This is a genomic window from Chelatococcus albus, from assembly GCF_030067675.1.
GTDB lineage: Bacteria > Pseudomonadota > Alphaproteobacteria > Rhizobiales > Beijerinckiaceae > Chelatococcus_A > Chelatococcus_A albus.
Genome location: NZ_JASJEV010000003.1, coordinates 57,378 through 112,626 on the forward strand (window position 1 = coordinate 57,378; position 55,249 = coordinate 112,626).

56 protein-coding genes (2 of these 56 only partly in view) are annotated in these 55,249 nt (G+C 69.5%); 29 read left to right on the forward strand and 27 right to left on the reverse strand.

Annotation, left to right across the window (positions count from 1 at the left end; all coding sequences use genetic code 11):
• From QNA08_RS05900 to QNA08_RS05910, 3 genes are all read left to right on the forward strand, one after another.
• Window positions 1–379 carry the 3' portion of an HD family hydrolase gene (locus QNA08_RS05900; protein WP_283739763.1) on the forward strand. Its footprint begins 188 nt before the window's first position, so 379 of the gene's 567 nt are visible here — the last part of the coding sequence; the start codon falls outside the window, past its left edge; the stop codon is at window positions 377–379.
• Window positions 380–454: 75 nt separating this feature from the next.
• Complete coding sequence (locus tag QNA08_RS05905; protein ID WP_283739764.1) at window positions 455–967, forward strand: tyrosine phosphatase family protein; 513 nt, start codon at window positions 455–457, stop codon at window positions 965–967.
• A 31-nt stretch (window positions 968–998) separates the two neighbouring features.
• Window positions 999–2,024, forward strand: a complete 1,026-nt coding sequence (locus QNA08_RS05910) for an NUDIX hydrolase (RefSeq protein WP_422679864.1) — start codon at window positions 999–1,001, stop codon at window positions 2,022–2,024.
• Between the two features lie 112 nt (window positions 2,025–2,136).
• Here the strand turns inward: QNA08_RS05910 and QNA08_RS05915 are convergent, their stop codons facing one another.
• Window positions 2,137–2,445: a hypothetical protein gene (locus tag QNA08_RS05915; RefSeq protein ID WP_283739766.1), complete on the reverse strand. Its 309-nt coding sequence runs from the start codon at window positions 2,443–2,445 to the stop codon at window positions 2,137–2,139.
• Window positions 2,446–2,857: 412 nt separating this feature from the next.
• Between QNA08_RS05915 and QNA08_RS05920 the strand changes: the two genes are divergently transcribed.
• Entirely contained in the window at window positions 2,858–5,560 is a 2,703-nt protein-coding gene (locus QNA08_RS05920) for a DUF2339 domain-containing protein (RefSeq protein WP_283739767.1), read from the forward strand.
• A gap of 40 nt (window positions 5,561–5,600) precedes the next feature.
• Here the strand turns inward: QNA08_RS05920 and ald are convergent, their stop codons facing one another.
• Window positions 5,601–6,719 carry an alanine dehydrogenase gene (ald, locus tag QNA08_RS05925; protein WP_283739768.1) on the reverse strand — a complete coding sequence of 373 codons (1,119 nt, stop codon included), beginning with the start codon at window positions 6,717–6,719 and terminating at the stop codon, window positions 5,601–5,603.
• Between the two features lie 142 nt (window positions 6,720–6,861).
• Here ald and QNA08_RS05930 point away from each other — a divergent pair, with 142 nt between their 5' ends.
• Window positions 6,862–7,320, forward strand: coding sequence for an Lrp/AsnC family transcriptional regulator (locus QNA08_RS05930; protein WP_283739769.1), 459 nt, complete (start codon window positions 6,862–6,864; stop codon window positions 7,318–7,320).
• 8 nt (window positions 7,321–7,328) lie between these two features.
• Here the strand turns inward: QNA08_RS05930 and QNA08_RS05935 are convergent, their stop codons facing one another.
• Window positions 7,329–8,276: a nucleoside hydrolase gene (locus tag QNA08_RS05935; protein ID WP_283739770.1), complete on the reverse strand. Its 948-nt coding sequence runs from the start codon at window positions 8,274–8,276 to the stop codon at window positions 7,329–7,331.
• 182 nt (window positions 8,277–8,458) lie between these two features.
• Between QNA08_RS05935 and QNA08_RS05940 the strand changes: the two genes are divergently transcribed.
• From QNA08_RS05940 to QNA08_RS05965, 7 genes are all read left to right on the forward strand, one after another.
• Window positions 8,459–8,725, forward strand: a complete 267-nt coding sequence (locus QNA08_RS05940; RefSeq protein ID WP_283739771.1) for an exodeoxyribonuclease VII small subunit — start codon at window positions 8,459–8,461, stop codon at window positions 8,723–8,725.
• A gap of 146 nt (window positions 8,726–8,871) precedes the next feature.
• Window positions 8,872–9,066 carry a pirin-like C-terminal cupin domain-containing protein gene (locus tag QNA08_RS19025; protein WP_422679872.1) on the forward strand — a complete coding sequence of 65 codons (195 nt, stop codon included), beginning with the start codon at window positions 8,872–8,874 and terminating at the stop codon, window positions 9,064–9,066.
• Between the two features lie 137 nt (window positions 9,067–9,203).
• The gene (gene dxs, locus QNA08_RS05945) at window positions 9,204–11,111 is read left to right on the forward strand and encodes a 1-deoxy-D-xylulose-5-phosphate synthase (protein ID WP_422679865.1); all 1,908 of its coding nucleotides are present in this window, start codon (window positions 9,204–9,206) and stop codon (window positions 11,109–11,111) included.
• Between the two features lie 65 nt (window positions 11,112–11,176).
• Complete coding sequence (locus QNA08_RS05950) at window positions 11,177–11,566, forward strand: type II toxin-antitoxin system VapC family toxin (RefSeq protein WP_283740079.1); 390 nt, start codon at window positions 11,177–11,179, stop codon at window positions 11,564–11,566.
• Between the two features lie 12 nt (window positions 11,567–11,578).
• Entirely contained in the window at window positions 11,579–12,307 is a 729-nt protein-coding gene (locus tag QNA08_RS05955; protein WP_283739772.1) for a TlyA family RNA methyltransferase, read from the forward strand.
• Between the two features lie 5 nt (window positions 12,308–12,312).
• Complete coding sequence (locus tag QNA08_RS05960; protein ID WP_283739773.1) at window positions 12,313–13,575, forward strand: class I SAM-dependent RNA methyltransferase; 1,263 nt, start codon at window positions 12,313–12,315, stop codon at window positions 13,573–13,575.
• A gap of 268 nt (window positions 13,576–13,843) precedes the next feature.
• Window positions 13,844–14,215 (forward strand): hypothetical protein, encoded by a 372-nt coding sequence (locus QNA08_RS05965; RefSeq protein WP_283739774.1) that lies wholly within the window; start codon window positions 13,844–13,846, stop codon window positions 14,213–14,215.
• 38 nt (window positions 14,216–14,253) lie between these two features.
• Here QNA08_RS05965 and QNA08_RS05970 read toward each other — a convergent pair whose 3' ends face one another.
• From QNA08_RS05970 to QNA08_RS06000, 7 genes are all read right to left on the reverse strand, one after another.
• Window positions 14,254–14,556: a copper-binding protein gene (locus QNA08_RS05970; protein WP_283739775.1), complete on the reverse strand. Its 303-nt coding sequence runs from the start codon at window positions 14,554–14,556 to the stop codon at window positions 14,254–14,256.
• 59 nt (window positions 14,557–14,615) lie between these two features.
• Complete coding sequence (locus QNA08_RS05975) at window positions 14,616–15,098, reverse strand: cupredoxin domain-containing protein (protein WP_283739776.1); 483 nt, start codon at window positions 15,096–15,098, stop codon at window positions 14,616–14,618.
• A gap of 18 nt (window positions 15,099–15,116) precedes the next feature.
• Entirely contained in the window at window positions 15,117–16,514 is a 1,398-nt protein-coding gene (locus QNA08_RS05980; RefSeq protein WP_283739777.1) for a multicopper oxidase family protein, read from the reverse strand.
• Window positions 16,515–16,530: 16 nt separating this feature from the next.
• Entirely contained in the window at window positions 16,531–18,060 is a 1,530-nt protein-coding gene (locus tag QNA08_RS05985; RefSeq protein WP_283739778.1) for a TolC family protein, read from the reverse strand.
• Between the two features lie 77 nt (window positions 18,061–18,137).
• A complete protein-coding gene (locus tag QNA08_RS05990) occupies window positions 18,138–18,368 on the reverse strand; it encodes a hypothetical protein (protein ID WP_283739779.1) in 231 nt (76 codons plus the stop codon).
• A 188-nt stretch (window positions 18,369–18,556) separates the two neighbouring features.
• Complete coding sequence (locus QNA08_RS05995) at window positions 18,557–18,931, reverse strand: hypothetical protein (RefSeq protein ID WP_283739780.1); 375 nt, start codon at window positions 18,929–18,931, stop codon at window positions 18,557–18,559.
• 304 nt (window positions 18,932–19,235) lie between these two features.
• Complete coding sequence (locus QNA08_RS06000) at window positions 19,236–19,616, reverse strand: 6-pyruvoyl trahydropterin synthase family protein (RefSeq protein WP_283739781.1); 381 nt, start codon at window positions 19,614–19,616, stop codon at window positions 19,236–19,238.
• A gap of 255 nt (window positions 19,617–19,871) precedes the next feature.
• On the opposite strand from QNA08_RS06000, the gene QNA08_RS06005 reads away from it, so the two are divergent.
• From QNA08_RS06005 to QNA08_RS06020, 4 genes are all read left to right on the forward strand, one after another.
• Entirely contained in the window at window positions 19,872–20,396 is a 525-nt protein-coding gene (locus QNA08_RS06005; RefSeq protein WP_283739782.1) for a putative pterin-binding protein, read from the forward strand.
• Window positions 20,397–20,464: 68 nt separating this feature from the next.
• Window positions 20,465–22,789 carry a putative bifunctional diguanylate cyclase/phosphodiesterase gene (locus QNA08_RS06010; RefSeq protein WP_283739783.1) on the forward strand — a complete coding sequence of 775 codons (2,325 nt, stop codon included), beginning with the start codon at window positions 20,465–20,467 and terminating at the stop codon, window positions 22,787–22,789.
• Between the two features lie 164 nt (window positions 22,790–22,953).
• Window positions 22,954–24,363 (forward strand): FAD-binding oxidoreductase, encoded by a 1,410-nt coding sequence (locus QNA08_RS06015; RefSeq protein ID WP_283739784.1) that lies wholly within the window; start codon window positions 22,954–22,956, stop codon window positions 24,361–24,363.
• 203 nt (window positions 24,364–24,566) lie between these two features.
• Window positions 24,567–24,776 (forward strand): hypothetical protein, encoded by a 210-nt coding sequence (locus QNA08_RS06020; protein ID WP_283739785.1) that lies wholly within the window; start codon window positions 24,567–24,569, stop codon window positions 24,774–24,776.
• A 4-nt stretch (window positions 24,777–24,780) separates the two neighbouring features.
• Here the strand turns inward: QNA08_RS06020 and QNA08_RS06025 are convergent, their stop codons facing one another.
• Complete coding sequence (locus QNA08_RS06025) at window positions 24,781–25,560, reverse strand: SOS response-associated peptidase (RefSeq protein ID WP_283739786.1); 780 nt, start codon at window positions 25,558–25,560, stop codon at window positions 24,781–24,783.
• A gap of 93 nt (window positions 25,561–25,653) precedes the next feature.
• On the opposite strand from QNA08_RS06025, the gene QNA08_RS06030 reads away from it, so the two are divergent.
• The gene (locus QNA08_RS06030; RefSeq protein WP_283739787.1) at window positions 25,654–26,178 is read left to right on the forward strand and encodes a hypothetical protein; all 525 of its coding nucleotides are present in this window, start codon (window positions 25,654–25,656) and stop codon (window positions 26,176–26,178) included.
• Between the two features lie 15 nt (window positions 26,179–26,193).
• Here the strand turns inward: QNA08_RS06030 and QNA08_RS06035 are convergent, their stop codons facing one another.
• Genes QNA08_RS06035 through QNA08_RS06050 form a run of 4 tightly spaced genes read right to left on the reverse strand, consistent with a single transcriptional unit; the run spans window position 26,194 to window position 30,775 of the window.
• Complete coding sequence (locus QNA08_RS06035; RefSeq protein ID WP_283739788.1) at window positions 26,194–27,192, reverse strand: magnesium transporter CorA family protein; 999 nt, start codon at window positions 27,190–27,192, stop codon at window positions 26,194–26,196.
• A 48-nt stretch (window positions 27,193–27,240) separates the two neighbouring features.
• Window positions 27,241–28,092, reverse strand: coding sequence for an SDR family oxidoreductase (locus tag QNA08_RS06040; RefSeq protein WP_283739789.1), 852 nt, complete (start codon window positions 28,090–28,092; stop codon window positions 27,241–27,243).
• Between the two features lie 30 nt (window positions 28,093–28,122).
• The gene (locus QNA08_RS06045; protein WP_283739790.1) at window positions 28,123–28,968 is read right to left on the reverse strand and encodes an SDR family NAD(P)-dependent oxidoreductase; all 846 of its coding nucleotides are present in this window, start codon (window positions 28,966–28,968) and stop codon (window positions 28,123–28,125) included.
• Window positions 28,969–28,981: 13 nt separating this feature from the next.
• Window positions 28,982–30,775: an acyl-CoA dehydrogenase gene (locus tag QNA08_RS06050; protein ID WP_283739791.1), complete on the reverse strand. Its 1,794-nt coding sequence runs from the start codon at window positions 30,773–30,775 to the stop codon at window positions 28,982–28,984.
• A gap of 212 nt (window positions 30,776–30,987) precedes the next feature.
• Here QNA08_RS06050 and QNA08_RS06055 point away from each other — a divergent pair, with 212 nt between their 5' ends.
• Window positions 30,988–31,965 (forward strand): L-threonylcarbamoyladenylate synthase, encoded by a 978-nt coding sequence (locus QNA08_RS06055; protein ID WP_283739792.1) that lies wholly within the window; start codon window positions 30,988–30,990, stop codon window positions 31,963–31,965.
• A 102-nt stretch (window positions 31,966–32,067) separates the two neighbouring features.
• Here the strand turns inward: QNA08_RS06055 and QNA08_RS06060 are convergent, their stop codons facing one another.
• Window positions 32,068–32,502 carry a DoxX family protein gene (locus tag QNA08_RS06060; protein WP_283739793.1) on the reverse strand — a complete coding sequence of 145 codons (435 nt, stop codon included), beginning with the start codon at window positions 32,500–32,502 and terminating at the stop codon, window positions 32,068–32,070.
• A gap of 110 nt (window positions 32,503–32,612) precedes the next feature.
• Here QNA08_RS06060 and QNA08_RS06065 point away from each other — a divergent pair, with 110 nt between their 5' ends.
• Window positions 32,613–33,593: a LysR family transcriptional regulator gene (locus QNA08_RS06065; RefSeq protein WP_340321683.1), complete on the forward strand. Its 981-nt coding sequence runs from the start codon at window positions 32,613–32,615 to the stop codon at window positions 33,591–33,593.
• Window positions 33,594–33,656: 63 nt separating this feature from the next.
• Here QNA08_RS06065 and QNA08_RS06070 read toward each other — a convergent pair whose 3' ends face one another.
• From QNA08_RS06070 to QNA08_RS06080, 3 genes are all read right to left on the reverse strand, one after another.
• Window positions 33,657–33,956: a hypothetical protein gene (locus tag QNA08_RS06070; RefSeq protein ID WP_283739794.1), complete on the reverse strand. Its 300-nt coding sequence runs from the start codon at window positions 33,954–33,956 to the stop codon at window positions 33,657–33,659.
• A gap of 113 nt (window positions 33,957–34,069) precedes the next feature.
• Complete coding sequence (acuI, locus tag QNA08_RS06075; protein ID WP_283739795.1) at window positions 34,070–35,056, reverse strand: acrylyl-CoA reductase (NADPH); 987 nt, start codon at window positions 35,054–35,056, stop codon at window positions 34,070–34,072.
• A 142-nt stretch (window positions 35,057–35,198) separates the two neighbouring features.
• Entirely contained in the window at window positions 35,199–36,443 is a 1,245-nt protein-coding gene (locus tag QNA08_RS06080; RefSeq protein WP_283739796.1) for an MFS transporter, read from the reverse strand.
• Window positions 36,444–36,561: 118 nt separating this feature from the next.
• On the opposite strand from QNA08_RS06080, the gene QNA08_RS06085 reads away from it, so the two are divergent.
• The 5 genes from QNA08_RS06085 to QNA08_RS06110 all read left to right on the forward strand — a co-directional run bounded on the left by QNA08_RS06085 (window position 36,562) and on the right by QNA08_RS06110 (window position 42,333).
• A complete protein-coding gene (locus tag QNA08_RS06085; RefSeq protein ID WP_283739797.1) occupies window positions 36,562–37,467 on the forward strand; it encodes a LysR family transcriptional regulator in 906 nt (301 codons plus the stop codon).
• A 678-nt stretch (window positions 37,468–38,145) separates the two neighbouring features.
• Window positions 38,146–39,219, forward strand: a complete 1,074-nt coding sequence (gene nadA, locus QNA08_RS06095; RefSeq protein ID WP_283739798.1) for a quinolinate synthase NadA — start codon at window positions 38,146–38,148, stop codon at window positions 39,217–39,219.
• A gap of 47 nt (window positions 39,220–39,266) precedes the next feature.
• Window positions 39,267–40,871, forward strand: a complete 1,605-nt coding sequence (locus tag QNA08_RS06100; RefSeq protein ID WP_283739799.1) for an L-aspartate oxidase — start codon at window positions 39,267–39,269, stop codon at window positions 40,869–40,871.
• Window positions 40,872–40,960: 89 nt separating this feature from the next.
• Window positions 40,961–41,830, forward strand: coding sequence for a carboxylating nicotinate-nucleotide diphosphorylase (gene nadC, locus QNA08_RS06105; RefSeq protein ID WP_283739800.1), 870 nt, complete (start codon window positions 40,961–40,963; stop codon window positions 41,828–41,830).
• Between the two features lie 197 nt (window positions 41,831–42,027).
• Complete coding sequence (locus tag QNA08_RS06110) at window positions 42,028–42,333, forward strand: hypothetical protein (RefSeq protein ID WP_283739801.1); 306 nt, start codon at window positions 42,028–42,030, stop codon at window positions 42,331–42,333.
• Between the two features lie 11 nt (window positions 42,334–42,344).
• Here the strand turns inward: QNA08_RS06110 and QNA08_RS06115 are convergent, their stop codons facing one another.
• From QNA08_RS06115 to QNA08_RS06130, 4 genes are all read right to left on the reverse strand, one after another.
• A complete protein-coding gene (locus tag QNA08_RS06115) occupies window positions 42,345–43,553 on the reverse strand; it encodes a cell wall hydrolase (protein ID WP_283739802.1) in 1,209 nt (402 codons plus the stop codon).
• 264 nt (window positions 43,554–43,817) lie between these two features.
• Window positions 43,818–46,496, reverse strand: coding sequence for a pyruvate, phosphate dikinase (gene ppdK, locus QNA08_RS06120; protein WP_283739803.1), 2,679 nt, complete (start codon window positions 46,494–46,496; stop codon window positions 43,818–43,820).
• 182 nt (window positions 46,497–46,678) lie between these two features.
• Complete coding sequence (gene glyS, locus QNA08_RS06125; RefSeq protein ID WP_283739804.1) at window positions 46,679–48,838, reverse strand: glycine--tRNA ligase subunit beta; 2,160 nt, start codon at window positions 48,836–48,838, stop codon at window positions 46,679–46,681.
• 71 nt (window positions 48,839–48,909) lie between these two features.
• Window positions 48,910–49,851, reverse strand: coding sequence for a glycine--tRNA ligase subunit alpha (locus tag QNA08_RS06130; RefSeq protein WP_283740081.1), 942 nt, complete (start codon window positions 49,849–49,851; stop codon window positions 48,910–48,912).
• Window positions 49,852–50,101: 250 nt separating this feature from the next.
• On the opposite strand from QNA08_RS06130, the gene QNA08_RS06135 reads away from it, so the two are divergent.
• A complete protein-coding gene (locus QNA08_RS06135; RefSeq protein ID WP_283739805.1) occupies window positions 50,102–50,494 on the forward strand; it encodes a hypothetical protein in 393 nt (130 codons plus the stop codon).
• Window positions 50,495–50,590: 96 nt separating this feature from the next.
• Here QNA08_RS06135 and QNA08_RS06140 read toward each other — a convergent pair whose 3' ends face one another.
• On the reverse strand, window positions 50,591–51,448 hold the full coding sequence (locus QNA08_RS06140) for a S49 family peptidase (RefSeq protein ID WP_283739806.1): 858 nt from the start codon (window positions 51,446–51,448) through the stop codon (window positions 50,591–50,593).
• A 380-nt stretch (window positions 51,449–51,828) separates the two neighbouring features.
• On the opposite strand from QNA08_RS06140, the gene QNA08_RS06145 reads away from it, so the two are divergent.
• The 3 genes from QNA08_RS06145 to QNA08_RS06155 all read left to right on the forward strand — a co-directional run bounded on the left by QNA08_RS06145 (window position 51,829) and on the right by QNA08_RS06155 (window position 52,902).
• Entirely contained in the window at window positions 51,829–52,146 is a 318-nt protein-coding gene (locus QNA08_RS06145; RefSeq protein ID WP_283739807.1) for a hypothetical protein, read from the forward strand.
• 110 nt (window positions 52,147–52,256) lie between these two features.
• Entirely contained in the window at window positions 52,257–52,568 is a 312-nt protein-coding gene (locus QNA08_RS06150) for a hypothetical protein (protein ID WP_283739808.1), read from the forward strand.
• Between the two features lie 64 nt (window positions 52,569–52,632).
• On the forward strand, window positions 52,633–52,902 hold the full coding sequence (locus QNA08_RS06155; protein WP_283739809.1) for a hypothetical protein: 270 nt from the start codon (window positions 52,633–52,635) through the stop codon (window positions 52,900–52,902).
• A gap of 36 nt (window positions 52,903–52,938) precedes the next feature.
• On the opposite strand, the gene QNA08_RS06160 is transcribed toward QNA08_RS06155, so the two are convergent.
• Window positions 52,939–53,721: a tRNA1(Val) (adenine(37)-N6)-methyltransferase gene (locus tag QNA08_RS06160; RefSeq protein ID WP_283739810.1), complete on the reverse strand. Its 783-nt coding sequence runs from the start codon at window positions 53,719–53,721 to the stop codon at window positions 52,939–52,941.
• Window positions 53,714–53,938, reverse strand: coding sequence for a putative signal transducing protein (locus tag QNA08_RS06165; RefSeq protein WP_283739811.1), 225 nt, complete (start codon window positions 53,936–53,938; stop codon window positions 53,714–53,716). The genes QNA08_RS06160 and QNA08_RS06165 overlap by 8 nt, the downstream gene beginning before the upstream one ends.
• A 141-nt stretch (window positions 53,939–54,079) precedes the next feature.
• Here QNA08_RS06165 and QNA08_RS06170 point away from each other — a divergent pair, with 141 nt between their 5' ends.
• Window positions 54,080–55,096: a polyprenyl synthetase family protein gene (locus tag QNA08_RS06170; RefSeq protein ID WP_283739812.1), complete on the forward strand. Its 1,017-nt coding sequence runs from the start codon at window positions 54,080–54,082 to the stop codon at window positions 55,094–55,096.
• A gap of 25 nt (window positions 55,097–55,121) precedes the next feature.
• Here the strand turns inward: QNA08_RS06170 and QNA08_RS06175 are convergent, their stop codons facing one another.
• Window positions 55,122–55,249, reverse strand: partial view of a 4-(cytidine 5'-diphospho)-2-C-methyl-D-erythritol kinase gene (locus QNA08_RS06175; RefSeq protein ID WP_283740082.1) — the end only. Its footprint extends 739 nt past the window's final position; 128 of the gene's 867 nt are visible here — the last part of the coding sequence; the start codon falls outside the window, past its right edge; the stop codon is at window positions 55,122–55,124.

Sequence of the window (55,249 nt, forward strand, 5' to 3'; positions counted from 1 at the left end):
GGACAAGGCAAAGCTCGCCATTCTCCTGCACGATGCGCCGGAATACGTCATCGGCGACATGATCTCGCCCTTCAAGGTCGTGCTCGGCGACGCCTACAAGGTTTTCGAGCAGCGCCTGCTCGAGGCCATCCACATTCGCTTCGGCCTGCCGGCCGTGCTGCCGGCGGCGCTCCTGCGCACGACGAAGAGAGCCGACCACATCGCCGCCTTCCTCGAGGCGACCCGGCTCGCCGGCTTCGCCCGGGAGGAAGCCCTCAGGTTCTTCGGCCGGCCGCAGCCCTTGCCCCGGGCGATCGACGCCTATCTCGCGCCCTGGGGCGCCGACGAGGCCAAGGCACGCTTCCTGGCGCGCTTCGAGGAGCTCTGCCCGCCGGCCTGAGCGCGGCAATGTCACCGAATCGCCCTACATAAGGAGCAAGAGTCCGCTTCACGCGGCACCGCACGGAGCCCGCGCATGTCGACCTTGCACGTTTGCCCCCTATCCCGCCTCGCATCGACGGTCGCGCTGACCGGTGCGAGCCACATCGTGACCCTCATCAACATGGGCACACCGGTGGAGCGGCCGGCCAGCATCCCGGTCAGCCGACATCTCTTCATCGGCGTGAGCGACATCACCGAGCCGCTCGAGGGGCACGTGTTGCCCGGCGAGGAGCACGTCACCCGCCTGCTCGACTTCGTGCACGGCTGGGAGCGCGAGAAGCCGCTCGTCGTGCATTGCTACGCCGGCATCAGCCGCTCGACGGCGGCCGCCTTCATCACCGCCTGCGCGCTCAGCCCCACGCGCGATGAACAGGCCATCGCCGAAACCCTGCGCCGCGCCTCGCCGACGGCGACGCCCAATCCACGCCTCGTCGCAACAGCCGATGCGCTCCTCGGCCGGGACGGGCGCATGGTGGCGGCCATCGCCTCCATCGGCCGCGGCGCCGAGGCGTTCGAGGGTGAGCCGTTCATGCTGCCGCTCGCGTGAGCGGGCGATCGCGAGGTCGCACGGCCTCGAAATGCCCCTTCGCCTCCCTCCCATGGGCCGATCCCGCATGCCTGCCGAAGCGCCGAGGACTCCCATCGAGATCGAGCTCGCCGCGGCCATTGTCGCTGTGCGCGGTGACCAGCCGCAGATCCTCGTGGCACGGCCGGGCGGCGAGGACCGGACGCCGGGCCTGCCGTCGGGCGCCTTCAACCCGCTCGCCCACCGCACCTTCGAGATCGGCCTGCGGGCCTGGGTGGCGGAACAGACGAGCCTCTCCCTCGGCTATGTCGAACAGCTCTACACATTCGGCGACCGCGGCCGCCACGCGCGGCGGGAGGACACGGGGCCCCATGTCGTCTCCGTCGGCTATCTCGCCCTGACGCGCATGGGTGCACAGCAGGGCCAGCTCTCCGCAAGCGCAGGCTTCCAGCCCTGGTATCACTTCTTTCCCTGGGAAGACTGGCGCAACGGGCGCCCGCCACTGCTCGACAAGGCCCTGCTGCCGGAGCTCGAGGCCTGGGCGGCCGACCTCGCGGCCGAGCGGGACGAGCGCCCGCGCCGGGCCCTCTCGCGCCGCGAGCGCCTGCGGCTGTGCTTCGGCACCGAGGGCAGCCCCTGGGACGAGGAGAAGGTGCTCGAGCGCTATGAGCTTCTTTACGAGGCGGGCCTCGTGGCCGAGGCGGCGCGCGACGGCCGCCGCGCGGCCCTCGCCAGACACGCCGCAACGCCGCTCGGCGAGGCCATGCGCTTCGACCATCGCCGCATCCTGGCGACGGCGATCAGCCGCCTGCGCGCCAAGCTCAAGTACCGGCCAGTGGTCTTCGAGCTGATGCCCGCCGCCTTCACCCTGACCGAACTGCAACATGCCGTCGAGGCGATCTCGGGCCGCCACCTGCACAAGCAGAACTTCCGCCGGCTCGTGGAAGGCACCGCCCTCGTCGAGCCGACGGGCGAGACGATCGGCACCGCGGGCCGCCCGGCGGCGCTCTTCCGCTTCCGCCGCGAGGTCCTGCAGGAACGCCCGGCACCTGGCCTGCGCCTCGGCGCACGTGGCTGAGCCCGGCGTCGCGCGCCGGCGCGCTTCCCTCATCGGCCCGAGGCGCCGGCGACCCCGGGCGGATGGCCCCGGCGACGCTCAGGTCGAAGGGGCCACCAGCCCCGTTGAGACGCTACTCGCAGATCTCGACGCGCCGCATGACGCCGCGGATCCGTTCGCGCACGAAATAGCAGCTCGGCTCAACCGTGACCGGGCGCACGTAGGTCGGCGCGGGATAGACCGCAACCGGCTCGCCCGGGACGACATAGGTCCGCGGATAGGTGGCTGCCTGCGCAGCCGCCCCGAGGCCGACGCCGCCGATGCCCGCCCCGACGATCGCCGGGATGACCCACGCTGGATAGGCCGAAGCCCCGGTCGAAACCGATGCTGCCGCCGCCGCGATGGCCGCGACCGACGTCAAGGTAACAAGTGCTTTCCTCATGACTTCGCCTCCACTGAAATCGCGCGGCGAGGCCATATCCTGACCAGTCAGCCAGATTGGCCAATATTCACGCTGCCAACATGGCAATCATCTCGATCGATACTGCCGCGCCTTCCAGCCCCCTGGAAAGGGATCATCGTTCTGAGATGGGAAGCGACCAGGCGCCTGCAACCGCCAAGTGTGGCAACATGGTGATAATATTGAGGAAATACCATGGAACACGCGCCTTCACGCGGCAGGCGATACTGAAGCCGCCCCGACCCGGCCGGTTGAGTGGCGCCGCGGCGGGTGGGCCGATGGCATTCGGCGATTTTGAGAGTCTACTTGTCGCCCCGGATGGGTAACATCGGGTGGATGTGACCCTCCGGTATGTTCCTGCCTCTCCCAGGTCCTTCGGTCTCAGGGGCTCGCGTTGGCTACGGAAATCGCACTCATCCTCCTGGTCGCTCTGGCGTTTCCGGTCGCCGCCATCGCCGGCCTTCTCCTCGCCCTCGGGCTGCGGCGCCGCACGGCGGCCCTCGAACTGCGCCTGACGCGTCTCGAGGCACAGATCGCAGCTGCAGTTGTTCCGCCCGCCCGGATTGAGGAAGCCCCCTCCCCACCCGAAGAGGCGGCCGCGCCGCCGGAAGAGGAAACGACGCCGGAGCGCCTGGAGCCGGCCGCCGATGAACCGCCGGCCGAAGCATTGCGCCCCGCTCCGCCACACGCCGCGCCGGCGCCCCCGGATTTCGAGGAGCAGCTCGGGTCGCGCTGGGCCGTCTGGGTTGGCGGAGTGGCGCTCGCCCTCGGCGGCATCCTGCTCGTGCGCTATTCCATCGAGCAGGGATGGTTCGGTCCGGGGGCCCGCATCGCAGCCGCGGCGCTCTTCTCCCTCGCCCTCGTCACGGCCGGCGAGTGGTTTCGCCGACAGGAAGGAACCGGCGGGCTCGCCGGCCTGCCCTCCGCCCACGTGCCGGGCGTGCTCACTGCGGCCGGTACGATCAGCGCCTTCGCCACCGCCTACGCGGCCCATGCGCTCTACGGCTTCCTCGGCCCGGCGGCAGCTTTCGCCCTTCTCGGTGCGATTGCTGTCGCCACCATGATCGCGGCGGCCCTGCACGGGCCGGCGCTCGCCCCGCTGGGGCTCGTCGCCGCCCTCGCGACGCCGCTGCTTGTCGCCAGCGACGAGCCGAAGCCCTGGCCGGTGGTGATCTACCTCGCCTTCGTCGTCGCGGCGGCTTACGGCCTGGCGCGCCTGCGGCTGTGGCGCCGGCTGGCGCAGGCGAGCGCCGCGGGCGCCGCCCTGTGGGGCGTGGTCCTCATCCTCGGCGCGGCAACAGGCGAGCATCTGCCGGCAATGACGCACGTCATCGCCCAGACGGCGCTGGCGGCCGCCTTCCTCGTCGCCGACCCGCATCGCGGCACGTCGGACGATGCCGCCTTGCCGGACTTTCTCGCCCTCGCCGTCATGGCGGCCTTCGCCGCGCTTGCCGTCTTCGCCGGCGACCTCGCCGGGGACGGCGGCACGCGCGCGGCCTTCACCGGGGTCGTCGCCGCCTTGCAACTCGTCGCCGGGCTCGCCTTCGCCCCCGCGGCGGGGACGACACTCCTCGCAGCGGCCGTCACCGCCGCCGCGCTCGCCCTCTGGCCGGTCGCGCGGCTCGCCGCCGCCGAACAGCCGACGGTGCTGCCGGGCCCGGGCGGCGTGCCCCAGCCCGAGGCGCTGACGTTCTACCTCGGCTTCGCCACGGTCGCCGGCCTGGCCATCGGGGCGGCGGCGCTCCGCCGGCTCGCCAGGGGCCCGAGGCTGCCGCTCGTCACCGCCGCCTTCTACGCCGCCGCTGCCACGACCGGCGTCCTCGCCCTGCTGCTTGTCGTCTATTGGCGCGTGACGGCCTTCTCGCGCAGCGTGCCCTTCGGCCTCGCCGCGGGCCTCCTCGCCCTCGCCTTCGTCGGCGCGACGCACCTCCTGCGGCAGCGCGACGACGGCACCTCGCCGGCGATCCGCCTGGGTATCGGCGCGACCGCCTCCGCCGCGCTCGCGGCGCTGGCGCTCGGCCTCACCTTCGCGCTCGACAAGGGCATGCTGACGGTGGCCTTCGCGCTGTCGGCGCTCGCCGCCGCCTTTGTCGCCAATCGCGTCGGGATCCCGGCCTTGCGCCATGCGGTGGGCGGCGTCGGCCTCGTCGTTCTCGGCCGGATCGCCTGGGATCCCACGATCGCGGGGGACGACCTCGGCAGGACGCCGATCCTCAACTGGCTCCTGTGGGGCTACGGCATGCCGGCGGCCTCCTTCTGGTCGGCCGCGCAGATCCTCGCGCGCGATGGACGCGACCGCGTCACGCGGCTCTGCGAGAGCCTCGCCATCCTCTTCGCCGCGCTGCTCGTGTTCTTCGAGATCCGGCACTTCGTGCACGACGGCGACCCCTTTGCGCCGGACACCGGCCATGTCGAGACGGGGCTCTTCGCGACGACGGGCCTCCTCTTCTCCCTCGCCATGGTGCGCCTCGACGCCGCCCGGCCGGACGTCGTCTACCGCTTGGCATCGCTGGCCTTCGGCGCCTGTACCTTGATCGTGGCGGGGTTCGGCCTCGCCGCCGGCCAGAATCCCCTGTTCACCGGCGAGTCCGTTGAGGGCGGAGCGCTCGTCAACTCGCTCCTCGTGTCCTACCTCCTCCCGGCCGTCGCCGCGGCGGCGTTGGCCCTCGTCGCGCGGCAGACGCGCCCACAGTGGTACGTGCGCACGGCCGCCGTCGTCGCGCTCGCGCTGCACGTTCTCTATACGGGCCTCGAAATCCGCCGCCTCTTCCAGGGCGACGTGGTCGCCCTCTGGCGGCCGACCGGCCAGGCGGAACTGTGGGCCTATTCGGCGGCGCTCATCGTCGTCGGCGCCCTCATCCTCGCCGTCGGGCTCCTGCGCGGCAACCGCTTCCTGCGGCTCGCCTCCGCGCCCTACATCCTCGCGGCCGTCCTCAAGGTCTTCCTCTTCGACCTCGCCAATCTGGAGGGGGCGCTGCGCGCCCTCTCCTTCATCGGCCTCGGTCTCGTGCTGGTGGCGATCGGCCTCGCCTACCAGCGCCTTCTGGCGCGGCGGCCGGATCAGGCCGCGCAGACCCCGGGCGCACCGGGCGCGTGAGCCAGGCGCCGGCGCCTCGGTCGGCGCCGGCGGAGAGCCATCAGAGGCCCAGCACCTGCTCGGCCGGCGTGTAGGCGAGATGGTGCGCCTCCGCCACGGGCTTGCAGGTGATCCTGCCGTCGTGGACGTTGAGGCCCGCGCGCAGGTGCGGGTCGTCGGCCAGCGCCTGGCGCCAGCCCTTGTCGGCGAGCGCGATGGCGAAGGGCAGTGTCACGTTGTTCAAGGCGAAGGTGGAGGTGCGGGCGACGGCGCCGGGCATGTTCGCCACGCAGTAGTGCACGATGCCATCGACCATGTAGGTCGGGTTCGAGTGCGTCGTCGGCTTCGAGGTCTCGAAGCAGCCACCCTGGTCGATGGCGATGTCGACGACGACAGCTCCGGGCTTCATCGTCTTCAGCATCTCGCGGGTCACGAGCTTGGGCGCGGCCGCGCCGGGAACGAGCACGGCACCGATGACGAGATCGGCGCGCCGGACGAGCTGGGCGATGGCGTCGCGCGTGGAGAAGATGGTGCGCACCTGGCCGCCGAACTGGGCCGCGAGGCGCCGCAGCACGTCGGCCGAGCGGTCGACGACGGTCACGTTCGCCCCCATGCCGACGGCGATGGTCGCCGCATGCGTGCCCGACACGCCGCCGCCGAGGATCACGACCTCCGCCGGCGGCACGCCCGGCACGCCGCCGATGAGGACGCCGCGGCCGCCCTGCGCCTTCTCGAGGCAATGGGCGCCGACCTGCGGCCCCAGCCGCCCGGCGACTTCCGACATGGGCGTCAGCAGCGGCAGGCCGCCGTTGGTGCCCGTCACCGTCTCGTAGGCGATGCAGGTGGCGCCGCTCGCCATCAGGTCCTTGGTCTGTTCAAGGTCGGGGGCGAGATGCAGATAGGTGAAGAGCACCTGCCCCGGCTTCAGCCGCTTGCGCTCCTCGCTGAGCGGCTCCTTGACCTTCACGACCATGTCGGCTTCGCCGAAGATGCGATCCGTGCCTTCGACGAGGGTAGCGCCCGCGCTCTCGTAATCACCGTCCGTCAGGCCGGCACCCGCTCCCGCGCCGCGTTCCACCAGAACCGCGTGGCCATGGTGGACGAGCTCGGCCACGGACGAGGGCACGAGCCCGACGCGATATTCGTTGTCTTTGATCTCCTTCGGCACACCGATGCGCATGGCCGCCTCCTCCTCGGGGTTGTCTCGACATCTCAGCTTCGCGCGCGGCCTGTGCATTTTCTCGCCAAAGATGACCTGCCTTCGGCGAAGCAATCGCATATCATGTCTCGATCGAAGCTTTTCACCGCATAGTCTGCGACCCATGATCCAGGACGACCGAGACCGCGCCATTCTGCGGATTCTGCAAGCGAACGCGCGCATCACCAATGCCGAGCTCGCCGAGCGCGTGCACCTGTCGCCTTCAGCCTGCTTGCGACGCGTGCGCGCGCTCGAGGAGAGCGGCCTCATCCGCGGCTACACGATGCAGCTCGACCCGAAGGCTGCCGGCTTTCCGGGTACCGCCTTCGTCATGATCGCCCTCGACCAGCAGGGGCGTGCCTCGCTCGATGCCTTCGAGGGGCAGGTGATGAAGCATCCCGAGATCCTCGAATGCCACCTGCTCGCTGGCGCGCACGACTATCTCGTGCGCGTCGCCTACCGCGACTCGGCCGACCTTGAGCGCATCCACGCCGAGATCCTGACGCAGCTCCCCGGCGTCACCCGCGTGCAATCGACACTGACCCTGCGCACGGTGAAGCGCACCACCGCGCTGCCTGTGTGAGCGGAGCCTCAGGCGAGCGGCAGGCGCCCGAGCCGCTCGATGATGAGGTCGTAATAGCCGTCGGCGTCGATGCCGCGCATGACGGTGGCGTTCCTCGGCCGGTCGGTGACACCCCACCAGTCGATCACCGTCATGCCGGCGGTGAGCGCGCCCGCCGTCTCGATCGCGACATTGACATGGCGGCCCTGGAAGAGCTCCGGCTGCAGCAGATAGGCAACCGTCGTCGGGTCGTGCAGCGGGCCGCCGTCCGTGCCGTACTTGCCCTCGTCGAAGCGTTTGGCGAAGCTGAGGAGCGCATGCACCGCCATCGCGACGGGCGTACCGAGCGCGCGCAGCCGCTCGAGCCGCGCCGCCGTCGTCAGCGCCAGATGCGTCACGTCGAGCGGCATCATGACGAGAGGGACGCCGGCGGCGACCACCTTCGCCGCGGCCTCCGGGTCGACATAGACGTTGAACTCGGCCGCGGGCGTGACGTTGCCGCCCTCTGACATCGCCCCGGCCATCCACACGATCTCGCGCAGGCGCCCGGCGATGCGCGGCTCCCGGGCAAGGGCGAGCGCGATGTTGGTGGCCGGGCCGAGCACACAGAGCGTCACACTGCCCTGGGGCCTGCCCATTACCGTCTCGACGATGAAATCCGCGGCGTGCTTCTCGCCGAGAGCCAGCGTCGGCTCCGGCAGGTCGCAGCCGTCGAGCCCCGTGCGGCCGTGGACGTATTCGGCCGTGACGAGGGGGCGCACGAGCGGCCGGTCGGCGCCGGCGAAGACCGGCACGTCGCGCCGTCCCGACAGCTCGACGATCTTGCGCGCGTTCACCTGGGTGAGGGAAAGGGGCACATTGCCGGCGACCGTCGTGATGCCGAGCACCTCGAGTTCCTCGGGCGAGGCGAGTGCGAGGAGAATGGCGACACCGTCGTCCTGCCCGGGGTCGGTGTCGATGATGATGGAACGGCGCATGTTTCGTGGCTGCCCTGCAACGTGGAGACCCGCCGCCGCGGCGGAATCATCCGCACGATAGCACCGCCCGCACGCAGGGCGCAGGGCGCCTGGCCCGTAGCTGGGCTCGCCTGCCGAGCCGTGCTTCGGATCAGAGCCCTTGTCATCGCCGCCCGGCGGCGCGACATATGCGCGACCTGCGCATGAGGTCCGAATCCGTGACGATCGACACTTCCGACATTGCCACCCTGCCCTTCGAGAAGGCGCTCGCCGAGCTCGAGCAGATCGTCTCGCGCCTGGAGCGGGGCGACGTGCCGCTCGAGGAATCGATCGCCATCTACGAGCGTGGCGAGGCCCTGAAGAAGCACTGCGAAGCGCTGCTGAAGAAGGCGGAGGCGCGCATCGAGAAGATCACCCTCGGCCCGGATGGCCGGCCGAAGGGTACGGAGCCCCTCGACGTCGAGAGCTGAGCCGCCCCGGCAACGGGCCATGGTTCCGACCCGGCAGCGCGCCGCGTCAGGGAATGCGCCATGAACCGGCTGCCCGACGAGCCTCTGCTCATCGGTGATCGTTCTGAGCCGCATCGGCTTCTCGCATTCAAGCCCGGCAACCGCACATCACCGTGGGCGCGGAAAGGCCGGCGCGCTTCCTCATGCGCGGCGGTGCACCCACGGACGGCCCCCGCCATATCTCGTGGATCGTCCTCTTCTCGCACCAGGAGAGCATCTACCAGGCGAAGCCCGACTGGTCCGCCGGCCGCGTTACGGCGATGTCCGGCGGGACGGAGTTCATTCCGCCTCCGCAACGATGAGCGCGAATGGCCGCGACGACCCGGCCCTTTGACCGGAGGACGCCAAGGCCGTATTTCCTATTCCGAAGAATTCAAAGGGAGGCTGGCGGGATCGGTCCGCGCCCTCCGATTGCGTCATTGACGAGGACACGACCCTCTTGCCCGTCGCGACCCCCCTCCTCGATACGATCGGCACGCCCGACGACCTGCGTCGCCTGCCTGAACATGCCTTGCGGCAGCTTGCCGACGAGCTGCGCGCGGAGACGATCGACGCCGTATCCGTCACCGGCGGACATCTCGGCGCGGGCCTCGGCGTCGTCGAACTGACGGTGGCGCTCCACTACGTCTTCGACACGCCGCATGACCGCCTGATCTGGGACGTCGGGCATCAGGCCTATCCGCACAAGATCCTCACCGGGCGGCGCGACCGCATCCGCACCCTGCGCAAGGGCGGCGGCCTCTCGGGTTTCACCAAGCGCAGCGAGAGCGAGTACGATCCCTTCGGCGCGGCCCACTCGTCGACATCGATCTCGGCCGGCCTCGGCATGGCCGTGGCGCGCGATCTCGCGGGCGAGAAGCGCAACGTGGTCGCCGTCATCGGCGACGGCGCCATGTCGGCCGGGATGGCCTACGAGGCCATGAACAACGCCGGCGCGCTCAACGAGCGGCTCATCGTCATCCTCAACGACAACGACATGTCGATCGCGCCGCCGGTCGGCGCCATGTCGGCCTATCTCGCCCGCCTCGTATCCGGCGGCACCTACCGGACGCTGCGCGAGGCGGGCAAGCAGCTCGCCAGGCGCCTGCCGAAGTTCTTCTACGAGAAGGCGCAGCGCGCCGAGGAATTTGCCCGCGGCTTCTGGACAGGCGGCACGCTCTTCGAGGAACTGGGCTTCTACTATGTCGGTCCGGTGGACGGGCACAATCTCGACCACCTCCTGCCCGTGCTCAAGAACGCCCGCGACGCCGAGGCCGGGCCGATCCTCGTCCATGTCGTGACGCAGAAGGGCAAGGGCTACGCCCCCGCGGAGAACTCGGCCGACAAGTACCACGGCGTCGTCACCTTCGACGTCGTCACCGGGGCGCAGGAGAAGCCGAAGGTCAACGCTCCGAGCTATACGAAGGTCTTTGCCGAAGAACTCGTCAGGCAGGCGCGCAGGGACGAGCGCATCGTCGCCGTCACCGCGGCCATGCCCTCCGGCACCGGGCTCGACCATTTCGGCAAGGAGTTCCCGAAGCGCTGCTTCGACGTCGGCATCGCCGAGCAGCATGCCGTGACCTTCGCCGCCGGCATGGCCACCGAGGGCTACAAGCCCTTCTGCGCCATCTATTCCACCTTCCTGCAGCGCGCCTACGACCAGGTGGTGCACGACGTCGCCATCCAGAAGCTGCCGGTCCGCTTCGCACTCGACCGCGCCGGCCTCGTCGGTGCCGACGGGCCGACGCACGCCGGAGCCTTCGACGTCGCCTATCTCGGTTGCCTGCCGGAGATGGTGGTGATGGCCGCCGCGGACGAGGCGGAGCTCGTGCATATGGTGGCAACCGCCGCCGCCTACGACGACGGCCCTATCGCCTTCCGCTATCCGCGTGGCGAGGGCGTGGGCGTCGACATGCCGGCCGAGGGCAGGCCGCTCGCCATCGGCAAGGGGCGCATCGTCCGCGAAGGCACGCGAGTGGCGCTCCTTTCCCTCGGCACGCGGCTCGCTGAATGCCTCAAGGCCGCCGAGACGCTGGAGGCGCGCGGCCTCTCGACGACGGTGGCCGACGCGCGCTTCGCCAAGCCGCTTGACCTCGACCTCGTGCTGCGCCTCGCGCGCGAACACGAATGCCTCGTCACCGTCGAGGAGGGGTCGGTCGGCGGCTTCGGCAGCTTCGTGTTGCAGGCGCTCGCCCTCAACGGCGTGCTCGACCGCGGCCTGAAGGTGCGCCCCATGGTCCTGCCGGACGTCTACATCGACCACGACAAGCCCGAGCGCATGTACGCCAAGGCCGGGCTCGACGCGGCCGGCATCGTGGCGACCGTTTTCGCCGCGCTCGGCAGCGAGGTCGCGGCCTTGACGGCGTGAGGCGGAAGGGGCCGGCCCGCGACCGGCGGTGGGCTGCCGGGAACGATCGTCCCGAGGTGGAGTTCGTGCGGCTTCTTCCTTGCACACCTATTCTTCCCACCGGGACATCGGACACCCTGACGGAAACGCTTGCTCGTTCATCATTGCTGGTCGTGTCCGCCTTCACCCTCTTCGAGATACACACCGTCATCTGGCCGGCGAAGGAGCCCGCTCTCCTCGACGATCTCGCCAGACTTCTCGACGGCTTTCCCTTTGAAACGGCCCCCTTCGATACCGCGCAAGCGGAGATTGCCGTCGCCGCCTACAAACGCTTCGGCAAGGACACCGGCCATCCGGCGAGGCTCAACCTTGGCGATTGCGCGTCCTACGCCCTCGCCATGTCGCTCGACGCGCCGCTGCTCTATAAGGGCAACGACTTCTCGCAGACGGACGTGCGTTCGGCACTCACCGCTTGAGTATAAGGGGCCATGCGCAAGCGCGCCGATCTCCTCCTCGTCGAGCGCGGCTTCTTCGACAGCCGCGCCAAGGCCCAGGCCGCCATCGCGGCCGGTCTCGTGACCGCGGACGGACGCCCTGTGCGCAAGGCCTCGGAGGAGATCGCTCCCGGGGCCGCCATCACGGCCGAGCCGGCCCACCCTTACGTCTCGCGCGGGGGCGTCAAGCCCGCTGCCGCCCTCGACACCTTCGGCATCGATCCGGCGGGCAGGACCTGCCTCGACCTCGGCGCCTCCACCGGCGGCTTCACGCAGGTACTCCTGTCGCGTGGCGCGGCGCGTGTCTTCGCGGTCGACGTCGGCCACGGCCAGCTGCACCCGTCGGTCGCGGCCGATCCGCGCGTCCTCGCCCTGGAGGACACGGACGCCCGGCGCCTGACACGCGACGACATTCCCATCCCCGTCGACCTCGTCGTTGCCGATGTGAGCTTCATTTCGCTCGCGCTCGTCCTGCCGCCGGTTCTCGGGCTCTGTGCCGAGGAGGCGGCGCTCGTCGCCCTGATCAAGCCGCAGTTCGAGGCCGGCCGCGCCCATCTGCGCAAGGGCATCGTCCGGGATAGGGCGGTGCACGAGGCGGTCTGCGCCGACATCGCGGCCCATGTGCGCGCGCTGGGCTTCGCCGTCCTCGGCGTGATCCCATCGCCCATCGCCGGCGGCGACGGCAATCGCGAGTTCCTCATCGCAGCACGCAGGGAGAAATAGGCCGGGTGCCCGAGCGCCTCACCATCACGCGCCTCGGCGTCCGCGGCGATGGCATCGCCGAGACAGCCGGATGGACGGTCTACGTGCCCTTCGCCCTGCCCGGCGAGGTTGTGACGGCCGAGGTCGCCGGCGAGCGCGGCCGCCTCCTCCGCGTTGAGGAGGCCGGGCCCGGACGTCGCGAGCCCGAATGCCCCCTCTTCACCCGCTGTGGCGGCTGCGCCATGCAGCATCTGGCCGAGACGCACTACCGCGCCTGGAAGCGCGACGGCGTTCTCGTCGCCTTGCAGCGGGCAGGGCTCGACGCGCCGGTGGCCGACCTCGTCGACGCCCACGGCGAGGGCCGGCGACGCGTGACCTTCCATGCCCGCCGCGTCGACGGCGAAACCCACATCGGCTTCATGGCGGCGCGCAGCCACGCCCTCGTGCCCATCGAGGCTTGCCCCGTGCTCTCCCCCGGCCTCGCGCGGGCGCCAGCCGCCGCGCTGGCGCTCGCCCGCCTGCTCGAAGGAAGCGGCAAGCCGCTCGATTTCCAGGTGACGGCCACGACCGCCGGCCTCGATCTCGACATCCGCGGCCTCGGCGCCGTGAAGGACATCCTGCGCCAGGCCCTCGTCACGGCGGCGGAGCGGCTCGATCTCGCGCGGCTGTCCCTGCACGGAGAGGTGCTCGTTGAACGCCGGCCGCCGGCCATCGCCATGGGCCGGGCCGTCGTCGTGCCGCCCGCGGGCGGCTTCCTGCAGGCGACCGCCGCCGGGGAAGATGCCTTGGCCGAACGGGTCACCGCCGCCTGCAGCAAGGCCAAGCGCATCGTCGATCTCTTCGCCGGCTGCGGGCCCTTCGCCCTGCGCCTCGCCGAACGGGCCGAGGTTCACGCAGTGGAAGGCTCCCCCGAGGCGCTCGTCGCGCTCGACCGTGCCTTCCGGGCGACACCCGGGCTCAAGCGTATCACGACGGAAACCCGCGATCTCTTCCGCCGGCCGCTGCTGCCGCCCGAACTCGATCGTTTCGACGCCGTGGTCTTCGACCCGCCCCGAGCCGGCGCTGAGGCGCAGGCCCGTCAGATCGCCGCTTCAAAGGTGCCGTTGGTGGTCGGCGTCTCCTGCGACGTGGGGACCTTCACACGCGACGCGCGCCTGCTGGTCGATGCCGGCATGCGGCTCGTCGAGGTCGTACCGGTTGACCAGTTCCGCTACTCGCCGCACGTCGAGATCGTCGGCATCTTCCGTCGCCCTGACTCACATGCCCGCGCCCGGGGCGGGCGGCGCTGAGGAATGGCCGGAGACGCCGCTCGGCCCCCTGCTCCTGACAGCTTCGTTGAAACTGAATGGCAGCTCTGTGATCATATTCACATGGAACTGCCGGCCAATGACATGGCGGGCTGCGGCCGTCTCTGAGAATGGAGGCGGCCAGAGACAAGGAGCGGCTGTCCGCCCTCATCGCGGCGATGGGACGGGCCGCGCGAGCGCTTCTACCTACCCATTGCACAGATTTCAGAAGAGCCGGCGGCACCTGCCGATCGGCCGGTGGGAGGGAAAAATGAGAACCGTCTCCGTTGCCCGATTGATTGGCCTCGGCGTCATGATGCTCGCGGTCCCCGCGGGGCAGGCCATACCGCATTCGGCCAATCTGCCGATCAGCGTCGGCGACATCATGCGGGCTCTCGGCGGGAAGGTCTGCACGACGCGAACCGGCGCCAAGTTCATCTTCGGTCGCGACGGGCAATATGCCTACGATGGTCTGTGGAAGAACGGGGGACACTTCACGGCGGGACGTGGCGCGATCACCGTGACGCTGGACAGCGGAATGGAAAGGGAATTCGCACTCTCAAGAAGGGAAGGCGTCATTTACATGGAACAGACCGCGCTTTCCTGCCGGGAACTGGGCCGCGATCAAGAGCTAACGGGCTGAAGGGCCGCCACCCGGCGGGACGGCGGCCCCTGCGCCGCCTACTTCACCCTTTCGATTTTGGTGACGGTGAGGGCGCCGTTGACGCGGTCGGCCTCGAACCTGACCTTGTCGCCGGCCTTGACCGTCTTCAGGAGCGCCGGGTCCTGGACGCGGAAGACCATTGTCATGCCGTCCATGTCGAGGTTCCTGATCGGCCCGTGCTTGAGGGTGAGCTTGCCGGCGCCCTCGTCGACCTTCTGCACCGTGCCGTCGACGGGCGCGGCCTGGGCCAGCGCCGGAACCGGCAGGGCGGCGAGGAGGGGGGCGGCGGCGACGGCCGCGGCGAGGATCGTCTTGCGCATGGGGGACTCTTTCTGCTGCGAGGGCTGCTGTCGGATTGGCCTGTGCCGGGCGGGTGGGGTCACCGCACGACGATGGTGCCCTTCATGCCGGCCTCCAGGTGGCCGGGGATGAGGCAGGCGTATTCGAAGGTGCCGGCCTTGCTGAAGCGCCAGACGATGTCGCCGTTCTGCCTGGCCGACAGGCGCCTGGCGTTGGGGTCGTCGTGCTCCATGTCCGGGTTCTTCTGCATCTGAGCGGCGTGGGCGCGGTTCTCCTCCACGGTGCCGATGACGAACTCGTGCTCGTTCTCGCCGTTGTTCTTCATGGCGAAGCGGATCTGCTCGCCCTTCCTCACCTTGATGCGGTCCGGGATGAAGAGCATCTGGCCGTCGCCTTCCTTCATGACGATCTGGACGACGCGGGCGGGCTTCTTCGGGTCACCGGGCTCGCCGAAGGCGAAGCCGTCGCCGTGCCCGGCGGCGCCGGGCACGGCGAGGGCCGCGGCGCCGCCGGCCGCCGTGATCGCGGCGACGAGCGCCGCACTGCTCAGCTTGCGAAACATCAGGTTGCGTCTCCATCGTCAGTGTTGACCGCCGTGGCCGCCCTTGGAGGAGCCGGGCTTGACCACCTTCATTTCGACCGCGTCCTTCGACGTCGTTGCTTGCCCCGCCGGGCGGGAAGCTTCGGCAACGGAGCCCTTGTATTCATAGGCCACCGTTCCCTCCGGGTGCTTGAACCAGCCCGGATCCTTGTAGTCGTCGCGCGCCAGCCCATCGCGCACCTTCAGGACGGTGAACATGCCGCCCATCTCGACCGCGCCGAACTGGGCGAAGCCCGACATCATCGGCAAGGTGTTTTCCGGCAGTGGCATCTCCATCTCGCCCATGTCGGCCATGCCCGCGCTGCCCATGGGCATGTAGTCGGGCGCGAGCTTGGTGATCTTCCTGGCGACATCCTTCTTGTTGACGCCGATGAAGGTCCTCACGTTGTGGCCCATGGCGTTCATGGTGTGGTGCGACTTGTGGCAGTGCAGCGCCCAGTCGCCCTCGTACACCGCGTCGAACTCATAGGCGCGCATCGCGCCGACGGGGATGTCGACCGTCACCTCCGGCCAGCGCGCACTCTCCGGCACCCAGCCGCCGTCCGTGCAGGTCACGGCGAAGTCGTAGCCGTGCATGTGGATCGGGTGGTTCGTCATGGTGAGATTGCCGACGCGCACGCGCACCCGGTCGTTCTTGCGCACGACGAGCGGGTCGATACCCGGGAAGACCCGCGAGTTGAACGTCCACATGTTGAAGTTCGTCATCTCGGCGACCTTCGGCACATAGGACCCGGGCTCGATGTCGTAGGCGGCGAGCAGGAAGACGAAGTCGCGGTCGACACGCATGAAGGACGGGTCGCGCGGGTGCACGACGAAGTAGCCCATCATGCCCATGGCCATCTGCACCATCTCGTCCGCATGCGGGTGGTACATGAAGGTGCCGCTCTTCTTGAGCTGGAACTCGTAGACAAAGGTCTTGCCCGGCTTGATGTGCGGCTGGGTGAGCCCGCCGACGCCGTCCATGCCGCTCGGCAGGATCTGGCCGTGCCAGTGGATCGTCGTGTGCTCCGGCAGCTTGTTGGTGACGAAGATGCGCACCTTGTCGCCCTCCACCGCCTCGATGGTCGGTCCGGGCGACTGGCCGTTGTAGCCCCACAGATGCGCCTTCATGCCGGGCGCGAATTCACGCACCACCGGTTCGGCGACGAGATGGAACTCCTTCCACTCGCCGTTCATGCGCCAGGGCAGTGTCCAGCCGTTGAGGGTGACCACCGGCTGGTAGTCGGGCCCGCTGGTCGGGTGAAGCGGCGGCTGCATCACCGCCTCCTTCATCACCGGGGCTTCGGGAATGCCCGCCGCTGCAGCGCGCCCGCTGACGACGCTCGCCCCGACGAGGGCAAGACCGGAGGTGCCGAGGAAATTTCGACGCGACATCATGATGGCATCTCCTCTCTTACTCGGCCGCCGCGCCGGCGCTGCGCGGCGCTTCGCCCGCGCCGCCCCCGCCCCCGCCGCCGCCGATGAGCGCCGACCTGAGATCGGTGTCGGCGATCCAGAAGTCGCGCTGGGCTTCGATGGCGGTGACGGTGCTGGCGATCCTGGCCCTGGCGTCCGCCAGAAGCTCGAACACATCGATGATCATGGCGTTGTAGCGGAGCTGGCTCTCGTCCGAGATCGTCTTGCGCAGCGGCAGCACCTGGTCGCGATAATGCGCGGCGAGATCGTAGGCGCCGCGATAGAGCTGGTAGGCCTCACGCGCTTCGGACCGGATATTGACCGCCTTCTCCGCGAGCCGGTTGACCGCCTGCATGTAGCGCTCCTGCGCGTCACGCACGCGCGTCTCGCCGCCGTCGAAGATCGGGATCTCGAAGCCGATCTCGAACCCGCGGCGGAAGGTCTTGTCCTTCTCGGGCTCGGATCCGCCGGCGGTCTCGCGCACCGACTTCGTGCGCTCGTAGCTGCTCAGGCCCGCGAGCTCGAGCACGTTGACGAAGCGCGTGGCGTTGGTGAGTCCATACGCCTTCGCCAGCGTCTCGAGCTCGAGGCGGGCTATCTGCAGGTCGACGCGCTTGCGCACGGCATCCGCCTCTGCCGCCTGCAGCGTCCAGGGCCGGCGCGGCAGCGCCGGAAGCGCCGCAGGCAGCCTGAAGGCGACGTCGCTCCCCCACAGTCCGAGCACGCGTGTCAACCGCTCGCGCTCGGCCTTCTGGCGCTGGCGCGCCTGCCCGAGCTGCGCCGCGACCTCGGCATGGAAGGCATGCTCGCGCGCCTGGTCGAGCTTGCTGGCCGCGCCCGTTTCGCCGAGCTTCTTCGTGAGGTCGGAGGCAGCCTCCGCCGAAAGCTGCGCCTGCTGCAGGTAGCCGACGACCTGGCCGGCGGCCACCGCCCGGTAGTAGCTGCGCCGCGCCTCCCCGACGACGGTCAGCGTCTCCTGCGCCGCCCGGAGCTGCGCCTGGCGGAAGAGCCCTTCGGCGATCTCCTTGCGGGCCGGCAGGGTCAGGAGCGCGAGGAGATTGGCAACGACGCGCCGCTCGATCTCGAGCTCGAGGTTGCCGCCGAGCCGCGAGAAGGAGAAGGCGGGGTTCGGCGGCAGGCTCGCTGCCACGAACTCGGCCTCCGAGATGCCGAGCGCGTTGTACGCCGCCTGCAGGCCGCGGTTGTTGAGAAGCGCGACCTGCACGGCGCTGTCGGCCGTGAGGGGCTTCTGCAGCAAGGCTGCGACGCGCGCGCGGGCGGCGGCGGCATCGGCCTCGCTGCTGATCTTCACGGTCTCCTTGCCGAGTTCGCCGCGCACGATGGCCTGGGTCGGACCGAGCCCGCCGTCGGCGGAAAAGGTCTGGCAGCCGCCGACGATGAGCGCGGCGCCCGCCGACGTGAGGAGGCTCCGCCTGGCCCTCGACGCCGAGCGCAGATGCGTCAGCAGCCTCGCGGCCCAGAAGTACCGTCCCGAGCGCCGCACGACGGCTGGTTGGGTGACTGTCATTGGTTCGTGTCCGTCAAGTTGTCGAGCAGCCGCCGGATCGCGCGTACTCGCGCCATGCGATCCCTGGCGGCGCGATCTCATTGCCGCTGGTCGTCTGCGCCCGGAGCCATGCGCCGGTTCTGCTCCTCCCACGACCCGGGCGAGACAGGTTTCTGCGGCGTGTAGCCGCCGAGCACGGGGGCATAGCTCGCGGCGGACGTGCGCTGCGCCGGATCCGAGGGATCGCGACCGACGAGGGGGGCGGCGGATGGCAGGGAGGCGCAGCCCGTAAGGCCCGCGGCAAGCAGGATTGCGGCGACGATCCGCATGAATGAGCTCCAAGTTCGACCTGAAAGGCGCCAACGCGTCGGGGCATGCGCGTTTCTCGGGCCCAAGGCCCCGTGACGCGCCGCCGGATCACTCCCGTGCAGTGATCACGCGTTCCGACTGAATATTGACGCTCGTGTTCCATCGCGGCCGCGACGCCAGCCGCAGCCCGCGGAAGGACGGTCCGTCCTTATCCGCGCAGGCGCGATCTCGGAGGCCTGTCGAGCTCGAAGGGCAGGCCGATCGGCAGCATGGAGAGCAGGAGCGGTCCGCGTTCGCGCTGCTCGCGCGCCAGCGTGAGCGGCGCCTCCCCGAAAAGCTCGGCAAAGAAATGGCAGGCGGAGGTTCCGCAACACGCGCTACCGTCGCCGTGCCGGACACCGTCCTCATGGCGGCCGGCAGCCGGATCGACCTTGCCACCGCTGCAGTCGACCGCGGCCGCAGTCGCGCCGTGCACATGGCCCGCGAGCGGCATCCTGGCCATGGACTCCCCGCCCAGGACCACGACAAGCGCGGCGAGTACCATGGCGACCAAGGCGCCGAGGATGAGCGTCGTCTTCTGCACGGTTGTTCCGAATCGGCGGCCCGAACCAGCTTTGCTCCATAGAACGTTGCCATATGGCAAGGTCAAGGCAGCTTTCGAGGAAGGGGACCGCTGGGTCCAGCCTTGCCTATAGCCATGGAAGCGTCGGCCCGCTGTGACTTTCCTCACCGCAGCACTGTCCGTTCTGCGAACGACGCGCGCGCCTTGGCGGGACGGCGCAGATCGAGGGAAAGTCCTGCAGGGGCGCGGATGATCCCGGCTCCGGCTCGGCTCCGCAGCGACGGTGGCCTTGCCGAAGCAAGACGTGCAGCCGCCGCCACGCCGCTTACGCCGCGCTCGCCTCCGTGCTGCGAGGGGCGCCGCCACGATAGATGCAGCCTTCAGCCTGGCCGGGCGTGCCGCGCGATACGACAACCTGATCGAGACCGGTGATTTTCGGCGCCAGATTCGCCCAGATCCAGCGGGCGATGTTCTCGAGCGAGGGATTCGCAAGCCCCTCGATTTCGTTCAGATACTTGTGATCGAGCGAGACTCGCACCGCCTCGATCTCGCGGTCGACCTCATAGAGGTTCGCCGCCCAGCCGAAGGTGGGGTCGGGCTCGCCACGCAGGCCGACCCTCACCAGGAAGGTATGTCCGTGCAGCCCCGCGAACGGCGGCAGCGCGTGCGCCGCTTCGAAGGTGAATTCCTTGTAGGTCTCGATCACGCCGCCGGGGAGCACTGGCCTACCTTTCATTCGATCGGACATACCTAACAAATCATGATCGGAGCCCGCAAGCCGCGTGTCAATTTCAACGCAAGTGCGCATAAAGCGGCAATTAATCACAAAATAAAATCATTTCACCCGCAAGAGCCAGGAAATGTTCCCCACATATCTCAAATTGTAAGCATATGTATATTGTTCATTTGAATTTTTGGAGTAGGCTATGTGACGTATCATGGTATGCTTGGAGGATCGACAATGGGCCGCCTGCACGCTCTTGGAGCCGCCATCGGCTCTGTCGCAGTATTGCTGTTCTCGTTTGGCTTCGCACTCGCGCAGGACGCGCCGCTGGCCAGGCCGACCGAGAAACCGATTCTGACGATTTCCGGCAAGATCACGGTCACGAACGCCACCGGCGCCGCCCAGTTCGACCGTCAGATGCTCGAGGCGCTGGGCACGGCGTCCATCAAGACCAAGACGCCCTGGTATCCCGAGCCCGTGCAGTTTGAGGGGGTGCCGCTCGCCAAGCTCATGAAGGCGGTCGGAGCCGAGGGCCAAACCGTCGTCGCCACCGCCCTCAACGACTATTCGGCGGAAATCCCGATACAGGATTTCACCGCCTACAACGCGATCCTCGCCCTGAAGCGAGACGGCAAGTACATGCCCGTACAGGACAAGGGTCCGCTGTTCATCATCTATCCGTACGACAGCAACCCCGAGCTCAACACACAGAAGTTCTATGCCCGCTCCGTCTGGCAGGTGAAAAGCCTCGTCGTGAAGTAACACGAGGACCAACGACGGACCTTGCGGTCGGTAACATGGTCAGATCAATCGCCCCCCGCAAGGTCCAAATGCTCCTGGCGCTCGCCATCGGCGTCTTCGTCGCTGCCGCGGCCTATCTCTCCTATCTCATAATCGAGCGGCACCGCGCGCTGGAGAGCATATCACGGTACAACATTACCTTTACTGTCGCCCAGGGGATCAACGAGTTCGTCCGCTTCGAGCGCAGCCTCGATGCCTATGCGCATGGCGACGTCGACAAGGACGAAGTGCAGCTGCGCTATGACATCCTCTCCAACCGGCTGCGCCTCTTTCGCGACAGCGAATTTCGCGAATTCACGGACCTCTCCCCCGATCGGGAGGCCCTGGTCGCCGACCTGGAGAGGGCCTACCGGGAGATCGAGCCGCTCGTGCGCGACATCGACCAGCCCGGCGCGCGCCGGCAGATCCTTGCCATTCTGGATCCGCTGCAGCCGCGGCTCGTCGGCCTCGGCTCCCAGGCCAACCAGTACGGCGGGCAGCTCGCCGCCCGGGATCAGGCCGAGCTCTTGCGCCTGCAGTGGCTGTTCTCGGCCCTCGTCGCCGGCCTCATCGGCTCCGGCGCCTGGCTCATTGTCCTGCTGCTCACGCACAACAGCCTCCTGACCCGGGCTCACAACGAACTCCGGGCCGTGACGGTCAATCTGCGGCACCAGGAGGAGATGCTGCGCACGCAGAACAATCTCTTCGACGCAGCGCTCAACAACATGTCACAGGGCCTGTGCATGTTCGATGGCGGACACCGCCTCATCGTCGCCAACGAGCGCTATGCCTGGATGTATGGTCTGCCGCCGGGCGAGCTGCGCGCGGGGATGACCCTGCGGGAGATCCTGGAGCGGATCGTCGCGCACGACATCTGCTCGCAGGAAGGCGCCGACGAGCTTTTCACCAATCATCAGGCTGCCGGCGACCTGACACGGCCGGCCGGCTTCCTTCACACCCTGCGCGACGGCCGCATCATTGCCGTTTCCCAGCGCGCCATGCCCGACGGCGGCTGGGTCGCGACCTACGAGGACATCACCGAGCGCCAGCGCACCGAGGCGCGCATTGCCTATCTCGCGCGCCACGACGCGCTGACGAAGCTGCCGAACCGCATCGTCTTCCACGAACGCGTGGCTCAGGCCCTGGCCCGAGCCCGGCGCCACGGTGACCAGCTCGCCGTGCTCTATCTCGATCTCGACCACTTCAAGAATGTCAACGACACGCTGGGCCATGCCGTGGGCGACGCGCTCCTGCGCAGCGTCGCCGAGCGCCTGCGGAGCGTCATCAGGGAGGAAGACACGATCGCCCGCCTCGGCGGCGACGAGTTTGCAATCGTCCAGCTCGCCATCAAGCATCCCGCGGACGCGGGTCAGCTCGCGCGCCGGATCGTGGAGGCGCTCAGCCAGCCCTTCGACCTCGGCGACCACCAGGTCCTCATCGGCACGAGCGTTGGCATCGCCGTCGCCCCGGCGAACGGCGAGGACGCCGATCAGCTCATGAAACATGCCGACATCGCCCTCTACGACGCGAAATCCGAGGGGCGCAGCACCTATCGCTTCTTCGAGCCGCAGATGGATCAGCGCCTGCAGGCGCGTCGCGCGCTGGAGCTCGACCTGCGCGGCGCCCTGGAGCATGGTGAGTTCGAGCTGCACTTCCAGCCGCTGGTCAATCTCACCAGCCGCAAGATCATCTGCTTCGAAGCGCTGGTCCGCTGGGCTCACCCGGAACGGGGCCTCGTCCCTCCATCCGAGTTCATCCCGGTCGCCGAGGAGATCGGTCTCATCGTCCCGATCGGCGAGTGGATCCTGCGTCAGGCCTGCAGCGAGGCCATGCACTGGCCGGAGGACATCAGCGTCGCGGTCAACCTGTCGTCGATCCAGTTCCAGCGCAGCAACGTCGTGCGGACCGTGTCGCAGACACTGCTCGAAACCGGCCTGCCGGCGAACCGACTGGAGCTCGAGATCACCGAGACGGTGCTGCTGCAGGAGAGCGACGAGACGCTCACGAGCCTGCATGCCCTGCGAGCCCTCGGCGTCAGGCTGTCGATGGACGACTTCGGCACCGGCTATTCGTCGCTCAACTACATCCGGCGCTTTCCCTTCGACAAGATCAAGATCGACCAGTGCTTCGTGCAGGACGTCGCGACCAATAAGGATTCGCTCACCATCGTGCATACGATCGTCGCCCTCGGGCGCAGCCTGGAGATGACGACGACCGCCGAGGGCGTCGAGACTCAGGAGCAGCTGACCATGCTGCGCGCCGCCGGCTGCGCCGAGGCGCAGGGCTCGCTCTTCGGCATGCCGACCCCGGCCTCGGGCGTCGCCGCCCTGCTTCAGAAGCCCAACCCGGTGCCCGATATCCGTTCCGGGCGATGACGCCGGGGCGCCGGGCGGCCCTGCCCGTCGCGCTGCAAGCGCCCGGCTCGATCCATGCCGCGCATGCCACCCTGCCCCGCGATGCGCCGGGCGCAGTTTACCGGCGGCGCAAGATCTGCTTGCAATCGTCGGCGACGCTCCCGCCGCCGAACGGCCCGCCCGACATGCCCCTCGATAGCCTCATCGCCCGCCTTGCGCAGATCGTCGGCGAACAGCACCTCCTGACGCGCACGGAGGACATGGCGCCACACTTGCGCGAATGGCGCGACCTCTATCGCGGCGCGGCGCTCGCCGTCGTCAAGCCCGGCGCGACGCAGGAAGTCGCGGCGATCATGCGCCTCGCCACGGCCGAGCATCTGCCCGTCGTGCCCCAGGGCGGCAATACGGGCCTCGTCGGCGGCCAGATCCCCGACACGAGCGGCACCATGCTCGTGCTCTCGCTCCAACGCCTCGACAGGGTGCGCGAGGTCGATCCCCTGACCGACACCATGACGGTCGAAGCGGGCGTCACGCTGCAGCGCGCCCAGGAGGCGGCGGAGGAGGCCGGCCGGCTCTTTCCGCTGTCGCTCGCCTCCGAGGGCTCCTGCACCGTCGGCGGCAACATCGCGACGAATGCCGGCGGCACCGCCGTCATCGCCTACGGCAACACGCGCGATCTGGTGCTCGGGCTCGAGGTGGTGCTCGCCGACGGGCGGGTCTGGAACGGCCTCGGCAAGCTGCGCAAGGACAATACCGGCTACGACCTGAAGAACCTGTTCGTCGGCTCGGAGGGCACGCTGGGCATCGTCACGGCCGCCGTCCTGAAGCTCTTCCCGCGCCCACGCTCACGCGCCACAGCTTTCTGCGGCCTCGCCTCGCCGGCCGCCGCCCTCGATCTCCTTACCCTCGCCAAGCGGCGTGCCGGCGGCGCGGTCACAACCTTCGAGCTCATGCCACGCATCGGCCTCGACTTCGTCCTGCGCCACGCCCCCGGCACGCGCGATCCCCTCGCCGCGGCCCACCGCTGGTATGTGCTGATCGAGCTTTCCTCGCAGCTCGACGGCGGCATCGACGACAGCCTCGAGGCGATCCTGGGCGAGGCCATCGAGGTGGGTTCGGTGGAGGATGCGGCGCTCGCCTCCTCGCTCGAGCAGCGCGCCGCCTTCTGGAAGCTGCGCGAGGCCCTGTCCGAGGTCCAGCGCCACGAGGGCGGCTCCATCAAGCACGACGTTTCCGTGCCCGTGGCCGAGGTGCCCGCGTTCCTTGCCGAGGCGACAGCGGCGGTCGAGGCCTGGATGGCCGGTTGCCGCGTCGTCGCCTTCGGCCATCTCGGCGACGGCAACATCCACTACAACGTCAGCCAGCCGGTCGGTGCCGACAAGGCGGCCTTCCTCGCCCGCTGGGATGAGTTGAACAGCCTCGTGCATGGCATCGTCGCCCGCTACGCTGGCTCGATCTCGGCAGAGCACGGCATCGGCCGGCTGAAGCGTCACCTCCTGCCCGAGGTCAAGGACCCGGTGGCCCTCGCCCTCATGCGCGATCTCAAGCGCACCCTCGATCCGGACGGCATCCTCAACCCGGGCGCCGTTCTGTAGCCCGCCGCGCGCAGGCCAACTGCCATGGGGGGCGCGAGCATGGCCCCTCCCCCTCCTTCCGGAAGTCGCGAGGTGGTCGCGCAGGATCCACGAGCGGTTCCGGCGACGGATGCGATCTCCCGGCGGCCGGCACCTTCCGTACAGGAGCCGTTCAGGCTCGACCTGCTGTTCTGGCCGCGGCGACACGAACCAGGGAGATCCCGATGTGCGGTCCTCCGCTTCTCGCAGGCGCTGCCCTGGTCGGCTTTCTCGGCCTCGCCGCCATGGCGGCGCAACCCGCCGAGGCACGCACCGTCTGCCGCAGCGAGCGCGTCTGCGCGCGACCGCCCCTCGTCCGCGAGGGCGTGAGGGTCTGCCGCGTCGTGCGCCCGGCACCCCATGTCGCCCCGCGCCGCGTCTGCCGCACCTACTGAGCGCTCAATCGTCGAAGGCGAAGAGGCTCGCCTGTTCCGGCAGAGCAAGCCGGCGGCCGCGCGGGGAGATGGGGACGCCAGCCGGGCGCGGGCTGTCGCCGTGAGAGTCCCCGTCCCGAATGGCGGGCGCCTGAACGGAAGGATCGTCCGTCACCGCCTTGTTGACGGCGGGGCCAACGGCGATCACCTCCAGGAGATCATCCGGCGCCGGCCGAACCAGGGCAAGCGCCTCCTCGAGCCTGGTCGACGTGACGTCAAGCCAGGGACCAAAGGCAGTCTCGCCGAGGATCACAGGCATCCGATCATGCAAGGAAGCCAGCGTCCCGCTGGCGGTCGTGGTAACGATCGCCATGGTATCGATCTCGCCGCCGTCGGGCGCCGCGTAGGTCTCCCAGATCGCCGCGAAGGCCATGAGGGCCCTGTCGCGCCGGCGGATCATGAACGGCGCCCGGCGGCCACCATTCTCGCGCCGCCATTCGTAGAAGGCGTCCGCCGGCACGAGGCAGCGGCGATGGCGAATGCTGGCGCGAAAGGCGGGCTTCTCCGCAACCGTCTCGCCGCGGGCGTTGATGATGCGCGGGAACTCGCCCGGATCCTTTACCCAGGCGGGCAGCAGGCCCCAGCGTACCAGCATGAAGCGCCGGCGGCCGCCCTCCTGGCGGACGATGCCGACGGGTTGCGTCGGCGCGACGTTGTAGCGGGGCGGGAAATTCGGGTGGTTGGCATAGCCGAACATGGCCCGCACCTGCTCGGGAGTATGGGTCAGCGCGAAGCGCCCGCACATGGCTCGACTCTTGCCCCGATCCTCATTGCGCGCACCAGCCATGGACAAGAGGCGGCGCCTTGTCCACAACCGGTCGAAGAAAAGGAGCGGGCCATGCCAGCTTCGGGCGAGAAGACGACACCGGTGGCGGCGGCGCGGGAAGCGGACGTTCCCTCCCCCGCTCCCTGCGACGCGCGCCCTGCCACGGGCGGGCTGTCGACCGATTTCCTCAACCGCTATGACGAGGCGCTGATGCTCATTGAGCTTTCGGCGCAGGAGCCGTCCTGCATCGAGGACCTGCGCGCCTGGCGGCCGGCGAGCTATCGCGAGCATTTCGCCGCCTCGCCCCTGCGCCAGGCGGCAGTGGCGCTCGCCGCCTACGACGCGCTGCCGGCGGACGCCCGGGCGCCTTTCGACGAGCTCGTCGCCACCCTCGACGGGTTGACGCTGACGACCACGGCAGCCCTGGCGGACGCGGCGACGGCCGACGACCGGGCCGCGATCGTCGCCGTCGCGGCCCCGGCCTTCCGCCGACTGATCGGCAAGGCCGCGAGCTTCATCAATGCCAACGGCACGACGATGCCGCCCCTCGACCTTGCCGAGGTCCAGGCGCTCATCGACGAGCTCATGGCCCGGTGAGGCCGCCGGCGACGCTCACAGCCAGCGCTTCCACCGGAAGAAGAGATAGGGCGCGATGGCGGCTGCGAGCATCATGCCGAGCGCCATCGGATAGCCGGCTATCCAGTCGAGTTCCGGCATGAACTTGAAGTTCATGCCGTAGACCGACGCGATCAGCGTCGGCGGCATGAACACCACCGCCATGACCGAGAAGAGCTTGATGATGTTGTTCTGTTCAAGGTTGACGAGGCCGAGCGTCGCTTCGAGCAGGAACTGGATCTTCGACGACTGGAAGGAGGCGTGCTCCTCGAGCGACTGCAGGTCGCGCAGGGTCGTGCGCACCTGCTCCCGGAGCTCGATCGACACCTTGGCCGTGCGGTAGGCGACGGACAGGAAGAGGAGCACCCGCTCGATCGACACGAGGCTTTCGCGGCTCTTCGAGATGAGGTCGCCGTGGCGGCCGAGGGCGCGCAGCGTGTCCTGCAGGTCGCTGTTTCGCCTGGCAGGGTCGCTGCCGGTCTCGAACACCCGGCGCGACAGGGCGTCGATGTGCTCGCCTGTCGCCTGCAGGACCTCCGCCGCCCGGTCGATGATCGTCTCGAAGAGGCCGGCGAGCACCTCCTCCGCCGTCGCACCGCAGCCGCCCGGGCGGGACGCCCGGTTGGCGAACATGGCGAAGGCCTTGGGCTCGTCGTAGCGCACCGTGACGAGCGTGTTGCCCTTCAGGATGAAGGTCACGCCGGTGATGCCCGGCTCCCCCGTATCGGCCCGGAAGACGAGCCGCGCCGTCAGGTAGCGTGCACCATTCTCCGTGTAGAGGAGCTCGGAGGGCTCGATGTCCTCCATGTCCTCCTGCGTCGGGATGAAGATGCCGAGATGGGCCTCGACCTTCACATCCTCCTCGCGCGCCGGCGCGACGAGGTCGATCCACAGCGCCTCGGCCGGGATCGGGTCGTCGGCCCCGAGCACGAGCCGCTCGAGGCGCGCCTCCGCCCCATCCGCCGTTCCCTTCGCGAGTCTGTGGACGATCAGCATCCGGCGCCTCCGCTTCAGGCGCCGGCTTATGCGCGCGAGGCCGTGACGTCAACGTGACGACGGCGGCGGGGGCGTGTCGTCCGGCACGAAGAAGTCGGGCATCAGGGGCTGTGTCGGGTCGACGCGATAGCGCTCGAAATCGGTTTCCCCCTCTGCGCCGAGCACGAGATCGTCGATCAGGAACTGGCCGGTGTAGCTTTTCGCCGGCTTGGTGAAGATCACGTAGGCCGCGTCGGCCATGATCTCGGGGGTGCGGCTCGCGCGCATCAGCGCATCGCCGCCAAGCAGGTTCTTCACCGCGCTCGTGGCGATGGTGGTGCGCGGCCACAGCGCGTTGACGGCGATGCCCCTGCCGCGCAGCTCGCCGGCGAGCCCCAGGACGCACAGGCTCATGCCGTATTTTGCGATCGAATAGGCGAGATGCGGCGCAAACCACTTCTCCTTCATGTCGAGCGGCGGCGAGAGCATGAGGATGTGCGGATTGTCCGACTTCTCAAGATGCGCAATGGCGTATTTCGAGACCATGAAGGTGCCGCGCGTGTTGATCTGATGCATCAGATCGAAGCGCTTCATGTCCGTCTCGGTCGTCGGCGTGAGCTGGATGGCGCTCGCGTTGTTGACGACGATGTCGAGGCTGCCGAAGGTCTCCACGGTCCTGTCGATCGCCTCCCTCACCTGCTCTTCCTCGCGCACGTCGACGACGAGCGGCAGGGCCCGCCCGCCCGCCGCCTCGATCTCCGCGGCAGCGGTGAAGATGGTGCCCGGCAACTTGGGATGCGGCTCGGCCGTCTTGGCCGCAATCGCGACATTGGCCCCGTCGCGGGCGGCACGAAGCGCGATCGCGAGGCCGATGCCGCGCGAGGCCCCGGTGATGAACAGTGTCTTGCCGGCAAGCGACATCGGCGGACCTCCTCGTGGGTTCTGCCAGGATCAAGGGGTTGGAAGCACGAAGCGGCGCGGGCGCCCGCCGTCCTCGTCGGTGAAGCCGTAATGGTCGGCGAGATCGGCAACCTGCAGCACGCGGCCGCCGAAGCGCCGCACGTCCGCATCTGCCGCAAGCGCGGCGACGGCCCGCCCGGCATAGAGGGGGGTTTCCGTCGTCTCCTCGCCATGCCCTGCCTCGATGACGCGCTCCGTACGCACGAAGCCGGGCGAAAGGGCGAGGCAGGTGACGCCATGCGGGCGCAGTTCTTCCGCCATGGCGAAGGCGAGCCGCGCCATGGCCGCCTTGGCGAGGTCGTAGAACACATCGCCGAGGTAGGCGCCTGCGCCGTCGAAGGTCACGGTGACGATGAGCCCCTGCCGCGCCGCCACCATCGCCGGTGCGAAGGCCTTGGCGAGGAGAAGCTGGGCGTAGACGCCAGTCTCGAACACATGCCCGAGGCGGCCCGGCGGTCGGCGCCAGAAGGGCGTGCCGTAGGCCGAGCCGTCACCGTAGCGCTCGCCGTCGTAGCCTTCGTTGCCGCCCCACACGGCGTCCACCACCAGATCGGCCCGGCCGAAGCGGCGCAGCACCCAGGTGGCGAGGGCGTCGACGTCGCGCTCAACCGTGTGGTCGCAATGGTAGGGATAGCCCTGGCCCCCGGCCTCCGTGAGGAGCCGCGCCGTGTCCTCCACCGTCTCGGCTCGCCCGTCGGTGCGCGGCCCGACCTCGCTGGAGCGGCCCGTGACGACGACGGTGGCGCCCGCCTCGCCGAGGGCCCGCGCGATGCCGCGGCCGACCCCGCGCGAGGCGCCGGCGACGACGCAGATGCGGCCGGCGAGCGGCGCGGTCATGCGTGTTCCCCCGTCAGCTCGCCAGCGCGAGTTCGGCATCGTCGAGCGTCGCCGCCCCGGCCGTCACCGCCTGTTCGAGCCCCTCGGCCGCGGTCGCGATATTGTCGGCGAAGAAGCGGGCGAGCGCGATGCGGCCGGCATGGGCCGGATCGCCGTCCCCCTGCCGGCGCGCCTCGTGGGCCGCGAGCGCCGCCCTTGCCAGCGCGGCCGCCCCCTGGGCGACGCCGAACAGGCGCAGATAGGGCGTCGCTGCCGCGAGCGCATCCTGCTGCGCGTTGCCGGCAAGCGCTTTCAGGAGGTAGCTCGTCGCGCGGTCGAGGCTGTCCACGGCGCCGCGCAGACGCGCGGCGGTGTTGCCGAAGACAGGGTCATTGGCCTGCGTGACGCGCGTCGCGACCTTGCGCATCTCGGCGAGCGCGGCGCGCACCGTCTCGCCGCCAGAGAGCGGCAGCTTGCGCATGACGAGATCGATCGCTTGGATGCCGTTGGTGCCCTCGTAGATCGGGGCGATGCGCGCGTCGCGCATGAACTGGGCCGCCCCGGTCTCCTCGATGAAGCCCATGCCGCCGTGCACCTGCACGCCGAGCGAGGCGACCTCGCAGCCGATATCGGTCGAATAGGCCTTGGCCACAGGCGTCAGCAGCGATGCCATCTCGTGGCTGCGCCGGCGCTCCTCGGCATCCTTCGCCAGGTGGCCGCGGTCGAGCGCCGCCGCTGTCATGTAGCAGATGCCGCGCGCGGCTTGCGTCTGCGCCTTCATGGTCATGAGCATGCGCTGCACGTCGGGATGGTCGGCGATGGGGCTCATGCCGTCGGCGGCGCCCGGCGCGCGGCCCTGCCGGCGCTCGCGGGCGTAGTGCAGCGCGTGCTGGTAGGCGCGCTCGGCGATGGCGACGCCCTGCACGCCCACGGCGAGGCGGGCATTGTTCATCATCGTGAACATGCAGTTGAGGCCACGGTTCTCCTCGCCGACGAGGTAGCCGATCGCGCCGCCGTGGTCGCCGTAGACCATCGTGCAGGTCGGCGAGGCATGGATGCCCATCTTGTGCTCGATCGAGTGGCAGCGCAGGTCGTTGCGCGCCCCGAGCGTGCCGTCCGGGTTCACGAGGAACTTCGGCACGAGGAAGAGCGAGATGCCGCGCGTGCCGGCCGGGGCGTCCGGGAGGCGCGCCAGCACGAGATGCACGATGTTCTCGGTCAGGTCGTGCTCGCCGTAGGTGATGAAGATCTTCTGTCCCGTGATGCGATAGCTGCCGTCTCCGGCAGGCTCGGCGCGGGTGCGCACGGCGTTGAGGTCGGAACCCGCCTGCGGCTCCGTGAGGTTCATGGTGCCCATCCACTCGCCGGCGACGAGCTTGGGCAGGTAGGTCTCCTTGAGCTCCCGCGAAGCGTGGGCAGTGATCGCCTCGACGGCGCCCGCCGTGAGCAGCGGCCCGAGGGCGAAGGCCATGGAGGAGGCGTTCCACATCTCGACGCAGGCCGACTGCACGACCGACGGCAAACCCTGACCGCCCCATTCCGGATCGCAGGGCAGCGCGTTCCAGCCGGCCTCGGCCCAGGCGGTATAGACCTCCTTCCAGCCGGGCGGCGTCGCAACCTTGCCGTCGACGATCGTCGCGCCCGTCTCGTCGCCCATCCGGTTGAGGGGCGCGATGCGCTCGTTGGCGAACTTGCCCGCCTCCTCCAGAATGGTCTCCAGGAGGTCGACCGACAGCTCGCCGTAGAGACCTTCGGCCATGGCCTGGTCCACGCCGGCCACGTGCTTCAGGGTGAACGCCATATCCGCAACAGGCGCACGGTAGCTCATCGACGTCTCCTCCAGACGGTCTATCGTTGTCGTCGGTCCGGCTCCGGCGGATGAGGCCATGAGCCGGAATCGATTCCCGGCGGGTCCGACGGCCAACCGCTGTTGACGGGCATCATAGCCCCCGCGTAAGCCGCCTTCGCAAGGTCGGAGATAGTTTAGACGTGAACAATCACGGGTCAACGGCGACAGACGATGAAAACCGCGCAACGCACGTGACGGAATTGCTCACGGCGAACGAGGGTGGCATCGCGCGCGCCGCCGACCTCCTCAGACGCGGCGGCACCGTCGCCTTTCCGACGGAGACGGTCTACGGCCTCGGCGCCGACGCGACCAACGCCAGGGCCGTCGCAGGCATCTATGCGGCCAAGGAGCGCCCGTCGTTCAACCCGCTGATCTCGCACCTGCCGGACCTCGCCGCAGCGCAGGCGCACGGGCGCTTCGACGCGGACGCGACGGCGCTGGCGGAAGCCTTCTGGCCGGGACCGCTGACGCTCGTCGTGCCGAAGGCGGCGGGCTCGGCCATCTGCGACCTCGTCAGCGCCGGGCTCGATACGGTCGCCCTGCGCGTGCCCGCGCACCCGCTGGCACACGATCTCCTGCGGCGCGTCGGCCGTCCGGTCGCCGCACCTTCGGCCAACCGGTCGGGCCGGATCAGCCCGACGCAGGCCGATCATGTGCTCGCCGACCTCATCGGCCGCATCGACGCCCTCATTGACGGCGGCAGCACGCAGGTCGGCCTCGAGTCGACCATTGTCGCCTGCATCGACGGCCATGTCCGCCTGCTGCGACCGGGCGGCGTGCCGCGCGAGGCCATCGAGGGCGTGCTCGGCCGGCGGCTTGCGGCGCCCCCGGCCGCCGCGTCGGAGACGGAGGCCAGCGTTCTCGCGCCGGGCATGCTCGCCTCCCACTATGCGCCGCGGGCGAAGGTGCGGCTCGATGCCCGCACGATCGAGGCCGGGGAAGCGGTGCTCCTCTTCGGGCCGGGGCGCCCCAGAGGCCTCGATGCTGCCGCCGCCGTCCTCAACCTCAGCCGCCATGGCGATCCCGTCGAAGCGGCAGCGCACCTCTTCGCCCATCTGCACGCGCTCGACGCGAGCGGGGCGGCGACGATCGCCGTGGTCCCCATTCCCGACAAGGGCCTCGGCGAGGCGATCAACGACCGCCTGCGGCGGGCGGCGGCGCCGCGGTGAGGCGGCCGCCCCGAGCCCGTGCCCGCGGACCGACGGCAGACCGCGAACACCCGGCCGCAAGGCTTGGTGGCGGATGAAGGAGCATTGTCGTCGGCTCGCCGGTCAGGCGCGGACGGTCTCGGCCCGGCGGGCCGCGGCGAGATCGGGCGAGGGCTTGAGCGCGAAGGCGCCGTCGCCGGCAAGCGCATGCGCGATAGCCGCGATGACCAGGAAAGCCGGATATTCCCAGCCGCCGTTCGGCGCCGTGAACAGCCAGCCGTTCGGGACGTGAACGAGAAGCGCCCCGAGGAGCACCGGCACGAGCAGCGCCGCGACCAGCCGGCTGTAGACGCCCAGCACGATGGCGACGCCGCCCAGGAGCTCGGCGAGGAACACCGGCCAGGCGAGGAACGAGGGGAAGCCGACCTGGGCCATGAAGCCGGCAAAACCGGGGATCGTGAAGACGACGTACTTCAAGAGCGCATGGGCGATGAACATGGCGCCGAGGGCGACACGCAGGAGAAGGACGCCGTAGGGGGCGAGACGCTGGTCGATCACGGGTTCAATCCTTGGGTCCGTGGAAGGTGCGGTGAATCTAGGCTTCCACGAGCGCAAGACGAGACGTATCCTTGCAAGAGGATCATTGCGATTGCGCAAGGACTGATACTGTGGTCACAGATGGCACGGGCCCCATGGGCGTCCACCCGACGCACCAGATGTCGTGGGATGATTTTCGTCTGGTCAAGGCCATCGCCGACACCAAGGGGCTGACCGGCGCCGCCGAACGCTTGGGCATCAACCACTCGACGGCCTTCCGGCGCCTCGGGCAGCTCGAGGAAAACCTCGGCGTGCGCCTGTTCGAGCGGCACCGCTCCGGCTATGCGCCGACCCCGCCGGCCGAGGAGATGGTGGCGTTGGCCGACCGCATGGAGGATGAAGTCGCCACCCTGTCGCGAAAACTCGCCGGCTGCGAGCTGTCGCCGTCGGGGGAGCTGCGCGTCACGACCAACGACACGCTGCTCATGCACCTGCTCACTCCAATTCTCGGAGAATTCCGCTCGCGCTTCCCCAATATCCGCCTCGACATCGTGCTCGCCAATCAGGCCCTGAACCTGTCGAAACGCGATGCCGACATCGCCGTCCGCGCCACGGACGATCCGCCGGAAACGCTCGTCGGCAGGCGGCTCGCGACCATCCACTGGGCGCTCTACGGTCGACGCGACGCCTTTCCCGACGGCGCGACCGATGCCGACCTGCGGTCGCTCTACGACCGACAGTGGGTGAGCCTCGGCGACAACCTGTCCGGCATCCGCGTCTCGCGCTTCGTGCGCGAGCATGTGGCAGCGCAGAACATCGGCTTCCGGGTCAACACGGTGCTCGGCCTGACCGAAGCGGTGGAGGCAGGGATCGGCATCGGCTACCTGCCGTGCTTCATCGCCGATCCGCGGCCCGGTCTCGTGCGGCTCTCCTCACCCGTAGTCGAGTTTTCGACCGGGCTGTGGCTCCTCACCCACCCCGACCTGCGCCATTCGGCGCGCGTGCGCGCCTTCCTCGACTTCGTCGGTGCGGAAATCATCAAATACCGCGCCGCCATCGAGGGTGAACGCCCCTTCGAGGCACTGCGTGAGCTTTCGCCGGCGGCGCGGTGACGGCGCGCCGGGTCATGCGCACCCTGGCGCCGGTTCCCGGCACCGGGTCACGCTCGCCCACCCTCACCAGTAGTAGCGGCCGTAGGGGTCGTAATGCGGGTAGGGGCGGTAGTAGGCCGGCGGCCGGGAGCCGTACCAGCCGTAGTGGTGACCACGATACCAACCGTCGTGATGGCCGTGCCGGTAGTAGCGGCGTGCATGGGGCGGCCCGCCCCAATGGCCCGGGCGATGGTGAACCATGGTCACGCCGGCCCTGATCCCGTCGTCGACGGCGGCAGCCGCCGCCCCGGCCGGCATGGCCTGGGCATAGCCCGCAGCGCCGGCGAGAGCGAGGAAAGTGGCTGCGGCAATCAGCTTCCGCATATGGCTCTCCCTGACATGTCCTTCGCCGCGGACAGCCGTCCGGCGGTCGAAGGTGGAGGTATGATCCCGCGCATTGGAACGGATCGGCGCTGAACCGCGCCTGAACAGCGCCCTCAGCCCATGTCCACCACGATCCGCCCCCGCACCTTGCCGGCGAGAATGTCGGGGGCAACGTCGATGACGCGCTCGAAGGGGATCGTCGTCGTCATCGCCGCGAGCTTCGCCCTGTCGAGGTCCCGGGCCATGCGCGCCCAGGCCTCGAGCCGCCGCGGCTTCGGACAATAGACGGAATCGACGCCCAAGAGCGCCACGCCGCGCAGGATGAAAGGGGCGACCGACGACGGCAGGTCCATGCCGCCGGCGAGGCCGCAGGCCGCAATCGCGCCGTGATAGCGCGTCATGGACAGGACATTGGCAAGCGTCGTCGAGCCCACCGAGTCAATGCCGGCGCTCCAACGCTCCTTGGCGAGCGGCCGCACCGGGCCGGCGAGTTCGCTGCGGTCGATGACCTCGGCTGCGCCGAGGCCCTCGAGATAGCCGGTCTCCTGCGTCCGGCCTGTCGAGGCGACGACGTGCCAGCCGGCCTTGGCGAGAAGGGCGATGGCCACGGAACCGACGCCGCCGGCCGCTCCCGTCACCACGGCGGGCCCGTCGGCTGGCGAGAGGCCGTGGCGCTCGAGCGCCAGCACGGCGAGCATGGCCGTGTAGCCGGCCGTGCCGATCGCCATGGCTTCGGCCGCCGTGAGCCCCTGCGGCAGGGGGATGAGCCAGTCCCCCTTCACCCGTGCCTTCTCGCCGTAGGCGCCGAGATGCGTCTCGCCGGCGCCCCAGCCGTTGAGCACGACCGCATCGCCCGGTGCGAAGTCCGGATGCCGCGATTCCTCGACCGTTCCGGCGAAGTCGATGCCGGGAATCATGGGGAAGCGTCGCACCACAGGCGCCCTGCCGGTGATGGCGAGGCCGTCCTTGTAGTTCAGCGTGGAATGCGTCACGCGCACGGTGACGTCGCCGTCCATCAGCTCGGCCTCGTCGAAGTCGGCGTAGGCCGCCCGGGTTCCCCCGTCGTCCTTCGTCACCACGATGGCCTTGAACGTTCCCATCGGCATCTCCCCCGTCTTCGCGCCCTCCCACGGTCGCACCGAGCTTGCGGCGCGACGACGCCCGCGGCAAGCGCGGGCGTCGCGGCGGCCAGATCGAATCCAACGGAGGCCTGACCGGGTTCAATCGCCGGCCCGGGCGGGCTCAGGCCGGCTGCGGCACCGCCCGCTCCACGGGCCGCTCCTTGATCGGAATGTTGATGATGGCGGAGGCGATGCCGAGGGCCACCGACAGCCACCAGACGATTTCGTAGGAGCCGGACCTCTCATAGAGCACGCCCCCGAGCCACACGCCGAGGAAGCCGCCGACCTGGTGCGAGAAGAAGGCGAAGCCGTAGAGCATGGCCATGTAGCGTGTGCCGAACATGAGCATGACGAGCGATGAGGTCGGCGGCACGGTCGACAGCCACAGCAGCCCGATCGAGATGCCAAAGGCGATCGCCGTCGCGGGCGAGGCGGGCAGGAGGATGAAGGCCGTGATGGCGACCGAACGCAGGAGATAGATCGCCGACAGGATCCAGCGCTTGGACACGCGCGTCGACAGCCAGCCGGCGTAGAGCGAGCCGACGGCATTGGCGAGGCCGATGACGGCGAGCGTCCAGCCGCCCACCCAGGCGGGAAGGCCCGTGTCCTTCAGGTAGGCCGGCATGTGGGCCGTGATGAAGGCAAGCTGGAAGCCGCAGGTGAAGAAGCCGAGCACCAGGAAGACGTAGCTCGGATGGCGGAAGGCCTCCGTCAGCGCCTGGCCGATCGACTGGCCGGGCCCCGCGCTCCCCGCCGCGGCAGCGGCCGTGCCGCGCGTCGCCAGCGTCAGCGACAGGGGCAGCACGACAAGGAGGCTGGCGGCGAAGGCGACGAGCGCCTGCTGCCAGCCGAGCGTCTCGATCAGCACGTTGCCGATCGGGGGAAACAGGAACTGGCCGAAGGAGCCCGCGGCCGTGCCGGCCCCGAAGGCGAGCGGCCGCCAGTTCTCCGGAAGGAGCTTGCCGAAGGCGCCGAGCACGAGGTTGAACGAGCAGCCCGACAGGCCGAAGCCGATCAGCACGCCGGCGCCCAGATGCAGGAGGCCGGGTGTCGTCGCATAGGCCATGACCACGAGGCCCGCGGCGTAGAGCAGCGCCCCGAAGCAGATGACGCGCACGGCGCCGAAGCGATCCGCCACCGCGCCGGCGAAGGGCTGGCCGAGGCCCCAGAGCAGGTTCTGGATGGCGATGGCGAGGCCGAAGACATCGCGGCCCCAGCCGTAGCTCGTCGTCATGGGGATCTGGAAGAGACCAGCCGAGGCGCGCGGCCCGAAGGTGACGAGGGCTATGAGGCAACCGGCGATAAGGATGATCTCGGGCGCTATGGCACGGGACGCGGACGGCGCGGCGTGAGAAGGCGTCGACATGCAGCAAGTCCGTGGTGCGAGGAGTGACGGCGCTGAGCGCCCTGTTTCGCGCGCACCCTAGCCGTCTTCGATTCATGATGATATTGAAACTTTATCATCATGAAGATGATCGATACGCATGAATCTCGATGACCTGCGCGCCCTTGTGGCGGTGGCCGAAGCCGGGTCGCTGGCCCGTGCCGCGACGCGGCTGAACCTGACCCAACCGGCCGTCACCCGCCGCATCCAGCGGCTCGAGGCGGACCTCGGCGTCCTCCTGCTCGACCGCGACCAGAAGCCCGCCCGGCTGACGCGCGACGGCGAGCTGGCCTACCGGCAGGGGCTCAAGCTCCTCAACGCGGCAAACAGCTTCGCCGCCGAGATGGCCGGCGAGCGTGAAGCCCCGCCGCTGCGGATCGGCATCAGCAACGGCATCGCCGACACCGTGCTGGGACTCGCCCTCGACGCCGTGCGGCACGCGGCGCCACATCTGCGCCTCGTGCTCGCCGTGGACCATACCAAGGACCTCGTGAAGCGACTGGTCGCCCACGAGCTCGATGCCGTGCTCGGCGTGCGTGCCCTCGGCCTTCCCTTCGAAGGCCCCTTCAATGCCCGCCAGATCGCACGTGAGCGGGTCATCGTCGTCGCGCCGGCCGAACACCCGATCGACGCGCGCACGACACTCGCCGAGCTCGCCCACGAGCCCTGGGTCATCAATCCCGACGGCTGCGGCTTCCGCACCCAGCTCGATCGAGCGCTCGCCCGCGTCGGCGCCTCCGTCGACGTCGCCGTGGAACTCTGGGGCACCGAGATGCAGCTCGCCCTGGTGGCACGCGGGGCGGGCCTCTGCCTCGTACCGGCGCGCATGCTGATGGCGAGCCCCTGGCGCTCGCGCCTCAAGCCGCTCGACGTGTCCGACTTCCAGGCCGAGCTCGCCGTCTGGCTGATCACGTCGCCGGACCTCGGCGCACGTGCCCCTGCCGTCGAGGCTCTGGCGCAAGCGGTGGAGCACGAGATGCTGCCCGCGCGGCCTGCCGCGGAATAGTCCCTCCCCACCCGCTGGCCGCGATCGGCCGGCATCTCCCGGTCGCCCTCGTCGGATGCTCTCGTTCAGCTGGCGCCCTACGCGGTTGGTCCCGATGTCGACTGCTCGGGGAAGCCCCCCCCACTCTCATGGAGTTCGAGTTCCGGCTCGAACCGATGCGGCACACGCGTCGGACGGGAAAGCTCCTTCACCTTCAGGCCCGAGCCGATCGACGAAGCGAGGGCGTATCTCGACCTCGTTTCGCGCCAGTGGGACGATGCCCTGTCGCGGCTTCGCTCCCGGGTCGAGCGATGGCGCGGGCGTGGCAGGGTACGCACCGAGGATCGGAACTCGTCCGCCTCCGGACGCTGGGTCGCGGCGCGCGCCCGCAAGGCCAGGCCGGGCGTAGCCTGGCACATCCTCGACCCTGCCCGGGCGCGAACGGACGGCGGTCACGAAGACTGCTCCCCGCCGGCGCCGGGCCGCCCTCGTGCGGGATTGCGCGAACCGGCACCATCGCAGCCACGGCTCCGCCACGGTCCCGAAAATTCTGCACATCGCGCTTCAAGCGGCTAGGCAAGTCGCCCCGATGATGGTAGCATACTTATACTCTTAATGAGCATATACTGACTTGCTCCGCTCAGGACAGTTGGTGTTTTCTGGACCGAAATATGCTCCTTGCGAGCATAAGGAGGAGCCATGAGCGACTGGATCGATACGGTCCGCCCCTTGCGCCCGACGGCGCGCGGCAGCGGCCGCGCCGCGCCCTTGCCGAAACCGGAGCTCGCCTGGACGCCGGAGGTCGAGGCCGCCACCGCCCATCTCTACGAGCGGGTCAAGACGGTCATCCCGCCGGTCGAATGGCCCTTCTTCGCTCCCTACGTCAAAGCCATCAACGAGCTCAAGGCCGCCCGCAACGCGGTCATCCTCGCGCACAACTACCAGACCCCGGAGATCTACAATTGCGTCGCCGACTTCGTCGGTGATTCGCTGCAGCTCGCCAGGCAGGCGACCAAGGTCGACGCCGAGATCATCGTGCAGTGCGGCGTGCATTTCATGGCCGAGACGTCGAAGCTCCTCAATCCGGAGAAGACGGTTCTCATCCCCGACGCGGAAGCTGGCTGCTCCCTCGCCGCCTCGATCACGGGGGCGGACGTGCGGCTCCTGCGCGAGCGCTATCCGGGCGTGCCCGTGGTCGCCTACGTCAACACTTCGGCCGAGGTGAAGGCGGAAGTCGACATCTGCTGCACGTCGTCGAATGCCGTGCAGGTGGTCGAGAGCCTGGGCAGCGACCGCGTCATGTTCCTGCCCGACCGCTACCTTGCCAGATATGTCGCTTCGCAGACCACGGTCAGCATCATTGCCTGGCACGGCGCCTGCGAGGTCCACGAGCGCTTCACGGGCGAGGAACTGCGCGCCTATCGTAACGCCGACCCGTCGATCAGCATCATCGCCCATCCCGAGTGCCCGCCCGACGTGATCGCGGAGGCGGACTTCACCGGGTCCACGGCCCATATGATCGATTGGGTCAGGACGCGACGGCCCCGAAGGGTGGTCATGGTCACCGAATGCTCCATGGCCGACAACGTCGCCGCGGAGACGCCGGGCGTCGAATTCGTGCGCCCGTGCAATCTCTGCCCGCACATGAAGCGGATCACCCTGCCCAAGATCCTCGACAGCCTCCTGACCCTCAGCGAGGAAGTCGTCGTCGATCCGCAGGTTGCCGAGCGCGCACGCCGTGCCGTGGAACGGATGGTCAACCTGAAGAGTTGAGCCCGCGAGCCATGCCCGCGCGGGACGCGCCCCGAACGGAGGCGGACATGACATCCACGCTCATCGTCGGCGGCGGTCTCGCCGGACTGTTCACGGCGCTGAAGCTTGCGCCCCTGCCCTGCACGGTGCTGAGCCCCCGCCCGCTCGGCGAGGGCGCTTCCTCCGCCTGGGCGCAGGGCGGCATCGCCGCCGCCGTGGAGGAAGGCGACACGCCGGAGGCGCATGCCGCCGATACCATCACCGCCGGCGCGGGGCTCGTGGACGAGGCCATGGCGCGGCTCATGGCGCGAGAGGCCCGCGAGCGCGTCGACGACCTTCTCGCCTACGGCGTGCCCTTCGACCGGACGCTCGAAGGACGCTTCGTCGCCTCGCGCGAGGCAGCTCATTCGAGCCACCGCGTCGTGCGTGTCGACGGCGACCGGGCCGGCAAGGCCATCATGGCCGCGCTCGTCGCCGCCGTGCGGCGCACGCCCTCGATTACCGTGCACGAAGGCTTTGTCGCGGAGGCACTCGTCAGGGCCGGCGGGCGGGTGCTCGGCGTCAGGGCGCGCGGCGACGGCGGCAGTGCCCCGACGACACGGCTCTTCCTGGCGGGTGCCACCGTGCTCGCAACGGGCGGCATCGGCCATCTCTACGCGGTGACCACCAATCCGCCGGAGGCGAACGGCATTGGCCTCGCCCTGGCGGCTCAGGCAGGTGCCGTGATCGCCGATCCGGAATTCGTGCAGTTTCACCCGACCGCGATCGACGTCGGCCGCGACCCCGCCCCCCTCGCCACCGAGGCATTGCGCGGCGAGGGTGCTGTGCTGGTGAACGGCCGGGGCGAGCGCTTCATGCAGCACCTGCATCCGGATGCCGAACTCGCGCCACGCGACGTCGTCGCCCGCGGTGTCTTCGCCGAAATCGCGGCGGGCCGCGGCGCCTTCCTCGATGCGCGCGCTGCTGTCGGCGCTGACTTCCCGCGTCGCTTCCCGACCGTCCACGCCGCCTGCATCGCCGCCGGCATCGATCCGGTCGCGACGGTGATCCCGCTGGCGCCGGCCGAACACTACCACATGGGCGGCATCGCCACGGATGCCGACGGCCGCACGTCGCTCTCGGGCCTGTGGGCGGCAGGCGAAGTCGCCTGCACGGGCGTGCACGGAGCCAACCGCCTGGCCTCCAATTCCCTGCTCGAGGCCGTCGTCTTCGGTGCACGCATCGCTGCCGCGATCAAGGCTGCGCCGCCCGCATCCGCCGTCGCCGGCCTCGTGCCGACGCCCTGGGACGATCGCCCGGGTCCGCCGACGCCCTCCGACCGCTCGGCCATCACGCGGCTCAGGGCCCTGATGCAGCGCCATGTGGGCGTCCTGCGCGACGGCGAAGGGCTCGGCGCGGCGGTCGACGAGATCGGAGCCATCCGCCGGGCGGCCGAGAGCACCACGCTCGCCGGCATGGCGACGACGGCCTTCATCGTCGCGGCCGCGGCGCTGCTGCGTGAGGAGAGCCGCGGCGGCCACCACCGCAGCGACTTCCCCGCCCCGAGCGAGGCCTTCGCCCGGCGCACGATGACGACCTTATCCGCCGCCGAGGCGGTCGTCGCCGGGGCGGCCATCCCGCGCGCGCGGCGATGCCTGGCGCCCGACGGAAGCCGCAGGCGATCGTCCGACTGACCGCCGCCGCAGGCCCTTTCATCCCTCTCCGTCGCGGCGTGGCGACCGACCCCGTCGCCCGAGCCGCCTCATCCGGCAATGACGCTCCCATGACGACAGCTCCCACCACCGCCTTCCTCAACCCGCTCCGCGTCGAGGACGCGGTGCGCCGCGCCCTCGACGAGGATCTCGGCCGCGCCGGCGACCTGACGACGCTTGCCTGCATTCCGGCCGGGCGCCGCGCGCAAGCCGTCATCGCCTCCCGCCAGCAGGGGGTCGTCGCCGGCCTGGCGCTGGCGCGCGAGGCCTTCCGGCTGATCGACCCGGCGGTGGATTTCTCGGCCGCGGTCGACGACGGCGCCTCGGTCGCGCCGGGGAGCGTCGTGGCACGGGTCTCCGGCGACGCGCGTTCCCTGCTCTCGGCCGAACGGGTGGGGCTGAATTTCCTCGGCCGCCTCTCCGGCATCGCCTCGCTCACCGCGCGCTATGTCGCCGCCGTTGCTCACACGCGGGCGCGCATCTGCGACACCCGCAAGACCACGCCGACGCTCCGCGCCTTCGAGAAATATGCGGTGCGCTGCGGCGGCGGGATGAACCATCGCTACGGCCTCGACGACGCCATCCTCATCAAGGACAACCACATCGCGGTTGCCGGTGGCGTGCGCGCGGCGCTGCGCGCCGCCAAGGCCGCGGCGGGACATCTCGTCAAGATAGAGATCGAGGTGGACCGGCTCGACCAGCTCGCCGAAGTTGTCGAGGAGGGGGCCGACGTCGTCCTGCTCGACAACATGCCACCCGACATGCTGCGTGAAGCCGTGCGCCTGGCGGCCGGGCGGCTCCTCCTCGAGGCCTCCGGCGGCGTCAATCTCGATACCGTGCGTGCGATCGCCGAGACGGGCGTCGACATGATCTCGGTCGGTGCCCTCACGCATTCGGCAAGCGTCCTCGACCTCGGGCTCGACATCACCCTCACCGCCTGAGGCGAGGCGCCGCGCACGTGTGCGGGCCTGCGTGCCGCCCGCTGGCCGCATCCTTGCAGGAACATTCCCGCGAGAGCGCTGTTTGTCCCGGAGTGGGACAATTGCCGGCGTGCGCCGTGTCACCGCGGTGCGGGCTCGGCGCCAGGACACTCCGGGATGCCGGGAGCAGATGCTCCCGGCGCATTCAGGAGGGTGGGATGGCGAAAGCACGCAAGCAGAAGGTCACGCCAGTCGAGGAGCCGGTGGTCGAAACGCCCCCGGTGGAAGCCGAAATCGCGCCTGCGCCCTCGGGGGGTGACACTCCCGAAGCTCATGAGGAGGCGCATCGGCTTTCGGCGACGGGCACGGCCCCCGCCCGCGTCCCGTGGCGCAAGCGCTTCTACTTCCAGCCCGTACGGCACCGCTCCTCCCTGCGGCCCCGCACCGCGAGGGAGCGCAGCCGCCAGGGGGACGCATCTTCGATGGTCGGCGCCAACGAGAACAGCGAGCCTTCGGAGGCGTAGGGCGCGCCGCGTCAGGTCTGGCCGGGGCGGAGCTTGTAGAAGATGTGGCGGCCGATGACGTCCATCTTCTTCAGGCGCTTCGCCCAATAGGGTCGCACGTAGTCGGCGTGATAGTGCGTCGCGCCGCCGACCTCGGCGAGATAGGTCTTGCCCTCTGTCACCTCGCGGGCGATGCGCACGGCCGCCCGCCAGGGCCCGGGCTCGGTGATGCGCAGCGAGCGGCCCTCGCAGGCGAAGGAGAACTGGCAGGCCTTGTAGCGGTGCCGGTTCTGGTAGACGACACCGCAGACGGTTGACGGGTAGAGGCCGCTCTTGACACGGTTGAGCACGACCTGTGCAACGGCCGCCTGCCCTTCCTCGTTCTCGCCGCGGGCCTCGAAATAGACGGCCTCGGCGAGGCAGCGCTGTTCGCGCGTCATGTTCTCCGGATCGATGAGATCGGCATAGCGCGGCCGCTCGTCGGCCTTCATGGCGACCGAGTAGCCGTCCTTGCCGAGAACTCCGCCGGGCGGCAGCGACACGGGCGCTGCCGCGATCTCCACCGGCACCAGATCCGCCGGGGCAGGTGTGCTCGAGGCGAGCGCGGCCGCCCTCGAGACGGGAGGCGTCGATCCGTCGACGGCCGCGGGCGTCGTGCCGTGCCCACCCGGCGCCAGCGGCGACAGGGGCGCACTCGCCGCTTCCGTCGCCGTCATCTCGTCGCGCGACCAGGGTTCCAGCGCAAACATCGCCTCCGTCGCCGGAATCTCGACCGAGCCCGGCATCAGGATCGTCGGCGGCAGCATGCGCTCGTCGCGGGAGAAGACGACATGTGCCGGGTCGCCGTGGCCGGCGCGCACGTCGAGCGCGCGGCGGCTCAGCGTCGGCCGAAGGGCAACGATCGGGTCGCCCTTGCGGCTGCGGTCGACCTGCGGATAGCCGCGGGCGGAGCTCTTGAGGTCGGCGCGCGGCGGCACGCCGGGAACGGCGGGGGCGTCGCCGATGGGCTCCTCGAACGACAGACTGGCGCTTCGGACGACGCTGGCGAGACCGACGCCTGGCAGCCTGATGGCGGCCGCGGCGAGGGCGGAGGTGCGCGGCACGAGATCTGTGGGGCTCGACGGCTCGCCGATCACGCGGGCGGCGGCGCTCGCCCCGGCGCTAGGGTCCTGGCCGGCGGAAGCCGTGAAGGATACGAGGGCTCCGGCCGCCAGCGCCCATGGCGTCACGGTGGCACACACCCATCCAAATCTCGACCGACGGACGCGCGAACGCATACGACCCGATGCCATTCCCCTGAAGCCGCTCCCGCTCCGGCAGGATCGGTTCCGACGCGGAGGCGCGGGCGCCTCGTGGCCACGCGGCGTTGCCGCGGGGCCACAGCCAAGACACCCCACCCACTGGCAGACAGTTATCGGGTCGTAACGTTGAGAGAGGGTTAAGCGCGGATCGGACCTCCCGTCCCGATCCGGCACGGGCGGCCGGGTGCCGCCCGGCCGCCTGGTTCAGGCCTGGCTCGCCGCCGCCCGGCCGAGCGCCGCCTGCGCCGCCGCGAGGCGGGCGATCGGCACGCGGTAGGGCGAGCAGGACACATAGTCGAGGCCCGCGCTCTCGCAGAAGCGGATCGAGGCCGGATCGCCGCCGTGCTCGCCGCAGATGCCGAGCTTGATGCCGGCGCGGGTCGCCTTGCCCCGCTCGGCGGCGAGCTTGACGAGTTCGCCCACCCCCTCCTGATCGAGGGTGACGAAGGGATCGGCAGGCAGGATCCCCTTGCCGGTGTAGGCGCCGAGGAACGAGCCCGCATCGTCGCGGCTGATACCGAGCGTCGTCTGCGTCAGGTCGTTGGTGCCGAAGGAAAAGAACTCGGCGCTCTCGGCGATCTCCCCCGCCCTCAGGGCCGCGCGCGGCAGCTCGATCATGGTGCCGACCTGGTAGGCGAGCGGGCTGCCCGTCTCGGTCGCCACGGCCGCGGCCATGGCGTCGATGCGGCCCTTCACCTGATCGAGCTCGGCCCGTGTCATGACGAGCGGCACCATGATCTCTGGCCGCACAGCCTCGCCGGTGCCGTTGGTGACCTCCACCGCCGCCTCGAAGATGGCGCGGGCCTGCATCTCCGCGATCTCCGGATAGGCGATGGCGAGACGACAGCCGCGGAAGCCGAGCATCGGGTTGAACTCGTGCAGTTCGGCGGCGCGGGCCTTGAGCTTCTCTGCGCTGGCGCCGAGCCCGGCCGCCACTTCGGCGATTTCCTCGTCGGTATGCGGGAGGAACTCATGCAGCGGCGGATCGAGCAGCCGGATCGTCACCGGCAGGCCGCGCATGATGGTGAAGAGCTCGACGAAGTCCTTGCGCTGCATGGGCAGGAGCTTGGCGAGCGCGGCGCGGCGGCCCTTCTCGTCGTCGGCGAGGATCATCTCGCGCACGGCGACGATGCGATCCCCCTCGAAGAACATGTGCTCCGTGCGGCACAGGCCAATGCCCTCGGCGCCGAAGGTCCGCGCCGTGCGGGCGTCGAGCGGGGTCTCGGCATTGGCACGCACCTTCATCCGGCGCACGCCGTCCGCCCAGCTCATCAGGGTGGCGAACTCGCCCGAGAGCTCGGGCTCCAGCATCTTCACCCGGCCAAGAAGCACCTGGCCGGTCGTGCCGTCGATGGTGAGCACGTCACCGGCCCTGAGCACCTGACCGGCGACCGACAGGGTGCCGGCCGCATAGTCGACGCGGATGGTGCCTGCGCCTGAGACGCAGGGCTTGCCCATGCCGCGCGCGACCACCGCCGCGTGCGAGGTCATGCCGCCACGCGTGGTCAGGATGCCCTCGGCCGCATGCATGCCGTGGATGTCCTCGGGCGAGGTCTCGACCCGTACGAGGATGACCTTGCGCCCGTTCTTGCGCGCCTCCTCCGCCTCGTCGGAGGAGAAGACGATCTCGCCCGAGGCGGCGCCCGGCGAGGCCGGCAGGCCGACGGCGAGCACCTTGCGCTCGGCCTTGGGATCGATCGTCGGATGCAGGAGCTGGTCGAGCGCTGCGGGCTCCACCCGCGTCACCGCCTCCTCCTTGCTGATGAGCCCCTCGTTCGCCAGATCGACGGCGATCTTCAGCGCGGCCCTGGCCGTGCGCTTGCCGCCGCGCGTCTGCAACATCCAGAGCTTGCCCTTCTCGACCGTGAACTCGAGGTCCTGCATGTCGCGATAGTGGCGCTCGAGCAGGTCGTAGATGCGCACGAGCTCGGCATAGGCCTCGGGCATCGCCTTCTCCATGGAAGGCTTGTCGGAGCCGGAAGCCTTGCGCGCCCGCTCCGTGATGTCCTGCGGCGTCCGGATGCCGGCCACCACGTCCTCGCCCTGGGCGTTGATCAGGAACTCGCCGTAGAGCTCCTTCTCGCCGGTGGAGGGATTGCGCGTGAAGGCGACGCCCGTGGCCGAGGTCTCGCCCATGTTGCCGAAGACCATGGCCTGCACGTTGACCGCCGTGCCCCAGCTCGCCGGAATGGCGTGCAGCTCCCGGTACTTGATGGCGCGGTTGTTCATCCAGGAGCCGAAGACAGCGCCGATCGCGCCCCAGAGCTGCTCCTTCGGGTCCTGCGGGAAAGGCCTGCCGAGCTCCTTCTCAACGATTTCCTTGTAGCGTCCGACGAGATGCTTCCAGTCCGCGGCCTTCAGCTCGGTGTCGAGGTGCAGCCCCTTGCGCTCCTTGTAGTCCTCGAGCGCCTCCTCGAAATGATGGTGGCCGACGTCGAGCACGACGTTGGAATACATGGTGATGAAGCGGCGGTAGGAATCCCAGGCGAAGCGCTCGTCGCCCGCCGCGGTCGCCAGCGCCTCGACGGTCGTGTCGTTGAGGCCGAGATTGAGCACCGTATCCATCATGCCCGGCATCGAGGCGCGGGCGCCGGAGCGCACGGAAACGAGCAGCGGGTTGGCGGGATCGCCAAAGGTCCTGCCCGTCAGCCGGCCGACATGGGCGAGCGCCGCCTCGACCTGCGCCGACAGGTCGTCCGGATAGCTCCGGCCGTGATCGTAGAAGTAGGTGCAGACCTCGGTGGTGATGGTGAAACCGGGCGGCACCGGCAGTCCGAGGTTCGACATCTCGGCGAGATTGGCGCCCTTGCCGCCGAGAAGGTTGCGCATGCCCGCCTCGCCCTCGGCCTTGCCGTCGCCGAAGGTGTAGACCCACTTCGTCATCGCCCGTATCCCATCCGTGATCGTGGCCGCGGTTGCCGCCGCCATGTTGCAGCGCGGAAGGCGAATGTCACGCGCGGCCGCCTTTGGCAAGGCGGACGACAGTCGCACGGTGTCCATCCCCGGTCTGGCCGCGGGGCGGCCACCGGCAGGCAGCAGGCAACGGTCCGCGCCCGGGACGCCGGCTAACCTTCCACCTTCGAGAAATCCGCAACCTCCCGCGTCGCCACGCGGATGGCGTTGAGGAGCTTCAGGCGGTTGGCGCGCAGGGCCGCGGCGTCGACATTGACTGTCACCTTGTCGAAGAAGGCGTCGACCGACGGCCGCAACGTCGCGAGCACGCGCATGGCGCCCTCGAAATCTTCCGCCGCGATCGCCGCCGAGGCGTCGCGCCGGACGGCGGCCAGAGCCGCCGCGAGCGCCCGCTCCTCCTCCTCGGCGAAAAGGGCCGGGTCCGGCGTGCCGTCGTAGGTGACGCCGTCCTTCTTTTCCTCGATGCGCAGGATATTGGCGGCGCGACGATAGCCGACGAGCAGATGCTCGCCGTCCTCCGTGGCGAGGAAGCGGCCGAGCGCCTCGACGCGACGCACGATCATCAGAAGATCGTCCTGGCCTTCGAGCGCGAAGACCGCGTCGATGAGGTCGTAGCGCGCGCCCTGGTCGCGCAGGTAGACCTTCAGGCGGTCGGCGAAGAAGGCGAGGAGATCGCGCAGCACCGCCGGGCGCGGCATCTCGGGGAGCCTGTAGCCGTCCGTCAGCTTGCCCATGACGATCGCGTCGTCGAGGAACTTCATGAGCGGCAGGCGGATCGAGCCTTCGAGAAGGATGCGGATGACGCCGAGCGCCGCGCGCCGCAGGGCGTAGGGATCCTTCGAGCCGGTGGGCTTCTCGTCGATGGACCAGAAGCCGACGAGCGTATCGAGCTTGTCGGCGAGCGCCACCGCCACGCTGACCGGATCGGTCGGCACGCGGTCCGCCGGGCCCTGCGGCTTGTAGTGATCCTCGATGGCAGCGGCGACGGCCGGGTCCTCGCCCTGCAGCGCGGCGTAGTAGCGGCCCATCAGGCCCTGCAGCTCGGGAAACTCGCCGACCATCTCGGTGGCGAGATCGGCCTTGGCGAGGCTTGCCGCGCGCTCCGCCCGGGCGACGTCGGCGCCGACGAGGGGCGCGAGCTGCTTCGCAAGCGCGACGATGCGCGCGACGCGCTCACCCTGGGTGCCGAGCTTCTCGTGGAAGACGACCTTGAGCGCCTTCAGGCGCTCCAGCCGCTGATCGAGCGGCTTGAGATCCCGGCGGTCGTGATACTCGGGCAGGGGCCTGCGATCCGTCTGCCAGAAGAAGTTCGCGTCCGACAGACGGGCGCGCACGACGCGGCCGTTGCCGGCGGCGATCGCCGCACCACCGTCCTTCGCCTCGATATTGGCGACGAGGATGAACTTGTTGGCGAGCCGGCCCGTGGCCGGGTCGCGCAGGACGAAGCACTTCTGGTTGGCGCGGATCGTCGCACGGACGACCTCCGCCGGAATGTCCAGGAACTCCTCGTCGAAAGATCCGACGAGCACCACCGGCCATTCGACGAGGCCCGCCACTTCCTCGAGGAGGCCGTCATCCTCGACGAGTTCGAGCCCGCGGGCGAAGGCGAGGTTCTTCGCCTCGGTACGGATGATCTCCTTGCGGCGGTCGGCGTCGAGGATGACCTTCGCCTTCTCGAGCGAGGAGACATAGTCGTCGAAGCGGCGCACCTCGACGAGGTCCGGTGACATGAAGCGGTGACCGCGCGTGAAGTCGGAGGCGACGATGCCGTCGACCTCGAACCGCACCACGTCGGGGATCTCGGTCTCCGGCCCGAAGGTGCAGACGATGGAATGCAACGGCCGCACCCAGCGCAACGCCCCGGGCTCGGCCGAGGCCGCACCCCAGCGCATCGACTTCGGCCAGGGGAAGGTCTTGATGATCCCGGGCAGGATCTCGGCCAGGACCGCGGGGGTGGCGCGGCCGGGCCGCTCGACGACGGCCACGTAGAACTCGCCCTTCTTCGGGTCGCTCTGGATCGTTGCCTCGTCGATCGAGGCGAGGCCGGCGCTCTTCAGAAAGCCCTGCACGGCCGCCTCCGGCGAGCCGACGCGCGGCCCCTTCTTCTCCTCCCGCAGGTCCGGCTGCTTCGCCGGCAGGCCCACGACGTGGAGCGTAAGGCGCCGCGGCGTCGCATAGGCCCTGGCGCCCTCGTAGGTGAGGCCGCGGTCGACGAGGGCGTTCGTGACGAGCGCCTTCAGGTCGTCCGCCGCCCTGCGCTGCATGCGGGCCGGAATTTCTTCGGAGAAGAGTTCGAGGAGAAGGTCGGGCATGAAACTCGCAACCTATGAACGCACAACCTGTCGTCCCGCGCCCTTGCGGCGAGGGGCGAGGCGAACACACGTCAGGCGGCGGCCGCGCCGCCACCCTCGGTCTTGAGCCAGGCGGCGCCGCAGGCCTTGGCGAGCTCGCGCACGCGCAGGATGTAGCTCTGCCGCTCGGTGACCGAGATGACGCCGCGCGCGTCGAGCAGGTTGAAGACGTGGCTCGCCTTGATGCACTGGTCGTAGGCAGGCAGTGCCATCTGATGGAGGTGATAGTTGCCGCCGCCGTCCGGCTCGCCGGCTGCGAGCAGGCGCTTGCACTCCGCCTCCGCGTCACGGAAGTGGCGGAACAACATCTCCGTGTCGGCGAACTCGAAGTTGTGGCGGGAATATTCCTCCTCCGCCTGCAGGAAGACGTCGCCGTAGGTGACCTTCTCGTCGCCTTCGCGCCCGTTGAAGTTGAGCTCGTACACGTTCTCGACGCCCTGCACGTACATGGCGAGGCGCTCGAGTCCATAGGTCAGTTCGCCCGCGACCGGCGCGCATTCGAAGCCGGCCACCTGCTGGAAATAGGTGAACTGGCTCACCTCCATCCCGTCGCACCAGCATTCCCAGCCGAGCCCCCAGGCGCCGAGCGTCGGGCTCTCCCAGTCGTCCTCGACGAAGCGGATGTCGTGGACGGCCGGGTCGATGCCGATGGCGTAGAGTGACTGCAGGTAGAGCTCCTGGATGTCCGGCGGGTTCGGCTTCAGGATCACCTGGAACTGGTAATAATGCTGCAGGCGGTTCGGATTTTCGCCGTAGCGGCCGTCCTTCGGTCGGCGAGACGGCTGCACGTAGGCCGCGCGCCACGGCTTCGGCCCGAGGGCGCGCAGCGTCGTCGCCGGGTGGAACGTACCCGCCCCCACCTCCATGTCGTACGGCTGCAGGATGACGCAGCCGCGCTCCGCCCAGAAGCGCTGGAGCGTGAGGATGAGACCCTGGAAGGACCGGCGAGGGTTGAGATACTCGGGCGCCTGCATCGCTGACCGTGGCGAGAGGAAGAAGAAGCGCCGCAGGCCACCGCGGCGCGATGCGCGCACCCTATCGGCGGACCTCGCCAAGTCAAGGCATCCCAGGTCAAGGCATCCCAGCAAGTCACCGCGGACGCGCCTTTGGGGCATCCGCCTTGCAACCAACGCGTGTCCCCTCGCACTTCGACCCGGGCGCGGCTCCGGCATCCTCCCTCGTGTGACGGGAAGACCCGCACGGCACGGAGAGAGGAGAACGACCATGCCCTGTAGCACATCTTCGCACCGCCTGCGTTCCTTGAGCCTCGCCCTCATGCTCGCGGTCGCCGGGCTCGCCGGCACGGCCGCGCTGCTCGACGCCCCGGCCCTCGCCCAGTCAGCGGGCGGCAACGGCGGGAAGGGCGGCGGTGGCGATGGCAACGGTGGAGGCGACGGCGGCGGTGGCGACGACAAGGCCGAGCTGTTCGCGATCCTCCGCAAGGACCAGCGCAACTGCCTCACGGCGGCCGCCTGCTACGACCGGCCGAACCAGCGCCCGAAGCCGCGCATCGTGCGTGCCATGCCCGATCCGACGACCTGCAACGGCGGCATCCGTATCGTCTATGACATCAATGGCGAGCCAATCCGCTATCTCTGCGAGGAGCTGGTCTACTGACGCGGCGAGCGCGACGGGTCCTGTGCCGGGAGCCGGGCTCGCCTCGGCACGGACCCGACCACGACGAGGCGGCAACGGCGCGCCACCCGGCCCCGTCTAGAGACCGTAACGGCTCCACAAGGCCCGGTCCTCGACGGCGGCCAGAAGCGCGCCGGCATCGAAGCGGGCGGCCGTCTCTGCCGAGGCGCCCAGCAGGCGTCCGAGCCCGAAGGGCCGCGGCCCCTCCACGAGGCGGAGCTGCACCTTCTCGCCGAAGCGCTCGCGCATCACCGCGCGCAGGTCCCCGATGCCGTCAGCCAGGCCCAGATCGACGGCCTCCGCGCCGGTCCAGAAGGCCCCCGAGAACAGCGTGGCGTCGTCGCCCTTGAGGCGCGCGCCTCGGCGCTCCTTCACGAGGTCGATGAAATGCGCATGGATGAGGCCCTGCACCCGCTTCAGGCGCTCGACATCGGCGTCACGCTCCGGCCGGAACGGGTCGAGGATCACCTTCTCCTCCCCAGCTGCATAAACACGACGATCGATGCCGATGCGCTCGATGAGCTTGTCGAAGCCGAAGCCCGCCGCAACAACGCCGATCGACCCCACGATCGAAGCCGGATCGACGAAGATCTCGTCCGCAGCGAGCGCCAGCATGTAGCCTCCCGAAGCGGCAGCGTCCTCGGCGAAGGCAAAGACCGACACCTTCTTCTCCTCCGCAAGCGCCCGGATGCGCCGCATGATGAGATGCGACTGCACCGCCGAGCCACCCGGCGAGTTGATCGTAAGGGCCACCGCCTTGATGTCTGGGATGGAGAAGGCCGCCTGCAGCCGCACCGCGAGCGTCGCGAGCGACAGGGACTGGCGGAACGGCATCGGGATCCCGATCGGACCGGCGAGACGCACCACCGGCACGAGCGGCGTGCGCGCGCGGAACCGCGCCGGGACGAGACGATGAAAGGGCTTGGGCAATCGCATGATGGGAGCGGTAATCTGGGCCGAAGTCGACGTTATATCAACCGCAAGAAATGCGGAACGCATCCAGCACCTCTTACAGAGGTATGAACGGTCGGCTTTTCAAGGAGATAGTGGAAGCGCCCGGTCGCCGCCCGCACAGAGGGTCGCCGGCATGCCTCCGCAGCGGGCCGCTGGGCCTGGCGTTGGTCCCTTCGCCGGAACAATCGCGCGGTCCCTGCCGTTTCACGGGGAGAGTGAACCACATGCGCAGATCCTTGGGCCGTGCAGCCTGCGTTCAGCTTGCCCGCGATAGATTCGGTCCATTGTCGCATCCTGACGGGTCGTGCTGCGGGACGAGCCGTGTGCCGACTGCCAAGGCCCGTCGACCCAGGAGGAACGTGATGAAGTCCGCCCTTGCGAAACTCGCGTTGCTCGCCGCGCTCGTGCTGGGCGCACCGCTCGCGGTGTCCCCCGCCTCAGCGGCATCGATCCCGACCGCCTCGGCGCTCGCCGTGCAGATGGACCTCGTCCAGGTCGAGAAGGCGACCCACTATCACTACGGGCCGCGCTACTACGGCCCGCGCTACTACTATGGCCCGCGCTACTACGGCCCGCGCCCCTACTATCGACCCTACGGCTACTATCACCGCCCGCGCGTCGTCTGCCGCGTGCGCTACACGGCCTGGGGACCACGGCGCGTGTGCTGGCGCCGCTGGTAAGTGACGGATCGGATCGCCTCATTTGCGAACGGGGCCGCAAGGTCCCGTTCATTCGTTTCAGGCATGATCCCGCGCGTAGGCAGCGGGGCAGGCGCGGAGGACCGAAGGCAATGGAACGGAAGACGATGCGCCGTCGGCTGACCCGTGTCCTCGCGGGCACCCTCACCTTGGCCGGCGCGGCACTGGCTGCACCTGCGGCCAGTGCGGGTGGCGACATCGTGATCATCGAGCACGACCGCCGCATCGATGTCCGCGGCGAGCCGATCTGGAACCGGCCACGTTACGGCGGCCCCGACTACAACAGTCCCACGCCCCGCGCCGCCTTTGCCCATCCGGGCGGGCCACCGACTTGCCTCGCCTACGACGTGCACTACTGGAGAGGGCGATCCTGGGTCGGCGAACTCCTCCATCCTTGCGACTGATCCCCGCCGATCGGCGGCGGATCGTCGCCTGCCCAGCCCATTGCCCAACGAAGAGTTGTCGCCGATGCGCCTCGCAGCAGCCCTTCTGTCGCTGGCCGTTCTCACGGGAGCAGCTTCGGCATCGCCCTTGCACCCTGCCGCCCCCCTCGGCGGGAATGGCCTTGCCGTCCCGGCCTTCTTCGACCGGCCGCCCGCCGATCCGCGTGACTTCTATCCCTACCCGGCCTTCCGGCCCTACGACTACTTCTACTACCGCCCCGGCTGCCGCTGGCGGTGGGTGCGCTACTGGGACGGCGTGACCTGGGTGCGCGAGCGCAAGCGCATCTGCCGATAATGCCACCCGGTTCCACTTGCAGCGTCAGCTGGCGCCCTATGGCAGGCCGATCAGCGCCTCACCCCGGTGGATCGCCTCCGCCTCGGGAGTGAAGCGTCCGTCCGCGCCGTGGAGGATCAGCGGCGGCAGGAGGCTGATGCCCGCCCGGCTGCCCCGAATGCCGGCGACGAGCACACGGATCGCCGGTGCGTCCACCCGTGCATGCACCGGCTTGATGGCCACTGCACCGAAGCGGCCGGCAAGCCCCGCAAGCAGGCCGGCGAGTGCATCGGCGCGGTGAATGAGCACGAGTCGCCCGCCCGGCTTCAGGAGATCCGCCGCGGCACGCAGCCAGCCGTCGAGACCCGTCCCGTCCATCACATGCGCGGCCCGCCTCCGCTCGTCGGGCGAGCGGCGCGCCTTGCCCGCTTCGAAGAAGGGCGGATTGGTCAGGACGACATCCGCCACCTCCGCCATGAGCCCCGCCGCCCGGCGGGCGCTGCCTCTGGCGAGGATATCGGCCTGGATGACCTGCGTCCGCGTCTCGACATCGTTGAGGACGGCGTTCTCGCGTGCCAGTGCGGCCATCGCCGCATCGCGCTCCACGAGCACGATTCGCGCATCGGGTACCCGAAGGGCCACGGCTAGACCCACCGTCCCGACGCCGGCGCCGAGATCGACCACCGTTGCGCCCGCAACCGGCCCCGCTGCTGCGGCGAGCAGCACGGCATCGGTGCCGGCGCGATGCCCCCGGCGTGGCTGGCGCAACACGAGACGCCCGCCGACGAGCCTGTCTTCGACGATGTCGACAGAGTGGGTCGCGCCGAAGGCTTCAGTCATCCCGCAGTTCCTTCGCGAGGCCCGCCCCGCGCAACAGACGCCGCGCTCGCTCGACATCTTCGGCCGGCACCAGCACGCGTCGCTGCAGCGCGCCGATCGATCCCTCCAGCACGCTCATATGGCCGTCGGCGACGAAACAGGCGATGCCGGCCTCTTCGAGCAGCGCTTCGGCGAAGCCGATGACGACGAGATCGTTGGTACGGATGAGCTCGACCATGCGTGCGACCATTGCGTGCGTGCAAGAGCCTTGCGGCAACGGCGCGGTTGCGGCAAGCCCCGTGCGCATGTCAGGGTGCGCCGCCGCTCATGCTGCGATGCATCGCGCTGCGGAGGCCTGTGCCGAACGGAGGAGTACAAGGTGGGAGTCGTCGTTCCCCTCGAGGACAAGCCGGAGGAGCGCGCCGGGATCGAGCGCCTCGTGGCGCTGGTCGCGCCCGGCATGGAGAGCGTCAACCGGCTCATCCTGTCGCGGGTCGGCTCGGACGTGGCGATGATTCCCGAAGTGGCGAACCATCTCATCTCCTCCGGAGGCAAGCGCCTGCGGCCCATGCTTACCCTCGCCTGCGCGAGCCTTTGCGGCTATGCGGGCAACGGCGACGTCAAGCTCGCGGCGAGCGTCGAGTTCATGCACACAGCAACCCTCCTGCACGACGATGTCGTGGACGAGAGCGACATGCGGCGGGGCAAGCTCGCGGCGCGCATGCTGTGGGGCAACGAAGCGAGCGTGCTCGTCGGCGATTTCCTCCTCGGCCAGGCCTTCAAGATGATGGTCGAGGTCGGATCCCTGCCGGCGCTCGACGTGCTCGCCACTGCCGCTGCGGTCATCGCCGAGGGCGAGGTGTGGCAGCTCTCCGCTGCCAAGAACACGGCCACCACCGAGGACGACTATCTCGCCGTGGTGCGCGCCAAGACGGCAGCCCTCTTCGCAGCCGCCTGCGAAGTCGGCCCCATCATCGCCGGCCGCGCCAAGGCCGAGCAGGCCGCCTGCCGCAGCTACGGCACCAATCTCGGCATCGCCTTCCAGCTCGTGGACGACGCGCTCGACTACGGCGGCACCAGCACGAAACTCGGCAAGAACGTCGGCGACGATTTCCGCGAGGGCAAGATCACCCTGCCCGTCGTGCTCTCCTTCCGCCGCGGTTCGGATGAGGAACGCGCCTTCTGGGCGCGTACGCTCGAGCAGGGCGAGATAGCCGAGGGCGACCTCGATTACGCCATCGCCATCATGCGCCGCCACAAGGCGCTCGAAGACACCATCGAGCGCGCCCGCCACTACGGCGCGATGGCGCGCGATGCGCTCGCCCTGTTCCCCGACGGCGAGATGAAGCGGGCGCTGCTCGAGACAGTCGATTTCTGCATCGCGCGCGCCCATTGAGTTGCGCGAACCGGGCGCGACGTCCTCACCGGAGCGCGGTCCCCCGCACCCACCATCGTGGATGCCGCGCGAGAATCGCCCGGCGCGCCTGCGCCGCCGCCCGGCAATCGTCGAAGAGGCCGAAGACGGTGGCGCCCGAGCCGGACATGCGGG

Coding starts and splice junctions, on each gene's coding strand:
- QNA08_RS06025 (WP_283739786.1), bottom strand. CDS start 25,560: ATGTGCGGGCGCTTCGCGCTGACCCATACTCCCGAGCAGGTGCGGGCC.
- QNA08_RS06155 (WP_283739809.1), top strand. CDS start 52,633: ATGCGCCTCGCAGCAGCCCTTCTGTCGCTGGCCGTTCTCACGGGAGCA.
- QNA08_RS06145 (WP_283739807.1), top strand. CDS start 51,829: ATGAAGTCCGCCCTTGCGAAACTCGCGTTGCTCGCCGCGCTCGTGCTG.
- QNA08_RS06165 (WP_283739811.1), bottom strand. CDS start 53,938: ATGGTCGAGCTCATCCGTACCAACGATCTCGTCGTCATCGGCTTCGCC.
- QNA08_RS06045 (WP_283739790.1), bottom strand. CDS start 28,968: ATGACCGCGCCGCTCGCCGGCCGCATCTGCGTCGTCGCCGGCGCCTCG.
- QNA08_RS06135 (WP_283739805.1), top strand. CDS start 50,102: ATGCCCTGTAGCACATCTTCGCACCGCCTGCGTTCCTTGAGCCTCGCC.
- nadC (WP_283739800.1), top strand. CDS start 40,961: ATGACGACAGCTCCCACCACCGCCTTCCTCAACCCGCTCCGCGTCGAG.
- ald (WP_283739768.1), bottom strand. CDS start 6,719: ATGCGCATCGGTGTGCCGAAGGAGATCAAAGACAACGAATATCGCGTC.
- glyS (WP_283739804.1), bottom strand. CDS start 48,838: ATGCCCGACCTTCTCCTCGAACTCTTCTCCGAAGAAATTCCGGCCCGC.
- QNA08_RS06005 (WP_283739782.1), top strand. CDS start 19,872: ATGGGCCGCCTGCACGCTCTTGGAGCCGCCATCGGCTCTGTCGCAGTA.
- QNA08_RS06030 (WP_283739787.1), top strand. CDS start 25,654: ATGCCAGCTTCGGGCGAGAAGACGACACCGGTGGCGGCGGCGCGGGAA.
- QNA08_RS06040 (WP_283739789.1), bottom strand. CDS start 28,092: ATGTCGCTTGCCGGCAAGACACTGTTCATCACCGGGGCCTCGCGCGGC.
- QNA08_RS05975 (WP_283739776.1), bottom strand. CDS start 15,098: ATGTTTCGCAAGCTGAGCAGTGCGGCGCTCGTCGCCGCGATCACGGCG.
- QNA08_RS06085 (WP_283739797.1), top strand. CDS start 36,562: ATGAATCTCGATGACCTGCGCGCCCTTGTGGCGGTGGCCGAAGCCGGG.
- QNA08_RS05910 (WP_422679864.1), top strand. CDS start 999: ATGCCCCTTCGCCTCCCTCCCATGGGCCGATCCCGCATGCCTGCCGAA.
- QNA08_RS05930 (WP_283739769.1), top strand. CDS start 6,862: ATGATCCAGGACGACCGAGACCGCGCCATTCTGCGGATTCTGCAAGCG.
- QNA08_RS05955 (WP_283739772.1), top strand. CDS start 11,579: ATGCGCAAGCGCGCCGATCTCCTCCTCGTCGAGCGCGGCTTCTTCGAC.
- QNA08_RS06050 (WP_283739791.1), bottom strand. CDS start 30,775: ATGAGCTACCGTGCGCCTGTTGCGGATATGGCGTTCACCCTGAAGCAC.
- QNA08_RS05965 (WP_283739774.1), top strand. CDS start 13,844: ATGAGAACCGTCTCCGTTGCCCGATTGATTGGCCTCGGCGTCATGATG.
- QNA08_RS05985 (WP_283739778.1), bottom strand. CDS start 18,060: ATGACAGTCACCCAACCAGCCGTCGTGCGGCGCTCGGGACGGTACTTC.
- QNA08_RS05990 (WP_283739779.1), bottom strand. CDS start 18,368: ATGCGGATCGTCGCCGCAATCCTGCTTGCCGCGGGCCTTACGGGCTGC.
- QNA08_RS06020 (WP_283739785.1), top strand. CDS start 24,567: ATGTGCGGTCCTCCGCTTCTCGCAGGCGCTGCCCTGGTCGGCTTTCTC.
- QNA08_RS06140 (WP_283739806.1), bottom strand. CDS start 51,448: ATGCGATTGCCCAAGCCCTTTCATCGTCTCGTCCCGGCGCGGTTCCGC.
- QNA08_RS05970 (WP_283739775.1), bottom strand. CDS start 14,556: ATGCGCAAGACGATCCTCGCCGCGGCCGTCGCCGCCGCCCCCCTCCTC.
- QNA08_RS05915 (WP_283739766.1), bottom strand. CDS start 2,445: ATGAGGAAAGCACTTGTTACCTTGACGTCGGTCGCGGCCATCGCGGCG.
- QNA08_RS06160 (WP_283739810.1), bottom strand. CDS start 53,721: ATGACTGAAGCCTTCGGCGCGACCCACTCTGTCGACATCGTCGAAGAC.
- QNA08_RS05905 (WP_283739764.1), top strand. CDS start 455: ATGTCGACCTTGCACGTTTGCCCCCTATCCCGCCTCGCATCGACGGTC.
- QNA08_RS05940 (WP_283739771.1), top strand. CDS start 8,459: ATGAGGTCCGAATCCGTGACGATCGACACTTCCGACATTGCCACCCTG.
- QNA08_RS05980 (WP_283739777.1), bottom strand. CDS start 16,514: ATGATGTCGCGTCGAAATTTCCTCGGCACCTCCGGTCTTGCCCTCGTC.
- QNA08_RS06080 (WP_283739796.1), bottom strand. CDS start 36,443: ATGTCGACGCCTTCTCACGCCGCGCCGTCCGCGTCCCGTGCCATAGCG.
- QNA08_RS06130 (WP_283740081.1), bottom strand. CDS start 49,851: ATGCAGGCGCCCGAGTATCTCAACCCTCGCCGGTCCTTCCAGGGTCTC.
- ppdK (WP_283739803.1), bottom strand. CDS start 46,496: ATGACGAAGTGGGTCTACACCTTCGGCGACGGCAAGGCCGAGGGCGAG.
- QNA08_RS06015 (WP_283739784.1), top strand. CDS start 22,954: ATGCCCCTCGATAGCCTCATCGCCCGCCTTGCGCAGATCGTCGGCGAA.
- QNA08_RS05935 (WP_283739770.1), bottom strand. CDS start 8,276: ATGCGCCGTTCCATCATCATCGACACCGACCCCGGGCAGGACGACGGT.
- QNA08_RS06150 (WP_283739808.1), top strand. CDS start 52,257: ATGGAACGGAAGACGATGCGCCGTCGGCTGACCCGTGTCCTCGCGGGC.
- QNA08_RS06010 (WP_283739783.1), top strand. CDS start 20,465: ATGCTCCTGGCGCTCGCCATCGGCGTCTTCGTCGCTGCCGCGGCCTAT.
- QNA08_RS06110 (WP_283739801.1), top strand. CDS start 42,028: ATGGCGAAAGCACGCAAGCAGAAGGTCACGCCAGTCGAGGAGCCGGTG.
- QNA08_RS06035 (WP_283739788.1), bottom strand. CDS start 27,192: ATGCTGATCGTCCACAGACTCGCGAAGGGAACGGCGGATGGGGCGGAG.
- QNA08_RS06100 (WP_283739799.1), top strand. CDS start 39,267: ATGACATCCACGCTCATCGTCGGCGGCGGTCTCGCCGGACTGTTCACG.
- nadA (WP_283739798.1), top strand. CDS start 38,146: ATGAGCGACTGGATCGATACGGTCCGCCCCTTGCGCCCGACGGCGCGC.
- QNA08_RS06070 (WP_283739794.1), bottom strand. CDS start 33,956: ATGCGGAAGCTGATTGCCGCAGCCACTTTCCTCGCTCTCGCCGGCGCT.
- acuI (WP_283739795.1), bottom strand. CDS start 35,056: ATGGGAACGTTCAAGGCCATCGTGGTGACGAAGGACGACGGGGGAACC.